The sequence below is a fragment of the Streptomyces sp. NPDC008313 genome, assembly GCF_042956125.1.
Taxonomy (GTDB): Bacteria; Actinomycetota; Actinomycetes; order Streptomycetales; family Streptomycetaceae; genus Streptomyces.
In genome coordinates, this window is record NZ_JBIBFR010000018.1 from 57370 (window position 1) to 114273 (window position 56904).

The window sequence follows — 56904 nt, forward strand, 5'->3', positions numbered from 1 at the left end:
CGACCTCACCCGGCCGAGCCGCACGGACGTGCAGGTGCTCGGCCCCGACGGGTCGGTCGTCGACGGCGGCAGTCCCGCTCTCCCCGTCGGCGCGGACGACCGGCGCACCGCGCGCGCCGTGACGGCGGGGCGGACGGTCCGGCACCACGAGCTGGAGGTCGGCGGCGACCGCTACCGCTCGGCGACGGTCGCGCTCGGTGACAGACGGGGCGCGGTCCAGGTGGCGCAGGAGTTCAGCGGCACCGAGGACCTGCTGCGCGAACTCCAGCAGCGGACGGTGCTGCTGGTCGGCTCGGTGGTCGTGGCCGCGGGCCTGTTCGGCTGGTGGCTGGCCCGGCGGATCACCCGGCGTCTGGTGCGGCTCGCCGGGGCCGCCGAGGACGTGGCCCGCACCGGGCGGCTCGGCATCCAGGTGCCGGTCACCGGGTACGACGAGGTGGCCCGGCTCGGCCGCTCCTTCGACCGGATGCTCGGCCGCCTCGCCCAGTCCGAGGACGACCAGCGGCGCCTGGTCCAGGACGCGGGCCATGAACTCCGTACGCCGCTCACCTCACTCCGTACGAACATCTCCCTGCTCCGCCGCATCGGCGAACTGCCGCCCGCCGCCCGCGAGGAACTGGTCGCGGACCTCGCCGAGGAGTCCCGCGAACTGACGGACCTGGTCAACGAGCTGGTCGCGCTGGCGGCCGGGCAGTCCGACTCCGGCCCCGTCCGGCGGCTCGACCTCGCCGATCTCGCCGACGAGGTCGCGGTGCGCGCCCGCCGCCGCACCGGACGGGTCGTCACCGTGCGCGCCACCGGGGACACGACGGCCGACGGCCGCCCGGCGTCCCTCCAGCGGGCGCTGTCCAACCTCGTCGAGAACGCGGCGAAGTTCGACCGGGAGGGAACGCAGCCGATCGAGATCGTGGTGTCGGGCCGTACGGGTCTGCCGGGGGCCGGTGGGGAGGGCTTCCCTCCCGGACCGGTCCGCGTGGAGGTCCTGGACCGGGGGCCCGGCATCGCGGACGGCGACCTGGTCCGGGTCTTCGACCGCTTCTACCGCGCCCCCGACGCCCGAAGCCTCCCCGGTTCGGGGCTCGGCCTGTCCATCGTCCGCGAGGTGGCCGCGGCCCACGGCGGGGCGTCGTTCGCCTTCCGCCGGGAGGGCGGCGGCGCGGTGATCGGCTTCTCGGTGGGCACGGACACCGGGCACGCGCCGCAGGTGTGAGCGCGGGGCGGGGCCGGGTCAGTGCCGGTGGTCGCCGCCGGTGTGTCCTTCGGTGGCCGCCGGCTGCGGCGTGCCGGTGGGAGGGGTCGTTCCGGTACGGACGGTGAAGGCCGCGGTGCGGACGGTTCCGCGGTGCTGGAAATCGAGGAAGAGGCGGTACGTCCCGGCGCTGGGCGCGGTGGCGGTGAAGGAAACGCCGGGGCCGGACCTGGTGGTGCCGTCGCCGGGTTCGCCGTGGGGGTGGACGTGGAGGTAGGCGAGGTCCCCGGAGCGCAGGGCGACCAGGTGGCCGTAGGCGCCGAGGTAGGGCTCCAGGTCGGTGACCGGGCGACCGTCGCGGCTGACGGTGAGGGTCAGGGCGGAGGCTTCGCCGGGGCGGAGGGCACCGTCGAGTGCGACGGTGTAGCCGTCGACCGTGGTGGTGGCGGAGGGCTCGGGCAGGGGCGGTGCCTCGTACGTGCCGGAGGCGGCGAGATCCGCGCCCAGGGTGAGACCGGTGGCGTTCCCGGCGGCCGGGGTGAAGTCGGCGAAGACGCGGTAGGTGCCGGCGGCGGGGAGGTCGACGGGGGTGCTCCAGGTGCCGTCGGCGGCGCGGGTGGGGTGCAGGTGGCGGTAGGTGACCAGGTCGCGCGAGGCGAGGATGAGGTGGAGTTCCTTGCCGTGCTCGCGCCGGTAGGAGGTCACCTTCCGTCCGCCCTCGTCGCGGACGGCGAAGCGGAGTTCGTTCTTCTCGCCCGCCCTCACGCGCGGCGTTTCGAGGTCCAGGGTGTATCCCGCCTCGGAGATCTGCAGGCCCGCCGGGGCCGGGCTCTCGTGTCCGCCGTGTCCGCCGTGTCCGGACGGGGCCGGGCGGTCGTGGTCCGCGTGGGCCGCTGAGTTCCGGTCCGGGGCGGTGGGGCCGACCGCCGCGCCGACGCCGTAGGCGGTGCCGAAGGTGGCCGCGAGCGCGGTGGCGAAGACAGTGATCTTTACGCCGGTGTTCATGACGTGCCCTCTCGTGTCGGCATAACCGGATTCCTGCTGAACCGGCCCCGACTTTATACCCCAGGGGGGTATTGGCAAGTGGTCCGCCATTGTTTGCCAAACATACCCCTCGGGGGTATACCTGAAGGTGTCAGCGCTACCCCCGGGGGGTACCGCGACCGTCACGCTCTGGAGGAACCATGTCCTGCTGCACCCCTGACGGCAGCTGCTCCACCGGCACCGGCACCGGCACCGCGACCGCGGGCATCGCCACCGTCTACAACGTCTCCGGGATGACCTGCGGGCACTGCGAGGCCACACTCACCGAGGAGATCGGCGCCCTGGACGGCGTCCTGGCGGTCGACGTGGACCTCGGGACCGGCCAGGTCACGGTCACCACGGCCGACGAGCCCGACGACGCGCCGCTGGCCACGGTCGTCGACGACGCCGGCTACGAGATCACCGGCCGCGCGGTCCGGAATACGCCGGCCTGAGATCCGCCGGCCCGCGACCGGCCGGGCCCGTCTCCGGGCCCGTCCCCCTTCTCCCCACCCCCCTTTGTCCTGATCAGCCCGAGGAGTAGTGATGGCTACCACGGTCCCCGACACAGCCGAGGTGGAACTCGCCATCGGCGGCATGACCTGCGCGTCATGTGCTGCCCGGATCGAGAAGAAGCTCAACCGGATGGACGGGGTCACCGCGACCGTCAACTACGCGACGGAGAAGGCCAAGGTCCACTACGGCGCCGACGTGTCCGTCCCCGACCTGATCGCCACGGTCGAGGCGACCGGATACACGGCCCGCGAGCCCGAGCCGGTGCGCACCGGTCCGGAGTCCGGCCCGCAGGGCGCCGAGGCCGCCGACGCGCTGCGGCCGCTGCGCGAGCGGCTGGTCACCGCCGTGGTCCTGGCCGTCCCGGTCATCGCCATGGCGATGGTGCCGGCGCTGCAGTTCGCGTACTGGCAGTGGCTGTCGCTGACGCTGGCGGCGCCCGTGGTCACCTACGCCGCCTGGCCCTTCCACAAGGCCGCCCTCACCAACGCCCGGCACGGCGCGGCCACCATGGACACCCTGATCTCGGTGGGGACGTCGGCGGCGTTCCTGTGGTCGCTGTGGGCGCTGTTCTTCGGCACCGCGGGCACGCCGGGCATGACGCACCCCTTCGAGCTGACCATCGCCCGCAGCGACGGCGCCGGGAACATCTACCTGGAAGCCGCCGCCGGCGTGACCGCCTTCATCCTGGCCGGCCGCTACTTCGAGGCCCGCTCCAAGCGGAAGGCCGGTGCCGCGCTCAAGGCGCTGCTGGAGCTGGGCGCCAAGGACGTCACCGTCCTGCGGGGTGGCGCCGAAAAGCAGATCCCGGTGGCCGAGCTGAGGGCCGGGGACCGTTTCCTGGTCCGTCCGGGCGAGAAGATCGCGACCGACGGGACGGTCGTGGAGGGCACCTCGGCGGTGGACGCGTCGATGCTGACCGGTGAGTCGGTGCCGGTCGAGGTCGGCGTCGGGGACGCGGTCACCGGCGCGACGGTGAACGCGGGCGGCCGTCTGCTCGTCGAGGCCACCCGGGTCGGCGCCGACACCCAGCTGGCGCGGATGGCGAAGCTGGTCGAGGACGCGCAGAACGGCAAGGCCGCGGCCCAGCGGCTCGCCGACCGCATCTCCGGTGTCTTCGTCCCCGTCGTCATCGCCCTCGCGCTGGCCACCCTCGGTTTCTGGATCGGCGACGGCGCCGGACTCACCGCCGCGTTCACCGCGGCCGTCGCCGTACTGATCATCGCCTGCCCCTGCGCCCTGGGCCTGGCCACGCCGACCGCGCTGATGGTCGGCACCGGGCGCGGCGCCCAGCTCGGCATCCTCATCAAGGGCCCCGAGGTCCTGGAGTCCACCCGCAAGGCCGACACCATCGTCCTGGACAAGACCGGCACCGTCACCACCGGCCGTATGACCCTGCTCGCCGTGCACACCGCCGACGGCACCGACGAGACGGACGCACTGCGGCTGGCGGGTGCCCTGGAGCACGCCTCCGAGCACCCGGTCGCACGGGCGGTGGCCGCGGGCGCGGCCGCCCGCGTCGGCGCCCTGCCCGCCCTTGAGGACTTCGCCAGCGTCCCCGGTCTCGGCGTCCAGGGCATCGTCGAGGGCCACGCCGTCCTCGTGGGCCGCGAGAAGCTGCTCGCCGAGTGGGCCATGGAACTGCCCGCCGGCCTGGCGCGGGCCAAGGCCGAGGCGGAGGCGGCGGGCCGCACCGCGATCGCCGTCGCCTGGGACGGCGAGGCCAGGGCCGTCCTGGAGGTCGCCGACGCGGTCAAGGACACCAGCGCCGAAGCCATCGCCCGGCTGCGCGGCCTGGGCCTGACGCCGATCCTCCTCACCGGGGACAACCGGGCCGTGGCCGCGTCTGTCGCCCGGGAGGTCGGCATCGACCCCGAGCACGTGATCGCCGAGGTCATGCCCGAGGACAAGGTCGGCGTCATCAAGCGCCTCCAGACCGAGGGCCGCTCGGTGGCCATGGTCGGCGACGGCGTCAACGACGCCGCGGCGCTCGCCCAGGCCGACCTGGGGCTGGCCATGGGCACCGGCACCGACGCCGCCATCGAGGCCGGCGACCTCACCCTCGTCCGCGGCGACCTGCGCGCCGCCGCCGACGCCATCAGGCTCGCCCGCAGGACGCTGGGCACCATCAGGTCGAACCTGTTCTGGGCCTTCGCCTACAACATCGCCGCCCTGCCGCTCGCCGCGGCGGGCCTGCTGAACCCGATGATCGCCGGAGCGGCCATGGCCTTCTCCTCGGTCTTCGTCGTGGGCAACTCCCTGCGGCTGCGCGGCTTCAAGGCCGCGGGCTGAGACTCGTACCCGGGAACGGGTGAGGGCGGGCCGACCCGGCCCGCCCTCACCCGTTCCCGGCCGTCACGCCTCTCGCTCGGCATCTATCCCGGCGTCGATCCCGGCGATCAGTGCCTCGATCCGCTTCCTGATCTCGTCGCGGATCGGGCGGACGGCCTCGACGCCCTTGCCCGCCGGGTCCTCCAGGGCCCAGTCGAGGTACTTCTTGCCGGGGAAGACCGGGCAGACGTCGCCGCAGCCCATGGTGATGACGTAGTCGGAGGCCTGGACGGTCTCGGTCGTGAGGAGCCTGGGCTGCCGGCCGGTGATGTCGATGCCGGCCTCCCTCATCGCTTCGACGGCGGCCGGGTTGACCTGGTCTGCCGGAACGGAGCCGGCGGAGCGGACCTCGATGCGGTCGCCCGCCAGGTGGGAGAGGAAGCCGGCGGCCATCTGTGAACGCCCGGCGTTGTGGACGCAGACGAACAGCACGGAGGCGAGCGGGCCGGAGGGCATCGGTTCTGCTTTCGTCAGGGGATCAGTGCGTGCTGGTATCAGTCAGGAGTGATGTGAAATTATCAGTCCATGCTGACGTCGGTCGACGCTGATCTGTTGCGGGTTCTCGCGGACCCGCTCCGCCTCCGGATCGTCACCCTGCTCGCCGAGGAGACGCTCTGCACGACGCATCTGATCGAGGAGACGGGGGCCAGGCAGACCAACCTCTCCAACCATCTGAAGGTGCTGCGTGAGGCAGGGGTCGTGGAGACGGAGCCGTGCGGCCGTTTCACCTACTACCGGCTCAAGCCGGACGTCCTCGCCTCGCTTGCCGGCCGGTTCACCGGTCTCGCGGAGACCGCGCGCGCCACCGCCGGCAACGACGTGAAGCGGTCCTGCCCCTGATCCCCCGCCTTGACGGCGACCGACCCGCCCGAGGAGTTCCTGTTGACCGTCACCGAGGCCACCGATGCCGCCGAGGTCACCGAGCACGGCAGAGCGGGGGAGTCCCCCACAGGCTCCGTCACTGAGTCGCAGCCCGCTCCGGGTGCGACTCCGCCCCGGCGTCCTCCGCTGCTCGCCAAGGCCGCTGCCGAACTGGTCGGCACGGCGGCGCTGGTCGCGATCGTCGTCGGATCCGGCATCCAGGCCACGGAGCTGACCAAGGACGTGGGGCTGCAGCTGCTGGCCGACTCCACGGCCACCGTCTTCGGGCTCGGTGTCCTGATCACCCTGTTCGGCCCGGTCTCCGGTGCGCATTTCAACCCGGCCGTCACCCTCGCGGAGTGGTGGACGGCCCGGCGCGGCGGCCCGGGTGTCACGCTGGGCGAGGCGGCGGTGTACGTCCCCGCTCAGATCGCCGGTGCGATCGCGGGCTCGGTTCTGGCCGATGCGATGTTCGGCGAACCGCTGGTGAAGTGGTCCACCCACGACCGCTCGGCCGGCCATCTGCTGCTGGGCGAGGTCGTCGCGACCGCCGGACTGATCCTGCTGATCTTCGGCCTGGCCCGCACCGACCGCCTGCGCTTCGCGCCGGTGGCCGTGGCCTCCTACATCGGCGCCGCGTACTGGTTCACCTCGTCCACGTCCTTCGCGAACCCCGCGGTGACCATCGGCCGCGCCTTCACCGACACCTTCGCGGGCATCGCGCCCGCGTCGGTCGCGGGGTTCATCGGCATGCAGCTCGTCGGAACCGTGGCCGGACTGGCGCTGGTGGCCCTCGTCTTCATGCCCGGACGGGAAGCCGCCGAATGACGCGGACGGCTCCGGTCGGGCCGCTCACGGTGGGGTACTCCCGGCGGCGCGGTCAGACCGCTGCCGGCGCGATGGTCAACAGCTTGCCCATCGCGGCCAGTACGGAGGGTTCGACCCGGTAGTACACCCAGGTGCCGCGGCGCTCGGAGGTCAGCAGGCCGGCCTCCTTGAGCCTCTTCAGGTGGTGGGAGACGGTCGGCTGGGAGACGCCCACGTCGGAGATGTCACACACGCACGCCTCGCCGCCCTCGTGCGAGGCCACCGCCGAGAAGAGGCGCAGCCGCACCGGGTCGCCCAGCGCCTTGAACATCCGCGCGGCCGTCTCGGCCTCGTCCGCGGTGAAAGGGCGCTCGGTGAGCGGCGGGCAGCACGGCGCCATGGCCCCGGACTCGGGCTCGACCAGCGGCAGCACCTTGGCATTCGACATGCATCTATGTTGACACATGTCGAACCAGGTGGGCAGAGGTCTCGGTCGGCCGGTGGGCGGGGGCGCGTCGATTCGATGTCTGTCTATGTTGACGCTTGTCGAATCAGGTGCCATGCTGGCGGCACACGCCATCGACGCATGTCGAAGCAAAGGGGTACACCGTGAACGCGCCCGTCATTGGCCGGCTGCCCGTCGTCGTCATCGGCGCGGGCCCCGTCGGCCTCGCCGCCGCCGCCCACCTCGTCGAACGCGGCCTCGAACCGCTGGTCCTGGAGGCCGGTCCCTCCGCGGGCAGCGCCGTGCGCGACTGGGCGCACGTACGGCTGTTCTCCTCGTGGGCCGAGGTCACCGACCCGGCCGCGGAGAAGCTCCTCGCCCCCACCGGCTGGACCCGCCCCGACGGCGCGGCGTACCCGACCGGCGGTGACTGGGCCGAGCAGTACCTGCAGCCGCTCGCCGACGTTCTCGGTGACAGGGTCCGCTACGGCGCCACCGTGACGGGCGTCGCCCGCGCCGGCCGGGACCGCGTCGTCGACGCCGACCGCGACGAGCAGCCCTTCACCGTGCACACCGAGTTGGCCGACGGCCGTGAGGAGCGGATCAGCGCGCGCGCCGTCATCGACGCCTCCGGCACCTGGTCCGCCCCCGGTCCGATGGGCGCCGACGGGCTCCCCGCCCTCGGCGAGAACGCGGCGGCGGACCGCGTCTCCTACCGCGTCCCCGACCTGCGGGACCCGGCCGTTCGCGCCCGGTACGCCGGCAAGCGCACCGCGGTCGTCGGCTCCGGGGCCTCCGCCTTCACCACGCTGGCCCACCTCGCCGACCTGGCCGGGGAGGAACCCGGCACCCACGCCGTATGGGTCCTGCGGCGCGGTATCGGCGTGAACACCTTCGGCGGCGGCGAGGCCGACCAGCTCCCCGCCCGGGGTGCCCTGGGTCTGCGTGCCAGGGCCGCCGTCGAGGACGGCCGTGCGAGCGCGGTGACCGGCTTCCGTACCCAGGCCGTGGAACGGGACGGTGACCGGCTGGTCCCGGTCGCCGAGAACGGCCGCCGCCTCGACCCGGTCGACGAGGTCATCGTGCTGACCGGCTTCCGCCCCGGCCTGTCGTTCCTCTCCGAGGTCCGCCTCGGCCTCGACGAACGCCTTCAGGCCCCGGCCGCGCTGGCCCCGCTGATCGACCCGAACGTCCACTCCTGCGGCACGGTCTACCCGCACGGCGTCAACGAGCTCGCCCACCCCGAGCAGGACCTGTACCTGGTCGGCATGAAGTCCTACGGCCGGGCGCCCACGTTCCTCGCTCTGACCGGCTACGAGCAGGTCCGCTCCGTCGCCGCGGCGCTCGCCGGCGACCGCGAGGCCGCCGAGCGTGTCGAGCTGACCCTCCCGGAGACCGGCGTGTGCGGCGGCGCCGGCCTCTACGACGAGCCCGACGCCGCACAGGCCGCCGAAGGCGGTGGCTGCTGCGGCGCCACGTCCACCCTCCGGATCGGCGTCGGCGCACCGGCCGCCACCTCCGGCGGCTGCTGAACTCCGCACCCACTCAAGGAGATACGCCATGTCCCGCGTACAGCTCGCCCTCCGCGTCCCCGACCTCGACGCCTCCGTCGCCTTCTACAGCAAGCTGTTCGGCACCGAACCCGCCAAACTCCGCGACGGCTACGCCAACTTCGCCATCGCCGAGCCCCCGCTCAAGCTCGTCCTCATCGAAGGCACCGGAGAGGAACCCACCCGCCTGGACCACCTCGGTGTCGAGGTCGAATCCACGGAGTCCGTCCACGCCGCCACCACCCGCCTGAGCGAGGCCGGCCTGACCACCACCGAGGAAGCGGGCACCACCTGCTGTTACGCCCTCCAGGACAAGGTCTGGGTCCACGGCCCCGGCCAGGAGCCCTGGGAGGTGTACGTCGTCAAGGCCGACGCCGGCACCCTCACCAAGCAGCAGGGCAGCGGGTGCTGCACCGACCCGGGAGCGGCAGAGGCGGAGGAACCTGCCGCCGTGGGCGGCTGCTGCTGATCAGGTCCAGGGCCATCCTTCACCCGGACGGGGCTGTGACCGGTACGGGGGACCGGTCACAGCCCCTCGCCGCCTCGCCGGCATTCGCGCCAGTCGTTCCGCGAGCGCGGCCACGGCAGCACGGCAGGCAGGCCGAGCACGAAAAAGGGCGAGGCCCGAAGACCCCGCCCGACCTTCACGAAACCCTGGCTCAGGGCCACACCAGGCAGTACGGCTGATGCCCCGCCTCGTGCAGGCGGTGGCTGAAGTCCTGCCACTCGTGCAGCAGCTGGTAGACGTTGAACGCGTCGCGGGGGCCGCCCCGGTCGGGGACCGTGGACCAGATGAAGGCGGCGGCGCCGACCGCTTCCTCGCCTATGCCGCGGAGGGGGTCGACGACCGTCATGGGCAGTTTGACCACCGCGTAGTCGGGGTGGAGGACGACCAGTTCGAGCGGGGGGACCTTGTGCAGGGGGACGCCCTCGATGCCGGTCAGGACCATCGCGGCCATCGTCTCCGGCTTGATCTTGGTGAACATGCCGTTCATTCCGAGCTCGTCGCCGCCCAGTTCCTCGGGGCGCATCGAGATCGGCACACGGGCCGCTGTCGCGCCGTCGGGCGCGCCGAAGTATTTGTACGTCACCCCCACCCGGCCACCATTCCCGCTCCCTGCCGCCCTCAGCCGCCCGACCTCGAGGTCGGACCGGTCGGACTCGCCCTGTGCCTGTCGTGCCTCGGCCGCTTCCTCCGCCTCGCGTCGGTGCCTCCCCCGCCGGGCACGCCGCGGACCCAGGTCATCGGTCCCCTCGCCCAGTCCGCCACCGCGATGCATATCTCCACCCGACTGCTTTTCTAAGGCGCCCGACCCCCGCCGCGCAACCCGATCATCGTGACAGTGACCTCCCCCACGGCCGCACGCCGAAACGTACGCCGAAACACCTGTCCGCAGGATCTTCGCAGCCTCTGACACCATGGCTTGTGTGAGCTTTCCGTATGAAGCACCAGTTTCGCAGACTCTTTTCGACCGTGCGGCTGTCGTCACGCCCGGCGGCGTGAACTCTCCCGTGCGCGCGTTCCGTGCCGTGGGGGGTACGCCCCGGTTCATGGTGTCCGGCAGCGGTCCCTACCTGACCGACGCCGACGGGAGGGAGTACGTCGACCTCGTCTGTTCCTGGGGACCCATGATCCTCGGGCACTCCCACCCCGAGGTGATCGCCGCCGTCCAGGAGGCCGTCTCGCGCGGTACGTCCTTCGGCACGCCGGGGGAGGGGGAGGTCGCGCTCGCCGAGGAGATCGTCGCGCGGGTCGGGCCCGTCGAGCAGGTCAGGCTCGTCTCCAGCGGCACCGAGGCGACCATGTCCGCCATCCGTCTCGCGCGCGGGTTCACCGGGCGCGCCAAGGTGATCAAGTTCGCCGGGTGCTACCACGGGCACGTGGACGCCCTGCTCGCCGCGGCCGGGAGCGGTCTCGCCACCTTCGCCCTGCCCGACACGCCGGGCGTCACCGGCGCCCAGGCCGGGGACACCATCGTCCTGCCGTACAACGACCTCGACGCCGTGCGCGCCGCGTTCCAGGCGCACCCCGGCGAGATCGCCTGCGTCATCACGGAGGCCTCGCCCGGCAACATGGGTGTCGTGCCGCCGCTGCCCGGGTTCAACCAGGGCCTGAAGGACACCTGCGCGGCGAACGGCGCCCTGTACATCTCCGACGAGGTGATGACCGGTTTCCGTACCAGCAAGGCCGGCTGGTACGGCATCGACGGCGTCGTGCCCGACCTGATCACCTTCGGCAAGGTCATGGGCGGCGGCTTCCCGGCCGCCGCGTTCGGCGGCCGCGCTGACGTCATGGCGCACCTCGCACCCGCCGGTCCCGTCTACCAGGCGGGCACGCTCTCCGGGAACCCGGTCGCCACCGCCGCCGGACTCGCCCAGCTGCGGCTGCTGGACGACGCGGCGTACGAGAAGGTCGACGCGGTGTCCGCGCGGATCCGCTCGCTCGTCACCGAGGCGCTCACCAAGGAGGGCGTGGCGCACCGGCTGCAGAACGCCTCCAACATGTTCTCCGTCTTCTTCACCGAGAACGAGGTGCGCGACTACGAGGACGCGAAGGCGCAGGAGTCCTTCCGGTTCACGGCGTTCTTCCACTCCCTGCTGGCGGCGGGCGTCTACCTGCCGCCCTCGTCGTTCGAGTCCTGGTTCGTCTCCACGGCCCACGACGAGCAGGCCATTCAGCGGATCGCCGACGCCCTCCCGGCGGCGGCACGGGCAGCGGCGGAGGCCACGGCATGACGAACGCGGGAACGCGAAGCTCCGGGGACGGCACGAAGGACGACGTCACCGTCGTCCACGTGATGCGGCACGGCGAGGTCGCCAACCCGGGCGGGGTCCTGTACGGGCGGCTGCCCGGCTACAACCTGTCCGAGCTGGGCCGGCAGATGGCCGAGCGGGTCGCCGAACACCTCTCGACGCGTGACATCACGTACGTCGTCGCCTCGCCGCTGGAGCGCGCGCAGGAGACCGCGACGCCGATCGCCAAGGCGCACGGTCTGGATCTGGCGAGCGACGCCCGGCTCCTGGAGGCGGAGAACGTCTTCGAGGGGAAGACCTTCGGTGTCGGGGACGGCGCGCTGCGCCGGCCCGAGAACTGGAAGCACCTGGTCAACCCCTTCAAGCCGTCCTGGGGCGAGCCGTACCTGGAGCAGGTCGTACGCATGATGGGCGCGCTCGACGCCGCCAGGGACGCGGCCCGGGGACACGAGGCGGTGTGCGTCTCGCACCAGCTGCCGATCTGGATCCTGCGCAGCTTCGTGGAGCGGCGCCGTCTCTGGCACGACCCGCGCAAGCGGCAGTGCACGCTGGCGTCCCTGACGACGTTCACGTACCAGGGCGACAAGATCGTGTCCGTCGGTTACAGCGAACCGGCCCTGGACCTGGTCCCGGCCCATCTCCGCGCGGGCGCCAAGCCGGCGAAGGGGAAGAACGCGGCGCAGGGGCAGGGCAAGGCGTTCGGGGCGTAGCCCTCCGGGCGAGGTCTCGGGGGCCGGGGGTGCCGGGGGTGCCCCTCGGCACCCCCGGCCCGGTGAGGGGCACGCCGGGAGCGGCCCTCCCGGCGTGCCCGTCCGGCCGTGCGCGCCGAGCGCCGCGCTTGCCCTGGACGCGTGCGCTTCGCTCCGCGCCCCGCCCCCGTTCGGTTTCCTCGCTCCGCGTCGCCCCGTTCGCGTGTGCTTCGCGTCGCGTCGCCTCGCTCGCGGGTGCCTCGCTCCGCGTCGGCACCCCGCACCCTCGCTCCCGGCATACGCAGCGTCACAAAGCATGCGCATTCGGGTGCAAGCGGAGTGATTTTCGTAAAATAAGATAAATGGCAGCGCGTCCACGCAACCACGGCCTTCGCCGTGTCCTCTCCTGAAGTGACCAGCGGAGAGGGTGCGAGGAGATGGGGACGCGATGCGGGACTTCAGCCGACGAGGAATGATCGGGCTCGGCGCGGGCGCCGCAGCCGCGCTGGGGCTCACCGCCTGCGGTACCGAGAAGCAGGACGACGCCGGCCACGCCGGCGGTTCCCGGGGCGGCGCATCCGGCGCTCCCACGCACCCCGCCCGCCCTCTGGGCGACGGCTCCACCGCCTTCACCGGAAAGCAGCCGCACCAGCCCGAGGCGCCCCGGCCGCTCGAACCCGGGGAGACCCCGCCGCAGTTCGTGGTCTTCTCCTGGGACGGCGCCGGAGAGGTCGGCACGGGACTGTTCTCCCGGTTCCTGGAACTCGCCAGGGACCACGGCGCGCACATGACGTTCTTCCTCTCCGGGCTGTATCTGCTGCCCGAGTCGAAGAAGCGCCTGTACGCGCCGCCGAACAACCCGAGGGGCGCCTCCGACATCGGTTACCTGACCGACGCGCACATAAAGGAGACGCTGAAGGGGGTCCGGCAGGCCTGGCTCGACGGGCACGAGATCGGCACCCACTTCAACGGCCACTTCTGCGCCGGTTCCGGATCGGTGGCCAACTGGACGCCCGCCCAGTGGCGCAGCGAGATCGACCAGGCGAAGTCCTTCGTCAAGGAGTGGCGTACGAACACGGGCTGGAGCGATCTGCCCGCGCTGCCCTTCGACTACGACAAGGAACTCGTCGGCGGCCGCACCCCGTGCCTGCTCGGCCAGGACAACCTCCTGCCGACCGCCAGGGAACTCGGCTGGCGCTACGACGCGTCCTCGCCCGGCGGCCGCCAGCGCTGGCCCCACAAGAAGCAGGGCATCTGGGACCTCCCCCTGCAGGGGATCCCCTTCCCCGGGCACACCTTCGAGGTGCTGTCGATGGACTACAACATCCTCGCCAACCAGTCGGTCAACTCGACGAAGGCGCCCTCCTACAACTACCCGGGCTGGCGCACCCAGGCGACCAGTTCCTACCTCGCCGGCTTCAAGCGGGCATACGAGACGAACCGGGCACCCTTCTTCGTCGGCAACCACTTCGAGGAGTGGAACGGCGGCATCTACATGGACGCCGTCGAGCGGGCCCTCAAGCACATCGCCCGCGAGAAGGAGAAGGGCGGGGACGTGCGCATGGTCTCCTTCCGGCAGTTCGTGGACTGGCTCGACGTGCAGACGCCCGAGGTGCTGGCGAGGCTGCAGTCCCTCGACGTGGGCGTGAAGCCCGCCGGCGGCTGGAAGGGATTCCTCAAGGGCGGCGGGAAGAGCGCGGGCAAGGCTGCCTGAAAAGGGTCTTTCGGCCCACAAGGGGGGTGCGGAAGATCCCCGAATCGGGCATGCGAAACTTTTCACATGAGTGCCGCCAGCCGTGCCCCCGAGAGCTCGTACCGCACCCGCAGCCGCACCGCCCTGCTGACCGGCGGGGCCGCCGTCGCGGCGCTCGTCCTGACCGCCTGCGGTTCCGGCGGCACGCAGGGCGGCTCCGGCGGCACCGGATTCGTCACCGGCAAGGACGGCATCTCCACCGTCAAGAAGGGCGACCGCGCCAGTGCGCCCGACCTGTCCGGCAAGACCGTCGACGGCAAGCAGCTCGACGTCGCCGACTACAAGGGCAAGGTCGTCGTCCTCAACGTGTGGGGCTCCTGGTGCCCGCCGTGCCGCGCCGAGGCGCCGAACTTCGCCAAGGTCGCCGAGGAGACCGCGGACCAGGGCGTCCAGTTCGTCGGCATCAACACCCGGGACTCCGAGATCGGTTCGGCCCGGGCGTTCGAGAAGGAGCACGGCATCGGCTTCCCGAGCCTGTACGACCCGACCGGCAAGCTGATGCTCCGCTTCGAGAAGGGCACGCTCAACCCGCAGACCATCCCCTCCACGCTCGTCATCGACCGGGACGGGAAGATCGCGGCCCGCACCCTGCAGGCGCTGAGCGAGGAGAAGCTGCACGAGATGCTCGACCCGATCGTCGCGGAGAAGTGACGTGAGCCACGTCTCCGTGCTCGCGGCCTCCCCCCACACGCTCGGCGCCGCGCCCCACCTGCTCGCCGCCGTGGCCGGCCGGAACGAGACGGTCTACGGCGGGGCCCTGCTGCTGGCCCTGCCCATCGCCGTACTCGGCGGCCTCGTCTCCTTCTTCTCGCCGTGCGTCCTGCCGCTGGTGCCCGGCTACCTCTCGTACGTCACCGGGGTCACCGGGACCGACCTCGCGCAGGCCCGGCGCGGGCGGATGGTCACCGGAGCGGCCCTGTTCGTCCTCGGCTTCACCGCGGTCTTCGTCTCCGGCGGGGCGCTGTTCGGGTACTTCGGCGCGACCCTGCACGAGTACCAGTCCACGCTCACCCGCATCCTCGGCGTGCTGATGATCGCGATGGGCGTGTTCTTCATGGGCCTGATGCCCTGGCTCACGCAGCGCGAGTTCCGCTTCCACAAGCGGCCGGTGACGGGTCTGGCCGGCGCCCCGCTCCTCGGCGCCCTCTTCGGCATCGGCTGGACGCCCTGCCTCGGCCCGACGCTCACGTCCGTGAACGCGCTCGCCTTCGACCAGGCGAGCGCGGGCCGGGGGGCCATACTGACCGTCGCGTACTGCGTCGGTCTGGGCGTGCCCTTCGTCCTCGCCGCGGTCGCCTTCCGCAAGGCGCTCGGCGCCTTCGGATGGGTCAAGCGGCACTACGCGTGGGTGATGCGGATCGGCGGCGGAATGATGATCGTGACCGGCCTCCTGCTGCTGACCGGCGCCTGGGACAGTCTCGTTCAGCAGATGCAGGGCTGGTCCGAGGGCTTCACGGTGGGGATCTGATCCATGAGCGAGACGCGGAGCACCGGGGTGCACAGTCAGAAGACGAAGGACACGACGGACACCGAGGGTGTGGCCGCCGTGACGGACGCCGCCGACGCCGGTGAGACGCGTGCCGAGGACGGCCGGGAACTCGGCGCGGCCGGGGCCCGGATGTCGACCGCGCCGGTGGACCGGGCCGTCCCCGGCTCCTTCGGCGGTGTGCGGGCTGCCGGAGCCGCCGGATGGGCCGCCTGGACCGGGCGGGAGATCATCGGCTGGGCGCGCTGGTTCTGGCGGCAGCTGACGTCCATGCGGGTCGCGCTGATCCTGCTTTTCCTGCTGTCGCTCGGGGCGATCCCCGGCTCGCTCATCCCGCAGTCCGGCACCGACATGGCGAAGGTCGCCGACTTCCAGCGGCGGCACACCGCGCTGGGACCGGTCTACGAGAAGCTCGGGCTGTTCCACGTCTACAGCTCCGTGTGGTTCTCCGCGATCTACATCCTGCTGTTCGTCTCGCTCATCGGCTGCATCGTGCCCCGCACCTGGCAGTTCGTGGGCCAGCTGCGCAGCAGGCCGCCGGGCGCCCCCAAGCGGCTGAACCGGCTCCCCGCGCACACCACCTGGCGCACCGGGGCCGACCCGGAGCAGGTGCGGGAGAGCGCGCTGCGCATCCTCAAGGAGCGCCGCTTCCGGGCCCATGCCGCCGGGGACGCCGTCGCCGCCGAGAAGGGCTATCTGCGGGAGACGGGCAACCTGATCTTCCACATCGCCCTGATCGTGATGCTGGTCGCCTTCGCCTGGGGCCAGCTCTTCCGGTCCGAGGGCAACAAGCTGATCCTCGAGGGCGGCGGCTTCGCCAACACGCTCACGCAGTACGACGACTTCAAGTCCGGCAACCTCTTCGACACCGAGACCGACCTGACGCCGTTCAGCTTCGACCTGAAGAACTTCACCGGGACGTACGAGCGGACCGGCCCGAACAAGGGCACCCCGCGCACGTACCGCGCGGACATCACGTACGCCGTCGGCGCCGACGGCAAGGAGAAGAAGACCTCCGTCCAGGTCAACGAGCCGCTGGAGATCGGCGACTCGAAGGTCTACCTCGTCAGCCACGGGTACGCCCCCGTCATCACCGTCCGCGACGGCAAGGGCAAGGTCGTCTTCCACGAGGCCGTGCCGCTGCTGCCCATCGACTCCAACGTGACCTCCACCGGAGCGATCAAGGTGATGGACGGCTACCGGAGCCCGAAGGGCGTGAAGGAACAGCTCGGCTTCCAGGCGTTCTTCGTGCCGAGCTTCGCGGGCTTCGGCAAGGGCCAGATGCTCTCCCAGTTCCCCGGGCTCGACTACCCGGTGCTGGCACTGTCCGCCTTCCACGGCAGCCTGGGCGTCAACTCGGGCCTCCCGCAGAGCGTGTACCAGCTCGACAAGACCAAGATGAAGAAGTTCGAGGACTCCAAGGGCGGCCTCTTCAAGAAGCGGTTGCTGCCCGGCGAGACCATGAAGCTGCCGAACGGCGCCGGCTCGGTCACCTTCGAGGAGGACATCAAGGAGTGGGCCGGCTTCCAGGTCACCCAGCAGCCGGGCAGCGGCTGGGCCCTCGCGGGGGCGCTCGCCGCCATCCTCGGCCTCGCCGGCTCCCTCTTCATCCAGCGCCGCCGCGTCTGGGTGCGGGCCACCACCGGCGCGGACGGCATCACCGTCGTCGAGATGGCCGGCCTCGGCCGCAGCGAGTCCGCGAAACTCCCCGAGGAACTCGGCGACCTCGCCGCGCTCCTGCACGACGAGGCGCCCAGCGCCCCCGAAGCCGAAACCGCGTCCGACGCCGAAACCGGCTCCGACGCCGAGCACGACTCCGCGGCAGCGCCCGCGGAGCGGTCCATCCCCGCCACACCCCACGCCGTACCTGCCGCCGAAGGGGCTGAGAAGCAGTGACGCTCGCCACCGCAACCAACGAGCATCTCGCGAACGTCAGCAACACGCTGATCTACTCCGCGATGGCCGTCTACACCCTGGCCTTCTTCGCCTACATCGCCGAATGGCTGTTCGGCAGCCGCAGCAAGGTCGGCCGCACGGCCGCCGCGCTGACCCGGGAGGCCGGCGCGGACGCGCCCGCGCCCGCGGTCACCGTGAAGTCGGCGGGCGGTACCGCCGTCCTGGAGCGGCCCAAGGTCGTCACCCGGTCCGCGGCCGGTGCCCGCGACGTCCCGGACGGCCCCGGTGCGCACGGCGGCGACGAGCAGGGCGACCTCTACGGCCGGATCGCCGTCTCCCTCACCGTGCTCTCCTTCGCCATCGAGGCGGCGGGCGTGATCGCCCGCGCGCTCTCGGTGCGGCGGGCGCCCTGGGGCAACATGTACGAGTTCAACCTCACCTTCTCCACCGTGGCCGTCGGCGTGTACGTGGTGCTGCTCGCGCTGAAGAAGAACGTCCGCTGGCTCGGCCTGCCCCTGGTCACGACCGTCCTGCTCGACCTCGGCCTCGCCGTCACCGTCCTGTACACCGCCAGCGACCAGCTGGTCCCCGCCCTCCACTCGTACTGGCTGTACATCCACGTCTCGACCGCGATCTTCTGCGGCGCCGTCTTCTACGTCGGTGCCGTGGGCACGCTGCTGTACCTGTTCAAGGACTCGTACGAGAACAAGCTCGCCAACGGCGGGAAGCCCGGCCGGTTCGCGACCTCCGTGCTGGAGCGGCTGCCCGCCTCGGCGTCGCTCGACAAGTTCTCCTACCGCGTCAACGCCGCCGTCTTCCCGCTGTGGACGTTCACGATCATCGCGGGCGCCATCTGGGCCGGTGACGCCTGGGGCCGCTACTGGGGCTGGGACCCCAAGGAGACCTGGTCCTTCATCACCTGGGTCGCCTACGCCTGCTACCTGCACGCCCGCGCGACGGCCGGCTGGAAGGGCCGCAAGGCCGCCTACATCGCGCTCGCCGCGTTCGCCTGCTGGCTGTTCAACTACTACGGCGTCAACATCTTCGTGAGCGGCAAGCACTCCTACGCCGGGGTGTAGCCCGCCGGAGGACGGACCCGCGAGGCGCGGACCCGCGGTCAGGACGACGAGGGCGGCAGGCACTCCTTGGCCGGGGGCCTGCCCTCGGGCCAGGCGATCCGTACGAAGCGCGAGGTGCCGTCGGGGGTCAGCTCGACCACCGGCACGGCCTTGTCGTACGGATTGCCGTGCACGTCCAGGCAGATCCAGCCGCCGGCCCCGTTCACCCGCTGGGAGCCCTTCACCAGCGTCCACTGGGTGCCCACGTCCGCCAGTGGCGGGACCGTGCGGCCGTCCGGGGTGGCCTCGCGGATGCCCTGCACGGCCAGCCGCATGGCGTCGTACGCGATGATCAGCTGGCCGTCGTCCAGGGCGAGCGGACCGACGGGACCGACCGGCTCGTGGCCGCTGCGGCGCAGAATGCCCTCCAGGTCCTCGGCGTCGGCCGCGCTGCCGCCGGTCTTCGCCGGGTCCTTCTTCCAGGCGTCCGGGTGCGCGAGCGAGGTGTAGCGCACCGAGAGGTTGTGCCTGAGGGCGTCCCGGTCGAGGGCCTTGTCACCCGTGAGGTACGACGCCTCGTCGCCGGTGAGCACGGTGAACTTCCGCTTCTGGCAGCCCCGGGCGCCCAGCGCGTTGATGAACTGGCGCAACTGGGTGTGGCGTCCGGCGAACAGGATCGTGTCGGTGTCGTCGGCCGTGTCGCACACGAGGTGGGTGATCTGCCGGAACTTGTTGGCGGTGGTGCCCTCCTGGCTGCGGTCGTCGGGCGGCGTGAACGGCTGCGCCTCGTACGGCGACCCCTTGAGCAGCTTGTCGAAGGACGCCTTCAGCGTGCGGGTGTACGGGTCGCCCGGGTCGTCGTAGACGAGCAGCGCGCGGCCGGCGGTGACCTTGGCGAAGGAGGTGAGGGCGCGCGCCTCGTCGGTGTTGGTGGGGGAGACGCGGGCGAGGCCGGGGTAGGGGTCCTTGCCTCCCTGGCCGTTGGCGAGGTCGTCCGCGGTGATGGAGGTGCCTATGACCGGGACGCCCCGGCCGGTGAGCGCCTCGACGGCCTTCTTGTTGTTCTCGGTGCTGGTGCCGATGCCGGTCACCGCGCGCAGCCGGTCGGCCCCCTTCGTCATCCGCTCCAGCTGGTCGACCGTGTGCTCCCAGTGGTCGCCGGCCGCGCCCGGGTTGGCGAGCACGAGGCGGATCTTCGGCGTCTGGTCGTTGGAGTCGTGGTTGGCCCGGTACTGCGCGAGGTAGGCGCCCTGGAGTTCGTGCAGGACATCGTTCATGTTGTCGGTGTCGGTCGTGGTGAAGGGCTCGAACAGGGCGACGCTGACGTAACTCCCCGCCTTCAGGGAGCGGTTCTCCCGGTCGATGGCCGCCACGGCCTGGGCGAGCCGGGGGCGGCCGAAGTCGTAGGCGGTCGCCGAGACCCCGACGCACTCGCCGCTGCCCTCGGGGCGTACGACGCCCGGGGCGCAGGAACGGTCCTCCTGCGCGAGCGTCCGGCCGCCCCAGACGGCGACGGCGGCCAGCGCCGCCACGACGAGCAGCGCGAGATACCGCCGGAAGCGGATCTCCCAGACGTCCTCGCGCAGCCACCTCCACACGCGCGCCATCAGCGGACCTCACCGTCGTCGTCAGGAACACGGAAGGGGCGGCCGGCGAGGGCGTCCGCCGGCCAGTCGCGCGAGGCCCGCCAGAGCAGGGCGTTCCCGGCGGGGCGCGCGTTGGACAGCTGCTCCAGCTCGAACCGCAGCCGCTCGGTCACCCCGGGGTCGGGCAGCACCAGCGGGTCGGTCAGTTGCCAGACGGCGTGCAGGAGGCGTCGTACGCGCAGATGCAGGACCGGGTCCACGCCGTCGGGCGGGTGGTGCGCGGCGTCGGTGCGGCCCAGCGCGACGAAGGCCCGGTCGTCGTGGCCGCCGGAGTGGCCGTCGAGGTCGCGGCCGTCCGGGTGGTGCGGGTGGTAGTAGGGCGCCGAGGCGATGAAGCAGAGCGCGGACAGCCAGCCGCGGGTGTCCAGGACGTGGAAGGTGTCGCGCAGGTACGCCACCGCGAAGTCGGGTTTGCCGAGGGCGAGTTCGTGGTGCAGCCGGTAGCGGGCGCGCTCGGGGCCGTCCGGACCGCGCGTCCTCCGTCCGTCGCCGTCGCCGTCACCGTCGTCCCCGTCCGGGCGGGGGTCCGGGCCGGGCTCGGCGTAGTGGTCGATGAGGGCGCGGTGGGTGGCCCGCCAGCGCGCGTGGTCGGGGTCGCGGTGGTGCAGCCGCAGCAGCAGCAGCGCCCGCAGGAACGGGTCGCCGACGAACTGCCCGGGGACGCCGGCGCGGCCCTCCCGGGCGAGCCGTTCCTCCAGGTCGAGTACGCCGTACGCGCCGAAGTCGTCGGGGAGCTGTGCCTGCGCGAGGGCGAGGGCCGAGTCCCGGTCGTGGGCGGCGGCGAGCACCGTCAGCTCGTCCAGGCGGCCCCCGGGCACCAGCCGGTCGAGCAGCTCCCGGTAGGCGGGGCGGCCGTCGCCGTCCTCGTGGAGGGCGAGGTCGGCGGTGAGGAGGCGGCCCAGCGAGCGGGCGCCCCGGGGCAGGTTCTGCCGGGCGGACTCGGCGAGCAGGGTGATGCCCAGCGGGTTGCCGCCGGTCAGCCGGTGGGTGGCCTGCGCGAGCAGCGGCGGCACGTCGTCCGCCGCGCGGCAGGCCGCGCCCACGATGTGCAGGGCGTCGTCCGGCGAGAGCGGGGTCAGCGACACCAGCAGCGCGTGGGAGGACGGCGAGGTGCCCGGCGTCCAGTCGGTGTGCCGCGCCACCCCGGGCAGGGGGCGGTGGGCGGCGTTGCGCAGCGCGGGGTGGGTGTGGCCGCGCAGCGAGGCGAAGAGGACCACGCGGTCGGCGATGCCGTCGGCGCGGTCCCGCAGCACGGCCTCCATGAGCCCGGGTCCCGGCGCCGTCCGCGCGTTGTCGACGATCACGACGGGCCGCCCGATGCGCTTCGAGCGCTGCAGGGGCCCGGCGCAGGCGTCCCCGACGTCGGCCAGCAGGGCCCGTACGAGATACCGCTCGGCGTGGCCGCGGGAGTCGCCGCCCGCCCGGAAGTGCCCGGAGAGCAGGATCAGTCCGAGCTTGGGGTTGCCGCCCGCGTTGGGGTAGTCGCGGTACCAGGTGGCGCCCTTGCGCAGCCGGGTGTGGGTGGGTGACACCCCCTCGGAGAACGCCTCCAGCGTCGCCTCGATGATGGGTTCGACGACCGGTCCCGTCTGGGACATCGAGGCGATCATCTTGGCGACGATCTTGCCGACCCAGCGGCCCGCGAACCCGGTGAGCCACGAGCCGCTCTCGTTGAGCAGGAGGATGCGCCGGGCCTCCTGGCGGATCCGCTCCAGGTCGCGGTCGCTCCAGCCGCCCGCCGCGACGGCCAGCAGCCCGGCGGCCAGCCGGGGGAAGCTGATTCGTCCGGCGCCCGTGACCGGCTCGGCGAGCTGCTCGGCGACGGTGGTGAGCGCCTGTGCCACCGGTGACCAGGCCTCGGCGGGCCGCTCCGGCGGAGGGGCCGCGAACTGGCCGTCCTCGCAGTCGATCAGCGCGACGGGCGTGTGCCCTCGGTAGGCGTCGCGGATCTCGCCGAGCACGGCGCTGCGGCCGATCCCGCGACCGCCGGTGAACACCACGAACGGCGCCTGTCCGGTGTGCTCCGGGCGGACCGAGAGGTGCTGGTGCGGGCGCACGCCCACCAGCCTCGGTACGAGGCCGGGCGGGTCCGTGTCGAACAGCGCCCCCCTGCCGTGCAGCCCTGCGTGCACCGCGTCTCCCCCCGGAGCGGTCCGGGCCCGTCGAGGGGCTGTGGTCCGCCCCGGCGCCGTGCCTGCTGCCCTGCCTGCCGCCGCTTCCGCTGTCGCGCCCGCGGCGGTCCTGTTCGGTGCTCTCTCTGTCATGGTGGCAGTGAGGTGTATCAACAACAGTGTAAAAAAAGGGAGTTGGTCCGAGCTAGAGCGCCTGGTGTCCGTTGCGTTACGAAAGTGACCTGCCGCGTGCCCGACGGTGACCGGAACCGGCCCCCCGGCGCGGGGGTGCGACGGGGCCGGTGCCGCTCAGCCGCCCACCCGCAGCAGCAGCTTTCCGGTGCTGGTGCGGGTGTCCATCAGACGGTGGGCCTCCGCCGCGTCCTCCAGGGCGAACTCGGCCGTCACCGGCAGGGACACGGAGCCGTCGGCCACCGTGGCGAAGGCGTGGGCGGTGAGGGCGCGCAGCTCGTCCGGTGCGGTCGCCGCCAGCGTGAGGATGGAGAACCCGGCGACCGACAGGCCGGCCGGGTAGAGCTCGGGCTGCCCCACCCGCCACGGTCCGGCGGAGCTCGCGTTGCCGAACGAGACCAGCCGCCCGAAGGGCGCGAGGGAGGCGAGGCTGTCGCGGAAGGTGTCGCCGCCGACGGGGTCCAGGGCCAGATCCACCCCGCGCCCGCCGGTCGCGTCGCGGACCTCCCCGGCGAAGGAGCCGACGAAGACCTCGTCGTACCCGTGGTCCCGCGCGTACGCGGCCTTCGCCGCGCCCGACACCACCCCGAACGCCGTCCTCGCGCCCGCCGCCCGCGCCAACTGCCCCACGACCGTGCCGACTCCGCCCGCCGCGCCCTGCACGAGCACCGTCTCGCCGGGCTGGAGCCGGCCCACGCGGTGCACCAGCGCGTACGCCGTCGGCAGCACCGTCGGCAGCGTGGCGCCGGTGCGCGCGTCGACACCGTCCGGGATCGGGAAGACGGTCGCGGCGTCGGCGACGGCCACGTCGGCGTAGGCCCCGCCCTCCGTCAGGGCGGCGACCTCCTGGCCCACGGCGAGTCCCGTGACGCCCGCGCCGACCGCGCGCACCCGTCCGGAGACCTCCAGTCCCGGCACGAACGGCAGGGCCGGTACGCGGTAACCCTCCGACCGCGCCTTCAGGTCGGCGAAGTTCACGCCCGCGTAGGCGACGTCGACGCTCACCCGGCCGGGGCCGGGCTCGGGGACCTCGGTCTCCGTGACCTCCAGCACCTCGGGACCGCCGTACTCCTGGAACCGGATCGCGCGCATGCCACACACCCCTCACCACGTGCTCGACTGTTCGACGAGAAGCGAACACTCAGGACTGTATGGTTTTCATCGAACACTGGCAAGCGGACACCCGGAAACGCCCGGGGGCGCGGGACACAAGGAGACGGGCATGGCGGAACGAGCGGGTCACCGGGCGGCGCCCGCCCACACCCACCCCGAGGAGGTCCCCGTCCAGACGGCCCTCGCCGCCCTCGCGGACCCCGTGCGCATCCAGCTCGTACGCGAGCTCGCGGCCTCCCCGGTGTGGACGCGCAGCTGCGGCAGCTTCGACGTGCCCGTCGGCAAGGCGGCGCTCAGCCACCACTTCACGGTGCTGCGCGGGGCCGGGCTCGTGGAGCAGCGCGACGAGGGGCCCAGGCGCGTCAACCGGCTGCGCCGCGAGGAGTTCGAGGCCTGCTTCCCGGGCCTGCTGGACCTCGTCCTGCGCCCGGACGCCCGGACCCAGGACGGATGACCGGCGGCCCCCCCCCGTGGGGGGGGCCTGCTGGGGCCGCGTCAGCTGCCCGCGCCCTCTTCCTCCCCGCGCTCGCGCCGCTTCAGCTCCTCCTCGCGGCGGCGCAGGTCGGCCTCCCAGTCCTTGAGAAGGGCCTCGTCCTTCTTGCTCTCCTCCTTGAGGGACCGGAGGAACTCGGGGTTGTCGTCGGGCGCGACGTACTGGACGCGGTGGTTGCGGTGCCACTCGGAGGGGGTGGAGCCGCCGGCCGGGGCGCGGCGCGTCCGCCCGGCGACGAGCCAGGCGATGGGGCCGACCAGCACCTCGCCGAAGAGCAGGATGATGATCACCCACACCACCTTCGGCAGACCCCGCACCTCCTCCTCCGGGGTGTTCAGGCAGTCGATGAAGGCGTAGATCCACAGTGCCAGGACCAGCAGGAACGGCAGATACCTGAACATGGCCGAACGATCCCCCAGTGAGCGACGGCGGGGCGGCTCGGCCCCGGTGACGCGCACAGGCTAGCGGGGCGGCCCGTCAGCGGCTCCCCGGGGCCGGACTCCGGACGCCGAAGCCCCGCCGGACCCCGGACCCCGGGCGCCGAGGCTCCGCCGGGCCCCGTGACCGGAGACCCGGCGCCCGTGACCGGGACGCCCCGGCAAGATCCGCGGGGGAGGATGACAAACTGGACCGCATGGCTTACGACGATCTTCGCTCCCTGCTCAGGGCGCTGGAGCGCGAGGGCGACCTCAAGCGCATCAAGGCCGAGGTGGACCCGTACCTGGAGGTCGGGGAGATCGTCGACCGCGTGAACAAGGCGGGCGGCCCGGCGCTGCTCTTCGAGAACGTGAAGGGCTCCGGCATGCCCCTCGCGATGAACGTCTTCGGCACCGACCGCCGGCTGCTCAAGGCCCTCGGTCTGAAGTCGTACGGCGACATCTCCGACAAGATCGGCGGACTGCTCCGGCCCGAGCTGCCGCAGGGGTTCGTCGGGATGCGGGAGGCGTTCGGGAAGCTCGGCGCGATGGCGCACGTACCGCCGAAGAAGGTGAAGTCCGACAACGCGCCCGTGCAGGAGGTCGTCCTGCACGGCGACGACGTCGACCTCGACCGGCTCCCCGCGCTCTTCACCTGGCCGGACGACGGCGGCTCCTTCTTCAACCTGGGGCTGACCCACACCAAGGACCCGGAGAGCGGCATCCGCAACCTCGGGCTCTACCGGCTCCAGCGGCACGACAAGCGCACCATCGGCATGCACTGGCAGATCCACAAGGACAGCCGCAACCACTACCAGGTGGCCGCCCGTCGCGGCGAGCGCCTGCCGGTCGCGATCGCCTTCGGCTGCCCGCCCGCCGTGACCTACGCCTCCACCGCCCCGCTCCCCGGCGACATCGACGAGTACCTCTTCGCGGGCTTCGTCCAGGGCAAGCGGATCGAGATGGTCGACTGCAAGACGGTCCCGCTCCAGGTCCCGGCCAACGCCGAGGTCGTCCTTGAGGGCTGGCTGGAACCCGGCGAGACGCTGCCCGAGGGCCCGTTCGGCGACCACACCGGCTTCTACACGCCCCAGGAGCCCTTCCCGGCCCTGACCATCGACTGCGTGACCATGCGCGAGCGTCCGCTGCTGCAGTCGATCGTGGTCGGCCGCCCGCCGACGGAGGACGGCCCGCTGGGGCGGGCCACGGAGCGGTTCTTCCTCCCCCTCCTCAAGATCATCGTCCCGGACATCGTGGACTACCACCTCCCCGAGGCCGGCGGCTTCCACAACTGCGCGATCGTCTCGATCGACAAGAAGTACCCGAAGCACGCCCAGAAGGTGATGCACGCCGTCTGGGGCGCGCACATGATGTCCCTGACCAAGCTGATCGTGGTCGTCGACGCGGACTGCGACGTGCACGATCTGCACGAGGTCGCCTGGCGCGCGCTGGGCAACACGGACTACGCCCGCGACCTCACGGTCGTGGAGGGTCCGGTCGACCACCTCGACCACGCCTCCTACCAGCAGTTCTGGGGCGGCAAGGCGGGCATCGACGCGACACGCAAATGGCCCGAGGAGGGCTACACCCGGGACGGCGGCTGGCCCGAGATGGTGCTGCCGGACCCGGACACGGCGGCGAAGGTCGACCGCCGCTGGAAGGAGTACGGACTTCAGTGACCGGCGCATCGGCCGCGATCCCGCAACCGGGGCGCACCAAGGCCTTCCTCCGTCTCGTCATGATCGAGCACTCGGTGTTCGCGCTGCCCTTCGCCTACATCGCCGCGCTCACCGCGATGTTCCGCCAGGACGAGAACATCCACTGGGGCCCGCTGCTGCTCGTCACGGTGGCGATGGTCGGCCTGCGGACGTTCGCGATGGCCGCGAACCGGATCATCGACCGCGAGATCGACGCCCGCAATCCCCGCACGGCCCACCGCGAGCTGGTCACCGGCGCGATGTCGGTGCGGCACGCCTGGACGGGCGCGCTGGTCGCCCTCGTCGTCTTCCTCGGCGCGGCGGCCCTGCTCAACCCGCTCTGCCTGGCGCTCGCGCCCGTCGCGGTGATCCCGATGGTGGTCTATCCGTACGGCAAGAGGTTCACGAACTTCCCCCAGGCCATCCTGGGTCTGGCGCAGGCGATGGGCCCGGTCGGCGCGTGGGTCGCGATCACTGGCGAGTGGTCCTGGACCGCGGTGGTCCTGGGCCTCGCGGTCGGCGTCTGGATCGGCGGCTTCGACCTGATCTACGCCTGCCAGGACGTCGAGACGGACCGCGAGGTGGGCGTGAAGTCCGTCCCCGCCCGCTTCGGCGTCCCGGCCGCGATCCACGGCGCCCGCGTCTGCCACACGGTCACCACGGCACTCCTCGTCTGGTACGCCCTGCTCACCGACGCCGACGCCTTCTTCTGGCTCGGGCTCGTGATCGTCGCCGGTGCCTTCGTCTACGAGCACACCATCGTGCGCCCCACCGACCTGTCCCGCCTCAACAGGGCGTTCTTCTCGGTCAACGGCTTCATCGGCATCGCCCTGTTCGTGTGCGCGCTGCTGGACCTGCTGGTGCGGGGGCTGACGGTCTAGCCTGCCGCCGCCCACCGCCGAGAGGCCCGCCCGGCACGGTGCTTGGCGCGACGCCGGATAGGCTCGACACCATGAAGCCAGGACAGACGCAGCGCCGGCCTTGGATCGTGGGGGTGTCGGGAGCGTCCGGTACGCCGTACGCGGCGGCCGTGCTGCGGGGGCTGCTGGCGGCGGGCGAGAGCGTGGACCTGGTCGTCAGCAGGGCCTCGCGGCTCACGCTGCTCGACGAGACCGGCATCGCCTTCCGGGACGCGCACTGGCGGGACGACCTGCGGCAATGGCTGGCCCGGGGAGCCGACGGCAAGCCGGACACCTTCGACGTCGACCTCGGCGACGACGGCGCGGGCGTGCGGTACTGGAGCGCGGGCGACCTCGCGGCCGGGCCGTCCTCCGGCTCGTATCCCGCGAAGGGCATGCTGATCGTCCCGGCGTCGACGGCGTGCGTGGCCGGGGTCGCGCTCGGGCTGTCGAAGGACCTGTTGCAGCGGGCCGCGAGTGTGACCCTCAAGGAGGGCCGCAAGCTGGTCGTCTCCGTGCGCGAGACGCCGCTGAGCGGCCAGACGCTCAAGCAGCTGGTCGCGCTGGACGAGGCGGGCGCCGTCGTGCTCCCGGCCTCACCGGCGTTCTACGCGGGAGCGACCCACATCCAGGACCTGGTGGACTTCGTCGCCGGGCGGGTGCTGGACGCGGCGGGCGTCGGGCACGGGCTGTACCGCCGGTGGGAGGGCGACATCGGAGGCGCCTCCCGCGCGACGGGCGTGACCGACGCGACCGGCGTGACGGGCATGGCATGACGGGCGTGACGGACGCGTCGGGTACGGCGGACTGAGTACGGATCCGTACCCGGTACGGAGCAGGACCTCTTTCTCTTCCAGACTCTTTCAGAACTCTTCAGCGGAAGGCTATCGATCGCAATGGACGCGGTGGACAGGCAGCTCATCCAGGCTCTCAGGGAGAACGGCCGCGCCTCCTACGCGGAGCTGGGCCGGCTCGTCGGCCTCTCCGGGCCCAGCGTCACCGACCGCATCAACCGGCTGGAGGCCGCCGGCGTCATCACCGGCTACCGCGCCACCGTCGACTCCGCCTCGCTCGGCCTCGGCGTCAGCGCGCTGATCGGCATCTCGCTCTCCGACGCGGCCGACCACGAGGACGTGGCCCGGCGCCTCAAGGACCTGCACGAGATCGAGGACTGCTGGTTCATCGCCGGTGACGACTCCTTCATGCTGAAGGTGCGCTCCTCCGACGTGGACGGCCTGGAGCGGACGATCCGCCGGCTCAGCGGCACGAAGGGCGTCTCCCGTACCCGCACGACGATCGTGCTCTCCACGAAGTGGGAGAACCGGGTCGGTGAACTGCCCGAAGAGGGCTAGGCGTACGGTGAACATTCCACACAAGTCGATGTATGGGAGGCGGCCGGGAATGGACGTCGGACTCAAGCGCGAGCTGGAGGACAAGGTCCGCGCCGGTGAGCGGCTGACCCGCGAGGACGGCATCGCGCTGTACGAGTCGGACGACCTCGCCTGGCTCGGCGGCCTCGCGCACGAGGTGCGCATGCGCAAGAACGGTGACGTCGTCCACTTCAATGTCAACCGTCACCTCAACATGACCAACGTGTGCACCGCGTCGTGCGCGTACTGCTCCTTCCAGCGCAAGCCGGGGGAGAAGGACGCGTACACGATGCGCATCGAGGAGGCCGTCCGTCTCGCCAAGGCGATGGAGGGCGAGAACCTCACCGAGCTGCACATCGTCAACGGCCTGCACCCCAACCTGCCGTGGCGCTACTACCCGCGGTCGCTGAGCGAGCTGAAGAAGGCGCTCCCCGACGTCTCCCTGAAGGCGTTCACCGCGACGGAGATCCACCACTTCGAGACGATCTCCGGGCTGAGCGCGAGCGAGATCCTCGACGAGCTGATCGACGCGGGCCTGGAGTCCCTGACCGGCGGCGGCGCCGAGATCTTCGACTGGGAGGTCCGGCAGCACATCGTCGACCACCGCACCCACTGGGAGGACTGGTCGCGCATCCACCGGCTGGCGCACGAGAAGGGTCTCAAGACCCCGTGCACCATGCTGTACGGGCACATCGAGGAGCCCCGGCACCGCGTGGACCACGTGCTGCGGCTGCGTGAGCTGCAGGACGAGACCGGCGGCTTCCAGGTCTTCATCCCGCTGCGCTACCAGCACGACTTCGTCGACATGAAGGACGGCAAGGTCCGCAACCGCCTCCAGGCGCGGACGCAGATGGCGACCGGCGCCGAGGCCCTGAAGACGTTCGCCGTCTCCCGGCTGCTCTTCGACAACGTGCCGCACGTCAAGGTCTTCTGGGTCATGCACGGCGTCCAGACCGCGCAGCTCGCGCTGCAGCACGGCGCCGACGACATGGACGGCTCGGTCGTCGAGTACAAGATCACGCACGACGCCGACAACTACGGCACCCCGAACAAGCTGACCCGCGAGGACCTGCTCGACCTGATCCGCGACGCCGGGTTCCGCCCGGTCGAGCGGAACACGCGGTACGAGATCATCCGCGAGTACGACGGACCCGATCCGGCGCGCCGCGAGGCGCCGCAGCCGATGCGGGTCTGAGGACGCGGACCTGGCGCGTGCGTCACAAGCCCCGGCCGTTCCGGCCGGGGCTTGTCGCGTGCCGGGAGTAATAGCTAGCCTCGCGCTATGGCCCTTACCTTTGTCCTGGACCCGCCTGTCACCCCGGCCCTGCGCGACGGCGTGCTCGGCCTGTGGGTGGACGTCTCCAGCGCGGGCGGTTCCGTCGGCTTCGTGCCGCCCGTGGCCGCGGACGTGGTCCGGCCCGAACTGGTCAAGCACATGGTGGGGATGGCGGAGGGCCGCACCCGGCTGCTCGTCGGGTACGACGAGGAGGGCGCCGTCGCCGCCACCGCGTTCTTCTCCTTCAACACCCACCGGCTGATGACCCACTGGGTCTGGCTCTACACGGTCATGGTGCACCCCCGCCACCAGGGCAGGGGGTACGGGCGCGACCTGCTGGCCGCCGCAGGGGAGGCCGCCGCCGGCTTCGACGGGATCGAGGCGATCCGCCTCACCTGCCGGGGCGGGCTCGGGCTGGAGCGGTTCTACGCCTCCTGCGGGTACAAGGAGGTCGGCCGCGTGCCCGACGCGATCCGGGTGGCGCCCGGCGACGACCGGGACGACATCACGATGCTGCTCCCCCTGGCCCGCCTCGGCACCGGTGCCGGTGTCGGTGCGGGCGCGGGCGTCGGCAACTGAGGGGCGCCCGAGAGATCGGCTTCCCGCCGTGTTTCACTGGACGGTGCCGTTTGGGATTGTTCGGACAGGAAGAGTGGATTGAGATGCTCCGCTACACGCTGATGCGCCTCGGGATCTTCGTGGGCTGCCTCGTGGTCGTCTGGGGTCTCGTCCACGCCGGCATCGCCCCCCGCGGTCTCGGCGACTCCAACTACATGTGGGTCGTCCTGCTCGCCCTGGTGATCTCCGCGCCGATCAGCTTCGTCGTCCTGCGCGGAGAGCGCGACCGCGCTTCCGCCCAGGTCGTGGCCCGCGTCGACCGCGCCAAGGCCAACCTGGAGCAGAACCGCAACCAGGAGGACGGCGCCGACGACGTCGCCCGCGACGCCCAGAGCCAGGCCTCCTGACCGTCCGGGACCGGTCGGCCGTCGCCCTCAGGGGGCGGCCGCGGACATACGCTTGCCCGTATGGGTGCTGTGAAGAGCAAGCGGATGCCGCGTGCGGTGCGGGAACAGCAGATGCTGGACGCCGCCGTGCGGACCTTCGGGCAGCGGGGGTACCGGGCCGCGTCGATGGACGAGATCGCCGATCTGGCGGGCGTCTCCAAGCCGTTGGTGTACCTGTACCTGAACTCCAAGGAAGACCTGTTCACCGCGTGCATCCGGCGTGAGGCCAAGGCGCTCACCGCGGCGGTGCACGCGGGCGTCGTGCCCGGCCTCCCCGCCGACCGCCAACTCTGGGAAGGGCTGCGGGCGTTCTTCACGCACACCGCGCAGAACCCGGACAGCTGGACCGTGCTGCACCTCCAGGCCCGCACGCACGGGGAGCCGTTCGCGGCCGAGGTCACCGCGATGCGCGAGGAACTCGTGGCGTTCGTCACCCAGTTGATCGTGATCGCGGCGCGTGAGGCGCACCGCGACCCCTCCCTGCCCGAACGCGAGGTGGCGGGACTGGCCGAGGCCCTGGTCGGCGCGGCCGAGTCGCTCGCCGCCTGGGCCAACGCCACCCCGGGCGTCTCCGCCAAGCAGGCCGCCGCGACGCTGATGAACTTCGCCTGGGCCGGCCTCGGCGACCTCATGGAGGGGCGGCCCTGGACCCCGCCGGTCAGGGACGCCGCCGCCGACGCGGCCGACCCCGGGTAGAGCCCGCCGCGCGCGGCACGCTCACCCCGGCAGGTGGTGCACCTCGCCGGTGAGGTGGACGCGGTCCGCCGGGCCGCGCAGGGCGAAGTCCGGCCCGTCGGCGGCGTAGGTGACCGTCCCCGGGAGCAGGACGGGGGCCCTGAACCCGGCCCGTACCCGCAGCGCCCGGCCCGTCCCGTCCGCCGGCCCCGTGCCGTGCTCGGCCAGACAGCGCGCCACCGTCCACATGCCGTGGGCGATCGCGCGGGGGAAGCCGAACAGGCGCGCGGAGAGCGGGTGCAGATGGATGGGGTTGCGGTCCCCGGAGACGGCCGCGTACCGCCGTCCCAGGTCCCCGTCGAGCCGCCACTCGGCGGCGGCGGGCAGCGGCTTCCGCTCCTCGGGTACCGGCGCCTCCCCGGGCGCCCCGTGCGCCGCCCCGGCCGCCTTGTGCCGGGCGAGATACGTGCTCCTCGACTCCCAGACGAGCTGCCCCGCGACCCTCGCCTCGCTCACCACGGTGGCCTCGGTGCCCCGGCGGTGCGGCGCCAGTCCCTCGACGTGCACGCCGAGTTCGTACTCCTCCGCGGTGCTCGTTCCCGCCCGCCGGGTGATCTCGATCGAGGTGTGCACGAGGCCGAGCAGGGGCAGCGGGAACGCCCGTTCCGCCATCAGCCGCATGGCCAGCGGGAACGCGAGGACGTGCGGATAGGTGAGGGGCAGCGCGTCCGCACCCGTGGCGAAGCCGCAGACCCGTTCGTACGCGGCGAGCCGGGCCAGGTCGATCCGCACACCGGGGAGGACCAGCCGGGTGGGGGAGAAGACGGCGCCGGACCGCGGCCGTTTGAGCGGCGAGAGCAGGGCGCCCCGGGCCAGCAGCGGGGGCAGCGCGGGCGGAGCGGTGAGGGTTCGGGTGCGCACGGGGTCTCCAGGGTGCTCGGTGCGAGGGGACGGCGGGCTCGGCACGTTCGGCGGCGGGGCGAGGGCGGCAGACCCTACGCCCCCAGCAGGCTCTGTCCGCAGACCCGGACGACCTGGCCGTTCACCGCCCCGGAGCCGGGGGAGGCGAACCACGCCGTGGTCTCGGCGACGTCGACGGGGAGGCCGCCCTGGCCCAGGGAGTTCATCCGGCGGCCCGCCTCCCGGATGAACAGCGGCACGGCGGCGGTCATCCTCGTCTCGATGAACCCGGGCGCCACGGCGTTCACGGTGACCCCGTGTTCCGCCAGGGCCCGGGGGGCGAGGGAGCGGACGAGTCCGACGACGCCCGCCTTGCTCGCCGCGTAGTTGGTCTGGCCGGTGTTCCCCGCGATGCCCGCGATGGAGGCCGTGCAGACGATCCGGCCGCCCGCGCGCAGCGCCCCCTTCGCCAGCAGCGCGTCGGTCGTCCGCAGGACGCTCGCGAGGTTCACGTCGAGCACCGGCGCCCACCGGTCGGCGGGCATGTTGGCGAGCCTGCGGTCCCGGGTGATGCCCGCGTTGTGGACGAGGACGTCGAGTCCTCCGGGCAGCGCGTCGGCGATCCGCGCACCCGCGTCGGCCGCCGTGATGTCGAGCGGCAGCGCGCTCCCGCCGATCCGGGTGGCGGCGGCGGTGAGCTCGGCCCCGGCGGACGGGATGTCGAGGCAGACCACGTGGGCGCCGTCGCGGGCCAGGGTCGTCGCGACGGCCTCCCCGATCCCGCGCGCCGCCCCGGTGACGAGCGCGGTCAGTCCGGCGAGCGGGCGCTCCCAGTCGTCCGGCGCGGTCACGGGGGCGGTGCCGACCTCGACGACCTGGCCGCTGATGTAGGCGGAGCGGGGCGAGAGGAGGAAGCGCAGGGTGGACTCGGCGGCACCGGCGTCGGTGAGCCGGACCAGGCCGGCGGTCCTGCCCCGCCCGATCTCCTTGCCGAGGGAGCGGACGAACCCTTCGAGGCCCTGCTGGACGGCGGACTGGTGGTGGTCGGCCGGGTCGAGCGGCGCACCGAGCACCAGCACGCGGCCGCTCACGGCGACCGAGCGCACCACCGGGTGCAGGGCGGCGTGGACCTCGCCCAGGGCGTCGACGTCCGCGACACCGGTGGCGTCCAGGACGACGGCCGCGACGGGGGCGTCGGCGGACGCGGGCACGGACGTCCGCACGTCGAGGCCGGTACGCGCCAGCACCGCCGCGAGGCCCCGGCCCGCGGCGGACGACGAGCCGCCGTTTTCGGACGTTCCGCCCGGTCCGGCCGCCGCGTCGCCTCCGATCGCCGAGGTCCCGGCCGTGAGGTGCAGCAGCACGCCGTCCAGTGCCGGCCGCTCCGGTGACCAGCGGTGCAGCGCGGCGGGCCGGGGCAGGCCGAGCCTGCGGGTCAGGAATCGACCGGGTGCGGTGCCGGTGAAGCGCAGATAGCGATCGGCCATTCGTCCAACTCCCGGCTCGGCTCCTATTTACTCTTGAGTAAGATTACTCAGAAGTCAGGAACTGGTCGAGGTGCCCCTCTCCGTACCGCCGCCGGAGCCGCACTCCCCCCACCCCGGACGTGCACGAACCCCTCACCCACGCGCCGTACGATCCCGGTCTCACCCCCCGTGCGGCGTTCGCCCCCCTACAGCTGAACCCCGCGGAGTCCGCGGCCGTACGAGGCGGAGCCGTGCCTCGCACCGCCGGGCACCCCGCAGTCAAGGAGCCGTCCTGTGTCCAGCCTCTACTCGTCCGAACGACCGCTAGCGACGCCCGAGATCAAGCGGCTGGACGGAGTGGTGCGGGAGGTGGCCGTGCCGCCGCTCGTCGCGCCGGTGACACACGGTTCGCTGGCGGACCTGCCGTTCGACAACGCGGACGCGGCGCCCCGGGACGCGGTCCTCAGCCGGAAGGACGCGAGCGGCCGGTGGGTGGACGTGAGCGCCGCCGAGTTCGCCGCGCAGGTGCTGGCGGTCGCCAAGGGCCTCGTCGCGGAGGGTCTGGTGCCGGGCGACCGGCTCGCGATCATGGCCTGTACGACGTACGAGTGGACCCTGCTGGACTTCGCCGCGTGGGCGGCGGGCCTGGTCACCGTGCCGGTCTACCCGACCTCGTCGCCCTTCCAGACCCGCTGGATCCTCCAGGACTCCGGGGCGGTGGCGCTGGTCACCGAGACCGCCGGGCAGGCCGCCGCGCTCGGCCCCGAGCGTGACCGCATCCCGGACCTGCGGCACGTCTGGGTCTTCGAGAAGGGCCACGTGGACCGGCTGGCCGAACTGGGCCGGGGCGTCCCGGACCAGGAGATCGCCGTACGGCGTGGCGTGCTGGGCCCCGGCACCCTCGCCACCCTCATCTACACCTCGGGCACCACCGGCCGCCCCAAGGGCTGCGCCCTGACGCACGGCAACTTCTTCGCCGAGGTCGACAACGCGGTCGAACTGCTCTACCCGATCTTCAGGGCGCGCACCAGGGAGCAGCCGTCCACGCTCCTCTTCCTGCCGCTCTCGCACGTCTTCGGCCGGATGGTCGCGATCGCCTGCCTGCGCGCCCGGGTCAAGCTCGGTCACGCGCCGAGCCTGCGGACCGACGACCTCCTCGCCGACCTGGCGTCCTTCAAGCCCACCTTCCTCCTGGCCATCCCCTACGTCCTGGAGAAGGTGTTCAACACCGCCCGCGCGACGGCCGAGCGGATGGGGCGGGCGTCGTCCTTCGACCGCGCCGTCTCCATCGCCTGCCGCTACGGCGAGGCGGCCGAGGCCCGCCAGCACGGCAGCGGCCCGGGCCCCGGCGCCGGTCTGCGCACCGCCCGCGCCCTCTACGACCCGCTGGTCTACCGGCGTATCCGCAACGCCCTCGGCGGCCGGGTCCGGTACGCGATCTGCGGCGGCTCCCCGCTCGGACGCCGTCTCGCCGCGTTCTACTCGGGGGCCGGGATCGACATCTACGAGGGGTACGGACTGACCGAGACGACGGCCGCCGCGACCGTCACGCCGCCGGACAGGCCCCGCCTGGGGACGGTCGGCCGGCCACTGCCCGGCACCCGGGTGCGGCTGGCCGCGGACGGGGAGATCCTGGTCGGCGGCGATCAGGTGTTCCGCGGGTACTGGGACCCGCACGCGGGCGGGGTCGTCTCCGCCTCCCCGGGCGGCTGGCTGCCCACGGGGGACATAGGCGAGTTCGACGACGACGGCTATCTGATGATCACCGGGCGGAAGAAGGAGATCCTGATCACCGCGGGCGGCAAGAACGTGGCCCCCGCCCCGCTGGAGAACTGGCTCCGCTCCCACCCGCTGATCTCCCAGTGCGTCCTCGTCGGCGACCGGCGCCCGTACGTCGCCGCGCTGATGACCCTGGACCCCGAGGGCATCACCCACTGGCGTCACATGAACGGCAAGCACAGCGTGCCGCCGGAGCTCCTGCTGGACGACCCCGACCTGCGTGCCGTCCTGCAGCGGGCCGTCGACGAGGCCAACAGGCTCGTCTCCCGCCCCGAGTCGATCCGCCGCTTCACGATCCTCCCCGGCGACTTCACGGAGGAGGCGGGCCATCTGACCCCGTCGATGAAACTGCGCCGGGACGCCGTCGCCAGGGACTTCGCCAAGGAGATCGAGGGCCTGTACGAGCGGTGACGCGAAGGCAGGAGCCCCGCGGCCGGCTGGCGCGGGGCTCCTTGGGTACTGCTATCCGTTCCGGATCAAAGCACTGGGCTCATGGAGCCGACGGCTTAGAGCGGGGTGACGTTCTCCGCCTGCGGACCCTTCGGGCCCTGCGTGACGTCGAAGGAAACCGACTGGTTCTCTTCGAGAGAGCGGAAACCGCTCGCGTTGATCGCGGAGTAGTGGACGAAGACGTCCGGGCCGCCGCCTTCCTGGGCAATGAAGCCAAAGCCCTTTTCGGCGTTGAACCACTTCACGGTTCCGGTAGCCATAAGCCCTCCTTGGGCCCAAAGGGTTGCCCTGCTCCAGAACCTGCACCGTGCAAACAACTGCGTGTTAACAACTGGCATTCATCTGAAAACGACGAGAGCCCGCGGTCACATGCTCCGCAGGCTCTGTACTGCAAGGGAAACCAAACTGCAACTTGCGGATGAGACTAGCACGCAGGCAGCCGGAAGCAATAGAGGGCAAGATCACGTCACCCGAATGTTTGAGCCCGTTCGGAACCGGGTTGACGCCACGGTGTCGAAACACTTGACACAAGAGGTCGGGAGGGTTTCGAGAACCTCTCGGGGACCTGGAGCCTGCACCGTATCGCATGACGGACGGCCGCCGCCCGGGGGACCGGTCCCGCCCCGCGGGGACACCCTGGGGCGGGTCGGTCCGGCCCGGCGGGCAGGGGCTAGCCTCACGATGTGGACAATTCTCGCAACCGGCCGCGCGTCGGCCACATCCAGTTCCTGAACTGCCTGCCCCTGTACTGGGGGCTCGCGAGAACGGGAACGCTCCTCGATCTCGAGCTCACCAAGGACACCCCTGAGAAGCTCAGCGAGCAGCTGGTGCGCGGGGAACTCGACGTCGCACCCGTGACGCTCGTCGAGTTCCTCCGGCACGCGGACGAACTCGTCGCCTTCCCCGACATCGCTGTCGGCTGCGACGGGCCCGTCATGTCCTGCGTGATCGTCTCGCAGGTCCCCCTGGACAGCCTGGACGGCGCGCGTGTCGCCCTCGGCTCGACCTCGCGCACGTCCGTGCGCCTGGCCCAGCTGCTGCTGGCCGAGAAGGTCGGCGTGCGGCCCTCGTACTACACGTGCCCGCCCGACCTGAGCCTGATGATGCAGGAGGCGGACGCCGCCGTGCTCATCGGAGACGCGGCGCTGCGGGCCAATCTGCTCGAGGGCCCGAAGTTCGGCCTGGAGGTGCACGACCTCGGCGCCATGTGGAAGGAGTGGACGGGGCTGCCGTTCGTCTTCGCCGTGTGGGCGGCCCGCCGCGACTACCTGGAGCGCGAGCCGGTCGTCACCCGCAAGGTGCACGAGGCGTTCCTCGCCTCCCGCAACCTGTCGCTGGAGGAGGTCTCCAAGGTCGCCGAGCAGGCGGCGCGCTGGGAGTCCTTCGACGAGGCGGTGCTGGAGCGCTACTTCACGACGCTCGACTTCCGCTTCGGCGCGCCGCAGCTGGAGGCCGTCGCCGAGTTCGCGCGCCGGGTCGGCCCGACGACCGGCTTCCCGGCGGACGTGAAGGTCGAACTGCTGACACCGTGACACCGGGACGCCGTGGCACCGGGATGCCTGGCACCGGGCCCGGCGCCGTGGGGCATCGGGCCTGACGCCGTGACGCAGTGGGGCATCGGGCCCGCTCCGTGACGCCGTGAGGTGCGGCGCCGTGGCGGCCCGGGCGCGGCAAGGACGGGTGGGCTCCCGCGCGCACGCACTACCCTGCGGGAGAGTGCGCGCGGTGCGTACGGGGGAGGTGCGGGCGCCATGCAGCCGCTCGACGTCGGCGAGCCCATGGTCGTGGGTCCCTACCGGCTGCTCGGCCGGCTCGGGTCGGGCGGCATGGGCCGTGTCTATCTGGGCCGCAGCGCGGGCGGCCGCACGGTCGCGGTCAAGATCGTGCATCCGCACTTCGCGCTCGACGAGGAGTTCCGGGCCCGGTTCCGCCGCGAGGTCGAGGCCGCGCGGCGGGTGGGCGGTGCCTGGACGGCGCCCGTCCTGGACGCGGACCCGGAGGCCCCGGTCCCGTGGGTGGCGACGGGGTACGTGGCGGGACCCACGCTGACGGCCGCCGTCGCCGGCGGCGGCCCGCTGCCCGAGCACTCCGTACGGGTGCTGGGCGCGGGGCTGGCCGAGGCGCTCGCGGCGGTGCACGGACTGGGACTGGTCCACCGCGACGTCAAGCCGTCGAACGTCCTGCTCACCCTGGACGGCCCCCTGCTCATCGACTTCGGCATCGCCCGCGCCACGGGAGGCACCGCCTCCCTCACCTCCACCGGCGTGTCGGTCGGCTCCCCCGGCTACATGTCGCCCGAGCAGATCCTCGGCAAGGGTGTCGCGGGCGCGGCGGACGTCTTCTCCCTGGGCGCGGTGCTGGCGTACGCGGCGACGGGGACGTCACCGTTCCCCGGCGACTCGTCGGCGGCGCTGCTCTACAAGGTGGTGCACGAGGAGCCCGAACTGGGCTCCCTGGACGGCGGCCTGAGGGAACTCGTGGGCCGCTGCCTGGCCAAGGACCCGGCCCGGCGCCCGGCGCCAGGCGAGGTGGCCGCGGCGCTGGCGCCCGAGGGGGCGGCCCGTCTGGTGGCCGCGGGCTGGCTGCCGGGGCCGCTGGTGGAGCAGGTCAGCCGCGGCGCGGTGCGACTGCTGAACCTGGAGGCGTCGGACGCGGCCCCCTCGGGCCCGGTGGGGTTCAGCACCCCGTCGGTGCAGGCGCCGCCGACGGTGCCGCCCGCAACGACGGGACCGGACGGACAGGTTCCGGTGCCCCCGGCGAGCGGGGTGTTCGGTCCGCCGCCGCCCGGGTTCGGCCCGCCGCCGGCCATGGCGCCCGGCGGCCCGCCCCTGCCAGAACCGCGTGCGCCGAGGCCGGACGTTCCCCGTCCGCACCACGACCCGGGTCCGGAGGGCGCCGGTCACCCCGGCCGGGTCTCCGTCAGCGTGGCGGCCACCGCCGCGCCGGGGGCGGACGGCCGCGGACGGAAGGTGAGTTGCACGGTCGCGCTGGCGGTCGCCGGGGCGCTGGCGGCGGTGACGGTGGGATCGGCGTTCGTCTTCGACCTGATGCCGGGCGGCGACGGCGGTTCCGACACCGGTGCCGCGAGCCCGCCCTCGGCCACGGCGAGCGCGTCCGGCCCCGACGCCGGACAGGAGCCCGGTGCGATTCCCGCCGCCTACCTCGGCACGTGGGAGGGCGACGCGCTCGCCCTCGGCGGCACCCTGCCCGCGGGGACCTTCCGCGTCACGATCAGCCAGGGCGGGGTGGGCGACCGGATCGCCACCTTCCGCTCGACCGACCAGATCGGCGGGACCTGCGACGACGTGCTCTTCCTCAAGAGGGCCACGCCCCAGCAGCTCGTCGTCAGCAGCGTGGCCGTGAAGTCCAACCCGTCGACGTGCACGACCGGGAAGCACGAGGTCCGGCTGACCCCGGTCGGCGACGACCTCAGGTACGAGACCGACAACCCGGAGGCGGGCGATCCGACCTCCCGCATGTCGAAGGTCAAGTAGCCGTGGACATCCTGACGTTGTCGGCTCTCGCCGCCGCCCTCTGGGGGGCCGCGGCCGGGCTGCTCCTGCCCCGCGCCGCGTACCGGCTGTCCGTCGAACCGGACGAGGACTGGCGCGACCGGTGCCCGGACGGCCACACCATCGCGGGCCCCGGCGGCGGGTGGCTGGGCCGGGCCCGGTGCGCGGACGGCAGCCGGTACGGGCCCGGCACCGCGCCCGTGGCGCTGGCCACCGCCCTCGTCTGCGCGCTCCTCGCCCTCGCCACCGGCACCCGGCCCGAACTCGCCGTCTGGCTGCTGCTCGCGCCCGTCGGCGTGCTGCTCGCGGTCGTCGACTTCCGGGTGCAGCGGCTGCCCGACCCGCTGACCCTGCCGCTCGCGGGCGCCGCCCTGGTGCTGCTCGGCGGCGCCGCGCTCGCGCCCGAGCACGCCGGCTCCTGGCGGACGGCGCTGTTCGGCGCCCTGGCCCTGGGCGGCGCCTACTACGTCCTGTTCCTCCTCAACCCGAACGGCATGGGCTTCGGCGACGTGAAACTCGCCCCGGGACTCGGCGCGATCCTCGGCTGGTACGGCTGGAGCACGCTGTTCCTGGGGACGTTCGCCGGTTTCCTGTTCGGCGGTCTGTACGGGCTGGCCCTCGTCGTCGCGGGCCGCGCCGGACGCCGTACGTCGATCCCGTTCGGGCCGTTCCTGATCGCGGGCGCCTACGTCGGCCTGCTCATCGGGGCCTACGCCGCCTGAGGCAGTGCCTGGTCAGAGCGGGTGCGGCCTGGCGTGAGGGGTCGCGGCCGGCTGGCGTAGGCTGGATCGGTCCGTGCACAAGCATGATGAACCCTCCGAAAGGGACGCCCGGTGACCGAGAAGGCCGACCTCACCTCAATTGATGTCACAGCCGTCCTCGACCGTGCCGCCGCGGGCGGGCGCATCACTCCCGAAGAGGCGCTCGTCCTCTACCGGGACGCCCCGCTGCACGCGCTGGGCGCCGCCGCCGACGCCGTACGCCGCCGCCGCTACGCGGGTACGGAGCACATCGCGACGTACATCATCGAGCGGAACATCAACTACACGAACGTGTGCGTCACCGCGTGCAAGTTCTGCGCCTTCTACGCGGCCCCCAAGGACACGGCCAAGGGCTGGACGCGGGACCTGGACGACATCCTGCGCCGCTGCGCGGAGACCGTCGAACTCGGCGGGACGCAGATCATGTTCCAGGGCGGCCACCACCCCGACTACGGCGTCGAGTACTACGAGAAGCACTTCTCCGCCATCAAGGCCGCCTACCCGCAGCTGGTCATCCACTCCCTCGGCGCGTCCGAGGTCGAGCACATGGCCCGGATCTCCGAGGTGTCCGTGGAGGAGGCGATCCAGCGGATCCACGCCGCCGGACTGGACTCCTTCGCCGGAGCCGGAGCCGAGCTGCTGCCGGAGCGTCCGCGCAAGGCCATCGCCCCCCTCAAGGAGTCCGGCGAACGCTGGCTGGAGATCATGGAGGCCGCGCACCGGCTCGGCGTCGAGTCGACGTCCACCATGCTCATGGGCACCGGCGAGACCAACGCCGAGCGCATCGAGCACCTGCGGATGATCCGTGACGTACAGGACCGGACGGGCGGCTTCCGCGCCTTCATCCCGTACACCTACCAGCCGGAGAACAACCACCTGAAGGGCCGCACCCAGGCGACCCTCTTCGAGTACCTCCGGATGATCGCCATCGCCCGGCTCTTCCTCGACAACGTCGCCCACATCCAGGGCTCGTGGCTCACCACCGGCAAGGAGGTCGGCCAGCTGTCGCTGCACTACGGCGCGGACGACCTCGGCTCGATCATGCTGGAGGAGAACGTCGTCTCCTCGGCGGGCGCCAAGCACCGCTCCAACCGCATGGAGATCATCGACCTGATCCGCAAGGCCGGGCGCGTCCCCGCCCAGCGGGCCACCACGTACGAGCACCTGGTCGTGCACGACGACCCGGCCAACGACCCGGTCGACGAGCGCGTGGTCTCGCACATCTCGTCCACGGCCATCGAGGGCGGCACCGCCCACCCGGAGCTGAAGCTCCTGTCCGCCAACTGACGTCCCCGTGCTGACCCTTCACACCGCCGACGCCTCGCCCGAAACCGCCGTCGTGGTCGACGGCGCGCACATCGCCGCCGTCGGCCCGTACGAACAGCTGGCAGCCGGTCATCCGGGCGCCCGGCTGCGGCGGTGGCCCGGCATCCTGACGCCCGGTCTGCTCAACCCCTACGGTCCGGAACTGCTGGAGCAGGCGTACCACCCCGACCCGCGCGAGGCGGACCGGCTCGGTACCGAGCCGGTGTTCGGGCTGCGCGCGCGGGCGCTCCTGGCCGCCGGACCGTCCGCGCGGGGCGCCAGCGCACGCCGCGGGGTGCAGCGCATGCTGGCGCACGGAACGGTCGCGGTCGCCGGTGAGCTGCGCAGCCGCGAGGCCCTGGACGCGGTGCGCAGGGCCGGGCTCGCCCTGGCGGGGCGTCCGGCCGCACTGCCCGGGCCCGCGGCGCTCTCCCCGGTTCCGCTCGTCCTGCTGCCGGGCCTCGGCGCCGGGAAGCCCGCGCGGTTCGCCGTTTTCGACGTGCCCGACCGGGACGCCCTCGTGCGGGACGGCGCGTCCACGTGCGTGGCCACCGTCGTGGGCGGACGCCTGGTGTACCGGCGCCGCTGACCCGTGGCGGCGCCGGCCCGTGGCGGCGCCGGCCCTCACCCCGCGAACACCTTCCCGAACGCCCCGTTCTCCTGCTCCACCCCACTGCAATTGATCAACGGGTCATCCGCAGCGGCGTCCTCGCCGCACTCCCGGTCGCGGAACGTCGCCCACATCGACACCCACGCGATCCCCTTCTTCTCGGCGAACGCCCGCACCTCGGCGGCGTCGTCGAGGGTGAACGTCTCGTTGTCGACGTCCTGGACGCCGAGCATCGAGGTGAGCGCGAGCCCCTGCCAGGCGCCCTTCGACGACTGGCCGAAGACGTCCACCAGCTGGTCGTGGGTCTTCTCGGCGGCGGCCAGGGCGTAGTCGCCCATGTCGTCGTCGTACGACTCGGCGTAGTTCATCGTCATGATGTCGACCGTGGCGACCTCCACGCCGTGGTCGTTGGCGGACTCCAGCAGCGCGAGGCCGTCCTCGTCGAGACCCGACGGCATGACGGGCAGCGTGAACGACACGCTCAGGCCGTCGCGTTCCTTCTGCAGCAGGGCGATCGCCTCCGAACGCAGGGCCACCGAGTCCGCGTCCTTCAACTGGTCGCCCTCGACGTCGAAGTCCGCCAGCGTCGTCCCCGCCGCGTCCAGTGCCTCGCCGTAGGCCGCCGCGAGCTCGGACGCGCTGTCGCAGACCGACGCCAGCTCCTTGCCGGACGCACCGCCGAAGGAGACCCGCAGCGAGGCGCCGGTGTCCGTCAGCTTGTCGATCCGCGCCTTCACGCCCGCGTCACCGACCTCGTGCACCCCGTCCCAGGACGGCGTGCAGTCACCGCCGTCCGCGATCACGAACGCCAGGTTGTACGTCCCCGGCGACCCCGCCGTGTCCATGGGGGAGGCGGACGTGGCACTGACGTAGGGCGCGTACGAGGTCGACGACGAGCCCGCCCCCGGGGTGCGCGCCGGAGCCGCGTCCGAGGAACCGCCACCGCCCGAGGAGCACCCCGCACACGCCAGCAGCACCAGGCCCGCGAGCCCGGCGGCCGGCTTTCGGAAACCCCTCATCGCACCTGCACCCGCTTTCGGAATTCGTGATTTCTGCCTCGATGCGGAAACGAAAGCGCGTTTCCCGATGAGAACGTCTCACACCCGGCTGTGCCGCCCCGACGCGGCCGCACCGCGGGCCCCCAGCAGAAAGAAAGCCCTGGCCCGAGTGCGCCGGGGTGAAAATCCGGACATACGGTTCGGCCCCCACCCCCGGCGGGCACACAGGCGCCCGCGTTCCCTCAGGAAAAATACAGGATCCGGACTTATCCATGGGCCACTCACAAGAAAACTCCGGATGCGGTCACATAAAGGCGTTCTAGCGTCCGGAGAATGCATTCCGAGTCCGCCATCGAAAAGCCCGCTCCCGTGCGGGGCCGCGGCCGCAGGCGCGGCACCGGTCCGGGCGACGGCCCCGTGTTCGTCGACAGCTCCGGCCGCAGAGCGCGCCTGCTGCGTCGCCTCGGCGTCCTCGTCGGCGTCGTCTGCCTCGGCTACGCGGTCGTGCTCGGCATGGCGTTCATGGGCTGGGGGACCGCCCTGGCCCCGTCCTCCCTGCTGCCCTTCGGCGGCCGGGCGGGAGCCGCGCCCGGGGGAGGGACCGGGCCGCGGGACGGCATCGCCCCGACCGGACGGCCCACCGGAGCGCCCCCGTCGGACAGGCCCGCGGCCCCGTCCCCCGCCGCCTCGGCCTCCGTGAGCGCCGCCCCCGTACCCGCCTCCGACGTATCCGCCTCCGACGGCGCCAACTGACCGGGACCCCCTCACCCCCATGACCACGACGACACCCTCGCGCGGCCGCCGCCGCGCCCCCTCCCGCATGGAACGGGCCGCCGGCCGGGCCGCCGCACTGCAGAGGCCCCGCGTGATCCTCGCCCTGCTGCTCCTGCTGGCGCTCACCAGCGTGATGCTCCTCGACGGCTATCTGCGCGCCGAGGTCGGAGGCGACCAGCGCGTACGGACCGGGGCCAGTGCCTCCGACGTGCCCGACTCCGTCCTGGACGGCGGTCCGATCCTCTCGTTCCGCGACGGGCGGGCCGTGACGCGGTCCGTGCCGGACAGGACCATCGTCCTCACCTTCGACGACGGTCCCGATCCCACCTGGACGCCCCAGGTCCTCGACGTGCTGGAGGAGAACGACGTCCCCGGCACCTTCTTCGTGGTCGGCTCGATGGTGTCGCGCCATCCGGACCTCGTGAGGGACCTGGTGGACCAGGGCAGCGAGATCGGCGTCCACACGTTCACCCACGTCGACCTCTCCTACCAGAGCACCGCCCGGATCTCCCGGGAGATGGCGCAGACCCAGCTCGCCCTCGCGGGCGCGGCCGGCATCACGACCACGCTCTTCCGCGCGCCGTACTCCTCCGAGACGGACGCCATCGACAACTACAGCTGGCCCGTCTACAAGGAGCTCGGCGCCCAGGGCTACACCAGCGTCTTCGTCGACACCGACAGCGACGACTGGAAGAGGCCGGGCGTCTCGAAGATCGTCAAGTGGGCGACGCCGAAGAAGAACAAGGGCGCCGCGGTGCTCTTCCACGACGCCGGCGGGGACCGCAGCCAGACGGTCGAGGCCCTCGGTACGTACATCAGGAAGATGAAGGCGAAGGGTTACACCTTCACCACCGTCAGCGGAGCGTCCCGGCAGCAGGACGGCGCACAGGACAGCGCGCAGGACGGCGCGCAGGACGAGGACCGGCTGGCGGGTGCGGCGATGGGCGCGGGCGCGGGTACGGCCGCCGGTGCGGGCGGCGCGTCGTCCGGGCTCACGGCCGCCCATCGCACGGCGACCGGCGCGACCCTCTACGAGGGCAGGGCGCTCATCTGGGCCGTCAGGGTCGCCGAGTGGACGGTACCGGGGCTGGCGTCCGGACTGGCCGTGGTCGGCGTCGCGGTGCTGGGCCGCTTCGGGATGATGCTGATCCTGGCCCGCCGCCACTACCGCCAGCGCAACAGACGCCGGTTCTCCTGGGGGCCCGAGGTCACCCGCCCGGTCAGCGTCGTCGTGCCCGCGTACAACGAGAAGGAGTGCATCGCGAGCACCCTGGAATCGCTGGCGCGCAGTACCCACCCGATCGAGATCATCGTCGTCGACGACGGCTCGACCGACGGCACCAGGGAGATCGCCGAGTCCCTGGGGCTGCCCGGCGTACGGGTCGTCCGCCAGGAGAACGCGGGCAAGTCGGCCGCCCTCGACAACGGTGTCCGCCACGCCCGCCACGACATCGTCGTGATGATGGACGGCGACACCGTCTTCGAACCGGACACCGTCCACCAGCTCGTGCAGCCGTTCGCGGACGAGGAGGTCGGCGCGGTCGCGGGCAACGCCAAGGTGGCAACCGGGACACGGTCATCGGCGCCTGGCAGCACATCGAGTACGTCATGGGCTTCAACCTCGACCGCCGCATGTACGACCTGCTGCGCTGCATGCCCACCATCCCGGGCGCGATCGGCGCGTTCCGCCGGGAGGCGGTCCTGGAGGCCGGGGGCATGAGCGACGACACCCTCGCCGAGGACACCGACATCACGATCGCGCTGCACCGCAGCGGACGGCGGGTCGTCTACCAGGAGCACGCCCGCGCCTGGACCGAGGCGCCCGGTTCGCTGGGGCAGCTGTGGTCGCAGCGCTACCGCTGGGCGTACGGGACGATGCAGGCGCTCTGGAAGCACCGCAGGTCGCTGACGGACAGGGGGCCCTCGGGCCGCTTCGGCCGGGTCGGCATGCCCCTCGTGGTCGTCTTCCAGATCCTGACGCCCCTCTTCGCGCCGCTCATCGACGTCTTCACCGTCTACTCGATGATCTTCGTCGACTTCCGGGCCTCGCTGCTCGCCTGGCTGGCCGTGCTCGGTGTCCAGCTCGTCTGCGCGGCCTACGCCTTCCGGCTGGACCGCGAGAAGTACCGGTACCTGCTGATGCTCCCGCTGCAACAGCTCGCCTACCGCCAGATGATGTACCTCGTCCTGATCCACTCCTGTGTCACCGCCCTCACGGGCGGCCGCCTGCGCTGGCAGAAGCTCAAACGCACCGGCGAGGTCGGCACCCCGGTGGGGAGCGGCTGATGAGCCGGGGGGTGAATCGAGGCCGGCACGCTCACTACGGACCGCGGGGGCAGGCACCCGGCCCCGCGCGCGAGCCGGGCCCGGAGCCCGAAGCCGCTCACGGACCGAGGCCGTCGCCGCCGGCCGGTGGCGGCCGGGACCGGTACTTCGACACGCTGCGCGCCGTCGCGCTGGTCCGCGTGGTGGCGTACCACACCTTCGGCTGGGCCTGGGCGGGCCTGGTCTTCCCGTCCATGGGCGTGATGTTCGCGCTGGCCGGGACGCTGATGGCGAAGTCGCTGGAGCGGCCCGCGGTCCGGGTGATCAGGAGCCGGGTGCGCAGGCTGCTGCCGCCGATGTGGTTCTGGGGTTTCTTCGTCGTCCTCGCCATGCTGGTCCACGGCTGGGTGCCGGGCCGGGACATCGTCTACTGGGTGGTGCCGCTCGGTGATCCGCGGGGTGACGCGTGGGGCGCGCAGGCCTGGGAGGTCCTCTGGTACCTGCGGACCTATCTGTGGTTCGTGCTGCTCTCCCCGCTGCTGCTGAGGGTGTTCCGGGCGGCCCCGGTCCCGGTGCTGCTGCTCTCCCTCGTACCGGTCGTGGTGCTCACCCTGGTCCGGCGGCCGCCCGACGACCGGCTCGGCGTCGCCCTCACCGACCTGGCCACCTTCCTGTTCTGCTGGATGCTCGGCTTCGCCCACCGCGACGGGGTCCTGCACAGGCTGCGGCCGGGCCCGGTGGTCGCCGCCTCGCTCGCGGCGCTCGCGTACGGCGGGTGGTACGCCCTGACGCACCAGGCGGAGACGGGCACGTACGACCTGGACGACATCCCCCTCGCCCAGGCCTTCTGGTCGGCCGGGTTCGTGACGCTGCTGATGTACTCCAAGGCGTACTGGGCGGTCGACTTCGCCCGCCTCGCTCGGTCGCGGCGGCTGGACCGGCTCGTGACGGTCTTCAACTCCCGTGCCGTGACGCTGTATCTGTGGCACGAGGTCGCCCTGATCCTCGCGGTCCCGCTGATCGACACGTTCTGGGACGTGCCCGCCTTCGAGCGGTACCTGCCGCTGGAGAGCCAGTGGTTCCTGTTCGGTGTCGCCTGGGTGCTGATCGCCGCCGCGGTCCTGCTCTTCGGCTGGGTCGAGGACGTCGCGGCGGGGAAGAGGCCGAGACTGCTGCCCTCAGGGTGCGACGGGCCGGGTGCCAGGGGGACGCCCGGCCCGGGTGCCGACGGGGCGTCCGGCCCGTACTGACACAATGGGAGCGTGACCCGCGCATCCCTGGACAAGCAGCCGCACGAAGTCGCCTCGATGTTCGACGACGTGGCGGAACGGTACGACCTCACCAACGACGTGCTGTCCCTGGGGCAGGCCCGGCTCTGGCGCAAGGAGGTCGCGCGGGCGGTGGACGCGCGTCCGGCGCAGAAGGTCCTGGACCTCGCCGCCGGCACGGCCACCTCGTCGCTCCCCTTCGCCCGCACGGGCGCGTACGTCGTCCCCTGCGACTTCTCCCTCGGAATGCTCCAGGTGGGCAAGAAGCGGCACCCGTGGCTGCCGCTCACCGCGGGCGACGCGACGAGGCTCCCGTTCAGGGACGACACCTTCGACGCGGTGACGATCTCCTTCGGTCTGCGCAACGTCCAGGACACGGACGCCGCGCTGGGCGAGCTGTACCGGGTGACCAAGCCCGGCGGGCGGGTCGTGATCTGCGAGTTCTCGCAGCCGACCTGGGCGCCGTTCCGCACCGTGTACACCGAGTACCTGATGCGCGCGCTCCCGCCCACCGCCCGGGCGGTGTCCTCCAACCCCGACGCGTACGTCTACCTCGCCGAGTCCATCCGCGCCTGGCCCAACCAGCCCGAACTCGCCGCACGCCTGCGCGGGGCCGGCTGGTCGAAGGTCGCCTGGCGGAATCTGACGGGCGGCGTGGTGGCGCTCCACCGGGGCTTCAAGAAGGTCTGAGTCACCGGGCGCATTCCGGAAGTCCCGAATCCGCTTTGCGTGTCCGGGAGTTCGCCCGTACAAAATGACCGTTGTCGGGAACCGGTCAATGGGAAACTGTGTCCGTTGATGTCGCGGGCGTGCGTGCACGGCCCGCGGCAGCCGGCTTTCCGGTTCCTTCCCCGGGCGCTTCTGCTCTCGGCTTTCCTGGATGACGGAGCGTTTCCATGGCGTTGTACTGCCCGCACTGCGGAGCACCCGCTCCGGACGAGGCGCGCTTCTGCATGAAGTGCGGGCGGGAACGGCCTCCCCTGCCGACAGCGCCCGCCTCCGCACCCGCCCTGCCTCCCGCGGCCGGGCCCGCCCCCGCCCTGCCCCCGGCGCCCGCGTCCGCGCCGGCACCGCCCCCGGCGCCGCCCGCGTCGGCTCCCTTCGCACCGGCGGCACCCTCCGCCCCCGCGCCGTTTCCCGCGTACGCCCCCGGCGCGGCCGTAGCCGCCCCGCCCTCGCCCTTCGGCGCCTTTTTCGGCCGGCTCTTCCGCGGTGACTGGGCGGGCGCCGTACAGGCCGCGCTGTGGCCCGTGGGACTGCTGCTGGTCGCCGCCCTCGCGCTGGCGATCCCCTCGTACGGGCAGGCCGATGACGGCGGGGACGTCGTCATCGGCTTCGGCGACCGCGTGCAGGTCGCCCTCGCCGCGCTGCTCCAGGCCCTCGGCGGCGGGTTCGAGGTGAAGGCGGCCGCCGGTTCGTCGTACGGGGGCAGCCTGGCCGACGACCTCGACCTGCGCGGAGGCTCCTCGCTGAACCTGGTGCCGCTCACCGTCACCGCGCTGTGGATCGCCATGCTCCTCGTCGGCGCCCGGCTGCTGCGCACGCGGACCGCCCGGCGGTCCCTGCAGTACGGGGCGGGCCAGGGCGGCTTCGCGCCGGGCGCGGGCCGGACCGCCGGACTGGAGGCCGCGGTGCGGATCACCCTCCTGGCGACGGTGGCGGTGTTCGTCCTCGGTCTCTTCGCCCGGCCGACGCTCGCCGGGGCGGTACGGATCTCCTCGTCGCCGTGGCTCGCGGCCCTGGGCACCCTGTTCCTCACGCTGCTGGTGACCGGCGGTGTGCTGCACCGCGACGACCTGGCCCACCGGCTGGCCGGACGCCCGGGGATCCAGGCGCTGTTCCGCGCGACCGGGACCGCGCTGCGCGCCCTGACCGTCGTCCTGGTGCTCTGCTCCGTCGTCGCGTTCATCTGCCTCGCCCAGATCGACGAGCTGAACGACTCCGGGGACTCGGACGGGATCCCGCCGCTGCTCGCGGCCCTGCTCGTGCTGCCCAACCTCGCCGTGGCGGCCCTCGGGATGTCGTGGGGCGCTCCGGTCGAGGCGGAGGCGCGCGGGGGTTCCTCGTCCTACGGCAGCGGGTACGAGCACGAGTCGTTCGGCCTGTCCGAACTCGGCGACGTCACCAACTCCTGGGCGATCGTGGGCGCGCTGGCCCTCGGCCTCGTGTGCGCGCTGACCATCGGCGTCATGGCCGCGCGCCGCTCCGCCGACCGGCGCGAGCAGATGCTGGCCGCGGGCGTCTTCTTCGGCCTGTTCCTGCTGCTCGCGGGGATCGGCGGCTTCGGCTGGGAGGCACACGCGCGGTCGGCCGGCGGGTCGGGCTACGGCTCGGACTACGACTACGGGTCGGGGTCGGACTACGGCTCCGGCTCCGGCTCGGACTACGGTTCCGGCTCGGACTACGGGTTCGACTACGGTTCCGGCGGCTCCGTCGGCGGCTCGGTGCACGGGGGCCTGAGCATCCCGGACTCCCTGCTGTTCGGCCTGCTGTGGATCTTCGTCGCCGCCTTCCTCGCCCCGTACCTGATGCAGATGGCCGGCGCCAGGACCGGCCTGATCGCACCCCCCGTCCCGCCCATGCCGAGTGCCCCCGCCGGTTACGGGACGCCCCACCCGGCCGGTGCGGCCGGCGCCGTCGGCGCGGAGGGCGCCGCGGCGCCGCAGCAGCCCGCCGCCCCGCAGCCGCCGCCCGGCACGCCCGCGCAGCACCCGGCCACCGCCCCGCAGCCGCCCGCGCCCGCCGCCTTCTCCACCCCCGCCCCCTACCCCGTGCCCGCACCCGCTCCGGGCGAGTCCGACCCGTACGTCCTGCAGCTCGGCCAGACGCCGCCGAAGGCCCCCGGAGGGCGTGGCCGCGGCTTCGTCTGGGCGGTGACCCTGGTGGTCGCGCTGGTCGTCGGGGGCGGCGCGGCGGCCGGCGTGCTGCTCTGGCAGGACCACGGGAAGGACGACTCCGACAAGCCGAGGACCAAGTCGTCGTCCACGGCGCCGGCCAACCCCTCGCAGACCCCGGCCGACGAGGCCACGGACGAGGCCACCGGCGACGCCACGGACACCGGCGCGCAGGAGTCCGACGACGACGGCTCCTCGGTGGACCGCGTCCCGGACGGCTACCACCGGCTCACCGACCCGATGGGCTTCTCCCTCGGCGTCCCCGACGTCTGGGCCCGCGAAGGCGTCAAGAACGGTACGCAGGTGACGTACGCGGGATCGACCGGCCTGGAGCACATCCAGGTCGGCGTCATCGCGGACGCGGGCTACACCTCGTACGACAACTTCGTGACGCTGGAGAAGACGGCCAGGAAGAAGGACGACGACTACCACCGCGTGACGCTGGAGCGGAACACCTTCCAGGGGCGCGCGGGCGCGGTCTGGGAGTACACGTACACCGACGCGTCGGGGCGGACCGTCCACGCCAAGGACCAGGGCTACGTCGCCGACGACGGCACCGAGTACGCGATCATGATCGTCGGGCACGACGACACCTGGGAGGCCGGACTCTCCGAGACGTTCCGCGTCGCCCTGGACACCTGGAAGCTCACCTGAGGACCCCGGACGGATCGCCCGGCGCGTCCGGGCCCGTCCGGCGCGGCTCCCGCGCCCCCGCCCGCTCCGGGGCCGGGGCCGGGGCCGGACGATGAGGGCGCCCTCCGCGCCCTCCGCGCCCTTCCGTGTCCCGGCCGCCGCCGGCGTCAGAGGTCGAGCCGGAAGCGGTACCCCTGCTGCTGCGACACCGGCGTCACGAACGTCTCCGCCAGTTCCATGCCGAGGCGTCTGGTCACCGCGACCGAACGCTCGTTGCGCGCGTTGACCATCGCGACCACGCTCGGGACGCCCGCCGCACGCACCCGCTCCAGAGTGGTGCGCGCCGCCGCCGTGACGTACCCCTTGCCCCAGTGCGCCCGGCCGAGCCGCCAGCCGATCTCGATCTGCCCGGCCGGACCCCAGGCGTGCGGCCAGGGCTGCGCGCCCGTGAAACCGACGGCCTCCCCGGAGGCGTCGACCAGCGTCCACAGACAGAAACCCAGCTCGGCGTCGTGCCGGCGCTGGCGCGCGGTCAGCTCCTCGTAGACGGAGAGTTCGGCCGGCCTGCCGCCGTGGAACTCCATGACGTCGGGGTCGGCGAAGATCCGGTGCCAGGCGACGGCGTCCTCGTCGGTGGGGACCCGCAGTCGTACGGCGGGCAGTGCTCGGTTCACGGCGTTCACGGGGCGGGCCCTTCCGGCAGGTGATCAGTACCGCTGCATAGACTGCCCATGTCCAGTGCCCGTCAGCACGCAGATTTCGAACCTTGGGGAGAACCCGCCGTGACCGAGCCCCTCTCCGAACACACCGCCGATGTGATCGTCGTCGGCGCCGGGCCCGCCGGTTCCACCACGGCGTACTACCTGGCGAAGGCCGGACTCGACGTCCTGCTGCTCGAGAAGACCGCGTTCCCGAGGGAGAAGGTCTGCGGCGACGGACTGACGCCGCGCGCCACCAAGCAGCTCGTGGCGATGGGCATCGACATCTCGGAAGAGGCCGGCTGGCTGCGCAACAAGGGCCTGCGGATCATCGGCGGCGGGGTCCGCCTCCAGCTGGACTGGCCGGATCTCGCCAGCTATCCCGACTACGGACTCGTCCGCAAGCGGGACGACTTCGACGAGCAGCTGGCCCGGCAGGCGCAGAAGGCGGGCGCGCGGCTGTACGAGCGCTGCAACGTCGGAGCCCCGGTCACCGACGCCCGTACGGGCCGCATCACGGGCGTGCACGCGAAGCTCGGCGAGGAGAAGCGCGAGGTCACCTTCCACGCGCCGCTCGTCGTCGCGGCCGACGGCAACTCGACCCGGCTGTCGCTGGCCATGGGCCTGCACCGCCGCGAGGACCGTCCGATGGGCGTCGCGGTGCGCACGTACTTCACCTCCCCCCGCCACGAAGACGACTACCTGGAGTCCTGGCTGGAGCTGTGGGACCGCCGGGGGCCGGGCGAGGACCGTCTGCTGCCCGGCTACGGCTGGATCTTCGGCATGGGCGACGGCACGTCGAACGTCGGCCTCGGCGTCCTCAACACCTCCGACTCCTTCAAGGAGCTGGACTGGCGCGAGGTGCTGAAGGCCTGGTGCGCCTCGATGCCGGAGGACTGGGGCTACACCCCGGACAACATGACCGGACCGATCCGCGGCGCCGCCCTGCCGATGGCCTTCAACCGCCAGCCGCACTACACCAAGGGCCTGCTCCTCGTCGGCGACGCGGGCGGCCTGGTGAACCCCTTCAACGGCGAGGGGATCGCCTACGCCATGGAGTCGGGGCAGCTCGCCGCCGACGTCATCGTCCAGGCGCACGCCCGCGCCACCCCGGCCCAGCGCGAGCTGGCCCTGCACAACTACCCGAAGATCCTCAAGGACACCTACGGCGGCTACTACACGCTGGGCCGCGCCTTCGTGAAGCTCATCGGCAACCCGAAGATCATGAAGATCGCCGCCCAGCGCGGCCTCACCCACCCGATGCTGATGAAGTTCACGCTGAAGATGCTCGCCAACCTCACCGACCCCACGGGCGGCGACGCGATGGACCGCATCATCAACGGCCTGTCCAAGGTGGCCCCGAAGGCGTAGCGGCCGGGCTCCCGGCGCCGGACACCCGCGAGGGACACCGGCGCCGCACACGGGCGCCGGGAGCCCGCGCGGCCCGGCGCAGGGCCTCGGAGCAGACCGAAGGGCGGCCTCCCCGTCGTGGGGAGGCCGCCCTTCGCCGTACGCGGTGGAGCGGGGCCGGTCGTCAGAGGACGCGGACCGCGCCGGTCGCCGGGTAGCCCGACAGGTCCTGGATCACGACGCCCTTGGACGGGTTGGCCGCGTCGAGGTACTGGCCGTTACCGATGTAGACGCCCACGTGGTAGGCGGAACCGGCCGAACCCCAGTAGAGGATGTCGCCGACCTGGACGTTGGACAGGGAGACCTGCGTGCCGGCCGTCGACTGGGCGCCGGAGACGCGCGGCAGGTCCACACCGGCCTGCCGGAACGCGGCCTGCACCAGACCCGAGCAGTCCCACGAGTTGGGGCCCGTGCCGCCCATGACGTAGGCGTCGCCGACCTGAGCCTTGAGGAAGCTGATGACGGTCGCGACGCTGCCGCTGGCCGGGGCGGAGACGTCCGCGGACGCGGAGAGCGTGGTGCGGTCGGAGGACCGCGAGGCGCGGTCGGCGGCGGCCTGGCGCTTCGCCTCGGCCTCGGCCTTCTTCTTGGCCTCCGCCTTCTTCTTGGCGACGGCCAGGTCCTGCTTGGCCTCCTCGGCCGCCTTCTCGGCGGCCGCGTCACGCTCGGCCCGCAGCTGGTAGTCGGCCGCGGTCTGCTCCGTGGCGTCCGCGGACTGGGCGACCTGAGCGGACAGGTCGGCGGTGAGCGTGGGCAGTTCGACGGTCTGCGTCACGGGCTCAGCGGCGTTGGCCGCACCCGACGCGCCGGCCACTGCCAGGGTGCTGAGGACGCCACCGGCAACTCCGGCGCGCATCGCGAGCTTCGACGCGCTGCGGCGGGGCTTCCGGTGGCTGCGTATGTGAGCGGTGTGGGACATGGGTACAACCGGTATCAGGGGCTCCCTCATACCTTCAAGAAACGTGTGCTGCGCCACAGTTGTTCAATCAACCGGTGAATCCCGGGCGCGTCGCGTCCTATTGACGCCGTAACGGGCATTGCGGGCAGAGTTGATCATGCCTGTGATCATGGTGTTTCCGCATTACGTCCGGATTGCCCGCTGCTTACCACCAGTCGCACCGCGTGGCCAAGCCCGGCTTGTCGGAGCCACACACGGATGTGGCGCAGGTCACGGAACGGTCACCGCCCGGCGTGCGTCCCGCGCGGGAACGACGGCCGTCCGGGGCGGGAGGGGCGGGCCGCCGCGAGGTGATGGTCCGCGGCGGCGGGTGCGGCCGGCCGGGGGTGGGGGGAGTCGACCGCTTTTCGGCGTGAGTGTCCCGTCTCGTCCGCTCGTGAACGCGGGCACGCGCCCCTCTTCGCCGACCCCCTCCCCCGTACGCGTGAGGAGGAGTCGCCCGGGCCCTCTATCAAGGGCTTCCGTCCAGCACCAATTTGCATGCACGAGAAGCCTCTTGATATGGAGACGCACCCCTTACCAGCGGCAACGCGCGGAAATGTCACGTCTGGTGACCACTCGGACGCCTCACGTGTGAAGATCACCGCTCATCCGACCTGATGATCGTCTGCCAGGTGGTGGAGATCACAAAGGCGTTGTCGTACCCCGTGTCGCAGATCACAGACCGGCGGGCATAGGATGCGGGGCAGTTGGGCTTGTGACCTGCTTCACATGTACGCGATCTTCGTCGGGACGCACGGAGTTCACGGGACGGACGGGGCGGCGAGCGGGCCCGGTACGAAGCCTCCCCGGCTCTCGGCCACGCGGCGAGCGGGCGGGGGAGGCCCCGCCAGCAGTCAGTGCCGACTGAGAGGAGCGAGGAGCGGTGAACGCGTATGCGCCCATCCTCGTACTGGGAGCCCTCGGGGCAGGCTTTGCGATCTTCTCCGTGGTCATGGCCACGCTTATCGGTCCAAAGCGCTACAACCGGGCCAAGCTCGAGGCCTACGAGTGCGGCATCGAGCCGACCCCCACGCCGGCCGGCGGCGGGCGTTTCCCCATCAAGTACTACCTGACGGCGATGCTCTTCATCGTCTTCGACATCGAGATCGTCTTCCTCTACCCCTGGGCCGTCACCTTCGACGCCCTGGGTGTTTTCGGGCTCGTGGAGATGCTGCTCTTCGTGCTCACCGTCTTCGTCGCGTACGCGTACGTGTGGCGGCGCGGCGGGCTGGAATGGGACTGAGGGGCCTTAGGACATGGGACTCGAAGAAAAGCTGCCGAGCGGATTCCTGCTGACCACCGTCGAGCAGGCCGCCGGCTGGGTGCGCAAGTCGTCCGTCTTCCCGGCCACGTTCGGCCTCGCCTGTTGCGCCATCGAGATGATGACGACAGGCGCCGGCCGCTACGACCTGGCGCGCTTCGGCATGGAGGTCTTCCGCGGATCACCGCGCCAGGCCGACCTGATGATCGTCGCCGGACGGGTCAGCCAGAAGATGGCGCCGGTGCTGCGGCAGGTCTACGACCAGATGCCCAACCCCAAGTGGGTGATCTCCATGGGGGTCTGCGCCTCCTCGGGCGGGATGTTCAACAACTACGCGATCGTCCAGGGCGTCGATCACATCGTCCCCGTCGACATCTACCTGCCCGGCTGCCCGCCGCGCCCCGAGATGCTGATGGACGCGATCCTCAAGCTCCACCAGAAGATCCAGACCTCCAAGCTCGGCGTCAACGCCGAGGAGGCGGCCCGCGAGGCGGAGGAAGCTGCGCTCAAGGCGCTTCCCACCATCGAGATGAAGGGCCTGCTGCGGTGAGCGACGCGAACGGCAACGGGGTGAACCCCGAGAAGGACCTCGGCGCCTCCAACCTTCCGGGCCAGCGGGGCGACCAGGGCGAGGAGATCCGCGTCCAGCGCGGCATGTTCGGCGCCGACAACGGCGGCGACACCTCCGGCTACGGCGGCCTGGTCCGCTCCATCCGGCTCCCCGGCCCGGCCGCCCGCCCCTACGGCGGCTGGTTCGACGAGGTCGCCGACGAGCTGGAGGGCGCCCTGGAGGAGCAGGACCTCCTCCCGGGCAACGTCATCGAGAAGACGGTCGTCGACCGCGACGAGATGACCTTCCACATCGAGCGGGAGCACCTGGTCCGCGTCGCCAGGACCCTGAGGGACGACCCGGCACTGCGCTTCGAGCTCTGCACCGGGGTGAGCGGAGTCCACTACCCCGAGGACAAGGGCCGCGAGCTGCACGCCGTCTACCACCTGCGCTCGATCACCCACAACCGGCTGATCCGCCTGGAGGTCAGCGCCCCGGATTCGGACCCGCACGTCCCGTCCCTGGTCTCCGTCTACCCGACGAACGACTGGCACGAGCGCGAGACGTACGACTTCTTCGGCCTGGTCTTCGACGGCCACCCGGCGCTGACGCGGATCATGATGCCGGACGACTGGCAGGGCTTCCCGCAGCGCAAGGACTACCCCCTCGGCGGCATCCCCGTCGAGTACAAGGGCGCCCAGATCCCGGCTCCGGACCAGCGGAGGTCGTACTCGTGAGCACGCAGTCACAGTCAGCATCGGCCCGTGAGACCACCGAGGGCCCCGTCTACACGGTCACCGGCGGCGACTGGGACGAGGTCGTCGAGACGGCGGCGAAGGCCGACGACGAACGCATCATCGTCAACATGGGGCCCCAGCACCCCTCCACGCACGGCGTCCTCCGGCTCATCCTGGAGATCGACGGCGAGACGGTCACCGAGGCCCGCTGCGGCATCGGCTACCTGCACACCGGCATCGAGAAGAACCTCGAGTACCGCACGTGGACGCAGGGCACCACGTTCGTGACGCGCATGGACTACCTGACGCCGTTCTTCAACGAGACGGCGTACTGCCTGGCCGTCGAGAAGCTCCTCGGCATCGAGGACCAGATCCCCGACCGGGCCTCGGTCGTCCGCGTACTCCTGATGGAGCTCAACCGGCTCTCCTCGCACCTGGTGTGCCTG

General features: G+C 72.2%; 52 protein-coding genes and 1 pseudogene (2 of these 53 cut by a window edge). 39 read left to right on the forward strand and 14 right to left on the reverse strand.

All coding sequences use genetic code 11. The annotated features are described in order from the left end of the window. Positions 1-1210 carry the 3' portion of an ATP-binding protein gene (locus tag ACFY93_RS23780; protein ID WP_391362446.1) on the forward strand. Its footprint begins 227 nt before the window's first position, so the window shows 1210 of its 1437 coding nt (coding positions 228-1437); its start codon lies off the left edge, out of view; it ends in the stop codon at positions 1208-1210. Between the two features lie 18 nt (positions 1211-1228). Here the strand turns inward: ACFY93_RS23780 and ACFY93_RS23785 are convergent, their stop codons facing one another. After that, positions 1229-2194, reverse strand: coding sequence for a hypothetical protein (locus tag ACFY93_RS23785; RefSeq protein ID WP_391362448.1), 966 nt, complete (start codon positions 2192-2194; stop codon positions 1229-1231). Positions 2195-2373: 179 nt separating this feature from the next. Between ACFY93_RS23785 and ACFY93_RS23790 the strand changes: the two genes are divergently transcribed. Together ACFY93_RS23790 and ACFY93_RS23795 are read left to right on the forward strand one after the other, a co-directional pair. Continuing rightward, positions 2374-2667 (forward strand): cation transporter, encoded by a 294-nt coding sequence (locus ACFY93_RS23790; RefSeq protein ID WP_391362450.1) that lies wholly within the window; start codon positions 2374-2376, stop codon positions 2665-2667. 91 nt (positions 2668-2758) lie between these two features. Then, a complete protein-coding gene (locus tag ACFY93_RS23795; protein WP_391362453.1) occupies positions 2759-5017 on the forward strand; it encodes a heavy metal translocating P-type ATPase in 2259 nt (752 codons plus the stop codon). A 63-nt stretch (positions 5018-5080) separates the two neighbouring features. Here ACFY93_RS23795 and ACFY93_RS23800 read toward each other — a convergent pair whose 3' ends face one another. Beyond that, positions 5081-5512 (reverse strand): arsenate reductase ArsC, encoded by a 432-nt coding sequence (locus ACFY93_RS23800; protein WP_391362455.1) that lies wholly within the window; start codon positions 5510-5512, stop codon positions 5081-5083. A 69-nt stretch (positions 5513-5581) separates the two neighbouring features. On the opposite strand from ACFY93_RS23800, the gene ACFY93_RS23805 reads away from it, so the two are divergent. Further along, positions 5582-5896, forward strand: coding sequence for a metalloregulator ArsR/SmtB family transcription factor (locus tag ACFY93_RS23805; protein ID WP_391362458.1), 315 nt, complete (start codon positions 5582-5584; stop codon positions 5894-5896). Between the two features lie 42 nt (positions 5897-5938). Beyond that, positions 5939-6745, forward strand: coding sequence for an aquaporin (locus ACFY93_RS23810; RefSeq protein ID WP_391362460.1), 807 nt, complete (start codon positions 5939-5941; stop codon positions 6743-6745). A 52-nt stretch (positions 6746-6797) separates the two neighbouring features. Here the strand turns inward: ACFY93_RS23810 and ACFY93_RS23815 are convergent, their stop codons facing one another. After that, complete coding sequence (locus ACFY93_RS23815) at positions 6798-7172, reverse strand: metalloregulator ArsR/SmtB family transcription factor (RefSeq protein WP_391362462.1); 375 nt, start codon at positions 7170-7172, stop codon at positions 6798-6800. Between the two features lie 161 nt (positions 7173-7333). On the opposite strand from ACFY93_RS23815, the gene ACFY93_RS23820 reads away from it, so the two are divergent. Together ACFY93_RS23820 and ACFY93_RS23825 are read left to right on the forward strand one after the other, a co-directional pair. Beyond that, entirely contained in the window at positions 7334-8701 is a 1368-nt protein-coding gene (locus ACFY93_RS23820; protein ID WP_391362465.1) for an FAD-dependent oxidoreductase, read from the forward strand. Between the two features lie 28 nt (positions 8702-8729). Beyond that, positions 8730-9188 (forward strand): ArsI/CadI family heavy metal resistance metalloenzyme, encoded by a 459-nt coding sequence (locus ACFY93_RS23825; protein ID WP_391362468.1) that lies wholly within the window; start codon positions 8730-8732, stop codon positions 9186-9188. Between the two features lie 190 nt (positions 9189-9378). Here the strand turns inward: ACFY93_RS23825 and ACFY93_RS23830 are convergent, their stop codons facing one another. After that, positions 9379-9816: a hypothetical protein gene (locus ACFY93_RS23830; RefSeq protein ID WP_003974483.1), complete on the reverse strand. Its 438-nt coding sequence runs from the start codon at positions 9814-9816 to the stop codon at positions 9379-9381. Positions 9817-10138: 322 nt separating this feature from the next. On the opposite strand from ACFY93_RS23830, the gene hemL reads away from it, so the two are divergent. The 7 genes from hemL to ccsB all read left to right on the forward strand — a co-directional run bounded on the left by hemL (position 10139) and on the right by ccsB (position 18376). After that, the gene (gene hemL / locus ACFY93_RS23835) at positions 10139-11455 is read left to right on the forward strand and encodes a glutamate-1-semialdehyde 2,1-aminomutase (protein WP_391362471.1); all 1317 of its coding nucleotides are present in this window, start codon (positions 10139-10141) and stop codon (positions 11453-11455) included. Then, a complete protein-coding gene (locus ACFY93_RS23840) occupies positions 11452-12183 on the forward strand; it encodes a histidine phosphatase family protein (protein ID WP_391362474.1) in 732 nt (243 codons plus the stop codon). The genes hemL and ACFY93_RS23840 overlap by 4 nt, the downstream gene beginning before the upstream one ends. A gap of 427 nt (positions 12184-12610) precedes the next feature. Continuing rightward, positions 12611-13876 (forward strand): hypothetical protein, encoded by a 1266-nt coding sequence (locus tag ACFY93_RS23845; protein ID WP_391362477.1) that lies wholly within the window; start codon positions 12611-12613, stop codon positions 13874-13876. 66 nt (positions 13877-13942) lie between these two features. Beyond that, positions 13943-14566 (forward strand): redoxin domain-containing protein, encoded by a 624-nt coding sequence (locus ACFY93_RS23850; RefSeq protein WP_391362480.1) that lies wholly within the window; start codon positions 13943-13945, stop codon positions 14564-14566. 58 nt (positions 14567-14624) lie between these two features. Then, positions 14625-15383, forward strand: coding sequence for a cytochrome c biogenesis protein CcdA (locus ACFY93_RS23855; protein ID WP_391362673.1), 759 nt, complete (start codon positions 14625-14627; stop codon positions 15381-15383). 3 nt (positions 15384-15386) lie between these two features. Further along, complete coding sequence (locus ACFY93_RS23860; RefSeq protein WP_391362482.1) at positions 15387-17297, forward strand: cytochrome c biogenesis protein ResB; 1911 nt, start codon at positions 15387-15389, stop codon at positions 17295-17297. Further along, a complete protein-coding gene (gene ccsB, locus ACFY93_RS23865) occupies positions 17294-18376 on the forward strand; it encodes a c-type cytochrome biogenesis protein CcsB (RefSeq protein ID WP_391362485.1) in 1083 nt (360 codons plus the stop codon). The genes ACFY93_RS23860 and ccsB overlap by 4 nt, the downstream gene beginning before the upstream one ends. Before the next feature lie 38 nt (positions 18377-18414). On the opposite strand, the gene ACFY93_RS23870 is transcribed toward ccsB, so the two are convergent. The 3 genes from ACFY93_RS23870 to ACFY93_RS23880 form a co-directional block, all read right to left on the reverse strand. Further along, a complete protein-coding gene (locus tag ACFY93_RS23870; RefSeq protein WP_391362488.1) occupies positions 18415-19962 on the reverse strand; it encodes a hypothetical protein in 1548 nt (515 codons plus the stop codon). After that, on the reverse strand, positions 19962-22133 hold the full coding sequence (locus ACFY93_RS23875; protein ID WP_391362491.1) for a hypothetical protein: 2172 nt from the start codon (positions 22131-22133) through the stop codon (positions 19962-19964). The genes ACFY93_RS23870 and ACFY93_RS23875 overlap by 1 nt, the downstream gene beginning before the upstream one ends. A 288-nt stretch (positions 22134-22421) precedes the next feature. Beyond that, positions 22422-23396, reverse strand: coding sequence for a zinc-binding dehydrogenase (locus ACFY93_RS23880; protein WP_391362493.1), 975 nt, complete (start codon positions 23394-23396; stop codon positions 22422-22424). Between the two features lie 130 nt (positions 23397-23526). Between ACFY93_RS23880 and ACFY93_RS23885 the strand changes: the two genes are divergently transcribed. After that, positions 23527-23871, forward strand: coding sequence for an ArsR/SmtB family transcription factor (locus ACFY93_RS23885; protein WP_391362496.1), 345 nt, complete (start codon positions 23527-23529; stop codon positions 23869-23871). A 41-nt stretch (positions 23872-23912) separates the two neighbouring features. Here the strand turns inward: ACFY93_RS23885 and ACFY93_RS23890 are convergent, their stop codons facing one another. Continuing rightward, entirely contained in the window at positions 23913-24311 is a 399-nt protein-coding gene (locus tag ACFY93_RS23890) for a PLDc N-terminal domain-containing protein (RefSeq protein ID WP_391362498.1), read from the reverse strand. A 233-nt stretch (positions 24312-24544) separates the two neighbouring features. Here ACFY93_RS23890 and ACFY93_RS23895 point away from each other — a divergent pair, with 233 nt between their 5' ends. The 8 genes from ACFY93_RS23895 (at position 24545) to ACFY93_RS23930 (ending at position 31268) form a co-directional block, all read left to right on the forward strand. Further along, complete coding sequence (locus tag ACFY93_RS23895; RefSeq protein WP_391362501.1) at positions 24545-26005, forward strand: menaquinone biosynthesis decarboxylase; 1461 nt, start codon at positions 24545-24547, stop codon at positions 26003-26005. After that, positions 26002-26904 carry a menaquinone biosynthesis prenyltransferase MqnP gene (gene mqnP / locus ACFY93_RS23900; protein WP_391362503.1) on the forward strand — a complete coding sequence of 301 codons (903 nt, stop codon included), beginning with the start codon at positions 26002-26004 and terminating at the stop codon, positions 26902-26904. The genes ACFY93_RS23895 and mqnP overlap by 4 nt, the downstream gene beginning before the upstream one ends. A 71-nt stretch (positions 26905-26975) precedes the next feature. After that, positions 26976-27698 carry a UbiX family flavin prenyltransferase gene (locus ACFY93_RS23905; protein WP_391362506.1) on the forward strand — a complete coding sequence of 241 codons (723 nt, stop codon included), beginning with the start codon at positions 26976-26978 and terminating at the stop codon, positions 27696-27698. Between the two features lie 120 nt (positions 27699-27818). Beyond that, positions 27819-28274, forward strand: a complete 456-nt coding sequence (locus ACFY93_RS23910) for an Lrp/AsnC ligand binding domain-containing protein (RefSeq protein WP_391362509.1) — start codon at positions 27819-27821, stop codon at positions 28272-28274. 49 nt (positions 28275-28323) lie between these two features. Further along, a complete protein-coding gene (gene mqnE / locus ACFY93_RS23915) occupies positions 28324-29487 on the forward strand; it encodes an aminofutalosine synthase MqnE (RefSeq protein ID WP_391362511.1) in 1164 nt (387 codons plus the stop codon). 87 nt (positions 29488-29574) lie between these two features. Then, on the forward strand, positions 29575-30147 hold the full coding sequence (locus ACFY93_RS23920; RefSeq protein WP_391362514.1) for a GNAT family N-acetyltransferase: 573 nt from the start codon (positions 29575-29577) through the stop codon (positions 30145-30147). A gap of 83 nt (positions 30148-30230) precedes the next feature. Continuing rightward, entirely contained in the window at positions 30231-30533 is a 303-nt protein-coding gene (locus tag ACFY93_RS23925) for a DUF4229 domain-containing protein (RefSeq protein WP_391362517.1), read from the forward strand. 60 nt (positions 30534-30593) lie between these two features. Further along, on the forward strand, positions 30594-31268 hold the full coding sequence (locus tag ACFY93_RS23930; RefSeq protein WP_391362520.1) for a TetR family transcriptional regulator: 675 nt from the start codon (positions 30594-30596) through the stop codon (positions 31266-31268). 21 nt (positions 31269-31289) lie between these two features. Here the strand turns inward: ACFY93_RS23930 and ACFY93_RS23935 are convergent, their stop codons facing one another. After that, positions 31290-32168, reverse strand: a complete 879-nt coding sequence (locus tag ACFY93_RS23935) for a MaoC/PaaZ C-terminal domain-containing protein (protein WP_391362522.1) — start codon at positions 32166-32168, stop codon at positions 31290-31292. A 74-nt stretch (positions 32169-32242) separates the two neighbouring features. Continuing rightward, positions 32243-33634, reverse strand: coding sequence for a 3-oxoacyl-ACP reductase (locus ACFY93_RS23940; RefSeq protein ID WP_391362524.1), 1392 nt, complete (start codon positions 33632-33634; stop codon positions 32243-32245). 273 nt (positions 33635-33907) lie between these two features. Here ACFY93_RS23940 and ACFY93_RS23945 point away from each other — a divergent pair, with 273 nt between their 5' ends. Beyond that, positions 33908-35803 carry an AMP-binding protein gene (locus tag ACFY93_RS23945; RefSeq protein WP_391362527.1) on the forward strand — a complete coding sequence of 632 codons (1896 nt, stop codon included), beginning with the start codon at positions 33908-33910 and terminating at the stop codon, positions 35801-35803. Positions 35804-35898: 95 nt separating this feature from the next. Here the strand turns inward: ACFY93_RS23945 and ACFY93_RS23950 are convergent, their stop codons facing one another. Continuing rightward, positions 35899-36102 (reverse strand): cold-shock protein, encoded by a 204-nt coding sequence (locus ACFY93_RS23950; RefSeq protein WP_010986243.1) that lies wholly within the window; start codon positions 36100-36102, stop codon positions 35899-35901. 423 nt (positions 36103-36525) lie between these two features. Between ACFY93_RS23950 and ACFY93_RS23955 the strand changes: the two genes are divergently transcribed. The 5 genes from ACFY93_RS23955 (at position 36526) to ACFY93_RS23975 (ending at position 42009) form a co-directional block, all read left to right on the forward strand. Further along, entirely contained in the window at positions 36526-37374 is an 849-nt protein-coding gene (locus ACFY93_RS23955; RefSeq protein WP_391362530.1) for an MqnA/MqnD/SBP family protein, read from the forward strand. 219 nt (positions 37375-37593) lie between these two features. After that, on the forward strand, positions 37594-39336 hold the full coding sequence (locus ACFY93_RS23960) for a protein kinase (RefSeq protein ID WP_391362533.1): 1743 nt from the start codon (positions 37594-37596) through the stop codon (positions 39334-39336). 2 nt (positions 39337-39338) lie between these two features. Further along, entirely contained in the window at positions 39339-40076 is a 738-nt protein-coding gene (locus tag ACFY93_RS23965) for a prepilin peptidase (RefSeq protein WP_391362536.1), read from the forward strand. A 111-nt stretch (positions 40077-40187) separates the two neighbouring features. Then, entirely contained in the window at positions 40188-41402 is a 1215-nt protein-coding gene (gene mqnC / locus ACFY93_RS23970) for a cyclic dehypoxanthinyl futalosine synthase (RefSeq protein WP_391362539.1), read from the forward strand. A 7-nt stretch (positions 41403-41409) separates the two neighbouring features. Beyond that, a complete protein-coding gene (locus ACFY93_RS23975) occupies positions 41410-42009 on the forward strand; it encodes a hypothetical protein (RefSeq protein WP_391362541.1) in 600 nt (199 codons plus the stop codon). Between the two features lie 35 nt (positions 42010-42044). Here ACFY93_RS23975 and ACFY93_RS23980 read toward each other — a convergent pair whose 3' ends face one another. Next, positions 42045-43049 carry a chitinase gene (locus ACFY93_RS23980; RefSeq protein WP_391362544.1) on the reverse strand — a complete coding sequence of 335 codons (1005 nt, stop codon included), beginning with the start codon at positions 43047-43049 and terminating at the stop codon, positions 42045-42047. A 312-nt stretch (positions 43050-43361) separates the two neighbouring features. On the opposite strand from ACFY93_RS23980, the gene ACFY93_RS23985 reads away from it, so the two are divergent. From ACFY93_RS23985 to ACFY93_RS24005, 5 genes and pseudogenes are all read left to right on the forward strand, one after another. Then, positions 43362-43781 (forward strand): hypothetical protein, encoded by a 420-nt coding sequence (locus ACFY93_RS23985; protein WP_391362546.1) that lies wholly within the window; start codon positions 43362-43364, stop codon positions 43779-43781. Positions 43782-43800: 19 nt separating this feature from the next. Further along, positions 43801-46088, forward strand: a pseudogene (locus ACFY93_RS23990) (bifunctional polysaccharide deacetylase/glycosyltransferase family 2 protein). Beyond that, positions 46088-47317, forward strand: coding sequence for an acyltransferase family protein (locus tag ACFY93_RS23995; protein WP_391362548.1), 1230 nt, complete (start codon positions 46088-46090; stop codon positions 47315-47317). The pseudogene ACFY93_RS23990 and the gene ACFY93_RS23995 overlap by 1 nt, the downstream one beginning before the upstream one ends. A 12-nt stretch (positions 47318-47329) precedes the next feature. Continuing rightward, the gene (locus ACFY93_RS24000) at positions 47330-48025 is read left to right on the forward strand and encodes a demethylmenaquinone methyltransferase (RefSeq protein WP_391362551.1); all 696 of its coding nucleotides are present in this window, start codon (positions 47330-47332) and stop codon (positions 48023-48025) included. A gap of 206 nt (positions 48026-48231) precedes the next feature. Then, positions 48232-50883, forward strand: coding sequence for a zinc-ribbon domain-containing protein (locus tag ACFY93_RS24005; protein WP_391362554.1), 2652 nt, complete (start codon positions 48232-48234; stop codon positions 50881-50883). A gap of 146 nt (positions 50884-51029) precedes the next feature. On the opposite strand, the gene ACFY93_RS24010 is transcribed toward ACFY93_RS24005, so the two are convergent. Then, positions 51030-51536, reverse strand: coding sequence for a GNAT family N-acetyltransferase (locus ACFY93_RS24010; protein ID WP_391362676.1), 507 nt, complete (start codon positions 51534-51536; stop codon positions 51030-51032). A gap of 57 nt (positions 51537-51593) precedes the next feature. On the opposite strand from ACFY93_RS24010, the gene ACFY93_RS24015 reads away from it, so the two are divergent. After that, on the forward strand, positions 51594-52931 hold the full coding sequence (locus tag ACFY93_RS24015) for a geranylgeranyl reductase family protein (RefSeq protein WP_391362556.1): 1338 nt from the start codon (positions 51594-51596) through the stop codon (positions 52929-52931). A gap of 163 nt (positions 52932-53094) precedes the next feature. On the opposite strand, the gene ACFY93_RS24020 is transcribed toward ACFY93_RS24015, so the two are convergent. Further along, positions 53095-53919, reverse strand: coding sequence for an NlpC/P60 family protein (locus ACFY93_RS24020; protein ID WP_391362559.1), 825 nt, complete (start codon positions 53917-53919; stop codon positions 53095-53097). An 874-nt stretch (positions 53920-54793) separates the two neighbouring features. Between ACFY93_RS24020 and ACFY93_RS24025 the strand changes: the two genes are divergently transcribed. The 4 genes in view from ACFY93_RS24025 to ACFY93_RS24040 are tightly spaced (at most 13 nt apart) and all read left to right on the forward strand, a layout consistent with a single transcriptional unit that may run on beyond the window. Continuing rightward, positions 54794-55153, forward strand: a complete 360-nt coding sequence (locus tag ACFY93_RS24025) for an NADH-quinone oxidoreductase subunit A (RefSeq protein WP_007383963.1) — start codon at positions 54794-54796, stop codon at positions 55151-55153. A 13-nt stretch (positions 55154-55166) separates the two neighbouring features. Further along, the gene (locus ACFY93_RS24030; RefSeq protein ID WP_010041554.1) at positions 55167-55721 is read left to right on the forward strand and encodes an NADH-quinone oxidoreductase subunit B family protein; all 555 of its coding nucleotides are present in this window, start codon (positions 55167-55169) and stop codon (positions 55719-55721) included. Beyond that, entirely contained in the window at positions 55718-56458 is a 741-nt protein-coding gene (locus ACFY93_RS24035) for an NADH-quinone oxidoreductase subunit C (RefSeq protein ID WP_391362561.1), read from the forward strand. The genes ACFY93_RS24030 and ACFY93_RS24035 overlap by 4 nt, the downstream gene beginning before the upstream one ends. Then, positions 56455-56904 carry the 5' portion of an NADH-quinone oxidoreductase subunit D gene (locus tag ACFY93_RS24040; protein ID WP_391362563.1) on the forward strand. 879 nt of this gene lie beyond the right edge of the window, so 450 of the gene's 1329 nt are visible here — the first part of the coding sequence; the start codon lies at positions 56455-56457; the stop codon falls past the right edge of the window. The genes ACFY93_RS24035 and ACFY93_RS24040 overlap by 4 nt, the downstream gene beginning before the upstream one ends.

Bases quoted from the DNA above. Each gene is read 5' to 3' on its own strand.
- ACFY93_RS23980 (WP_391362544.1), bottom strand. From the start codon at position 43,049: ATGAGGGGTTTCCGAAAGCCGGCCGCCGGGCTCGCGGGCCTGGTGCTG.
- ACFY93_RS23870 (WP_391362488.1), bottom strand. From the start codon at position 19,962: ATGGCGCGCGTGTGGAGGTGGCTGCGCGAGGACGTCTGGGAGATCCGC.
- ACFY93_RS23840 (WP_391362474.1), top strand. From the start codon at position 11,452: ATGACGAACGCGGGAACGCGAAGCTCCGGGGACGGCACGAAGGACGAC.
- ACFY93_RS23860 (WP_391362482.1), top strand. From the start codon at position 15,387: ATGAGCGAGACGCGGAGCACCGGGGTGCACAGTCAGAAGACGAAGGAC.
- ACFY93_RS23895 (WP_391362501.1), top strand. From the start codon at position 24,545: ATGGCTTACGACGATCTTCGCTCCCTGCTCAGGGCGCTGGAGCGCGAG.
- ACFY93_RS23950 (WP_010986243.1), bottom strand. From the start codon at position 36,102: ATGGCTACCGGAACCGTGAAGTGGTTCAACGCCGAAAAGGGCTTTGGC.
- ACFY93_RS23905 (WP_391362506.1), top strand. From the start codon at position 26,976: ATGAAGCCAGGACAGACGCAGCGCCGGCCTTGGATCGTGGGGGTGTCG.
- ACFY93_RS24020 (WP_391362559.1), bottom strand. From the start codon at position 53,919: ATGAGGGAGCCCCTGATACCGGTTGTACCCATGTCCCACACCGCTCAC.
- ACFY93_RS23815 (WP_391362462.1), bottom strand. From the start codon at position 7,172: ATGTCGAATGCCAAGGTGCTGCCGCTGGTCGAGCCCGAGTCCGGGGCC.
- ACFY93_RS23995 (WP_391362548.1), top strand. From the start codon at position 46,088: ATGAGCCGGGGGGTGAATCGAGGCCGGCACGCTCACTACGGACCGCGG.
- ACFY93_RS23930 (WP_391362520.1), top strand. From the start codon at position 30,594: ATGGGTGCTGTGAAGAGCAAGCGGATGCCGCGTGCGGTGCGGGAACAG.
- ACFY93_RS24030 (WP_010041554.1), top strand. From the start codon at position 55,167: ATGGGACTCGAAGAAAAGCTGCCGAGCGGATTCCTGCTGACCACCGTC.
- ACFY93_RS23920 (WP_391362514.1), top strand. From the start codon at position 29,575: ATGGCCCTTACCTTTGTCCTGGACCCGCCTGTCACCCCGGCCCTGCGC.
- ACFY93_RS23925 (WP_391362517.1), top strand. From the start codon at position 30,231: ATGCTCCGCTACACGCTGATGCGCCTCGGGATCTTCGTGGGCTGCCTC.
- hemL (WP_391362471.1), top strand. From the start codon at position 10,139: ATGGCTTGTGTGAGCTTTCCGTATGAAGCACCAGTTTCGCAGACTCTT.
- ACFY93_RS24005 (WP_391362554.1), top strand. From the start codon at position 48,232: ATGGCGTTGTACTGCCCGCACTGCGGAGCACCCGCTCCGGACGAGGCG.
- ACFY93_RS23795 (WP_391362453.1), top strand. From the start codon at position 2,759: ATGGCTACCACGGTCCCCGACACAGCCGAGGTGGAACTCGCCATCGGC.
- ACFY93_RS23910 (WP_391362509.1), top strand. From the start codon at position 27,819: ATGGACGCGGTGGACAGGCAGCTCATCCAGGCTCTCAGGGAGAACGGC.
- ACFY93_RS23800 (WP_391362455.1), bottom strand. From the start codon at position 5,512: ATGCCCTCCGGCCCGCTCGCCTCCGTGCTGTTCGTCTGCGTCCACAAC.
- ACFY93_RS24015 (WP_391362556.1), top strand. From the start codon at position 51,594: ATGTCCAGTGCCCGTCAGCACGCAGATTTCGAACCTTGGGGAGAACCC.
- ACFY93_RS23785 (WP_391362448.1), bottom strand. From the start codon at position 2,194: ATGAACACCGGCGTAAAGATCACTGTCTTCGCCACCGCGCTCGCGGCC.
- ACFY93_RS23885 (WP_391362496.1), top strand. From the start codon at position 23,527: ATGGCGGAACGAGCGGGTCACCGGGCGGCGCCCGCCCACACCCACCCC.
- mqnE (WP_391362511.1), top strand. From the start codon at position 28,324: ATGGACGTCGGACTCAAGCGCGAGCTGGAGGACAAGGTCCGCGCCGGT.
- ACFY93_RS23890 (WP_391362498.1), bottom strand. From the start codon at position 24,311: ATGTTCAGGTATCTGCCGTTCCTGCTGGTCCTGGCACTGTGGATCTAC.
- ACFY93_RS23850 (WP_391362480.1), top strand. From the start codon at position 13,943: ATGAGTGCCGCCAGCCGTGCCCCCGAGAGCTCGTACCGCACCCGCAGC.
- ACFY93_RS23790 (WP_391362450.1), top strand. From the start codon at position 2,374: ATGTCCTGCTGCACCCCTGACGGCAGCTGCTCCACCGGCACCGGCACC.
- ACFY93_RS23940 (WP_391362524.1), bottom strand. From the start codon at position 33,634: ATGGCCGATCGCTATCTGCGCTTCACCGGCACCGCACCCGGTCGATTC.
- ACFY93_RS23985 (WP_391362546.1), top strand. From the start codon at position 43,362: ATGCATTCCGAGTCCGCCATCGAAAAGCCCGCTCCCGTGCGGGGCCGC.
- ACFY93_RS23960 (WP_391362533.1), top strand. From the start codon at position 37,594: ATGCAGCCGCTCGACGTCGGCGAGCCCATGGTCGTGGGTCCCTACCGG.
- ACFY93_RS23805 (WP_391362458.1), top strand. From the start codon at position 5,582: ATGCTGACGTCGGTCGACGCTGATCTGTTGCGGGTTCTCGCGGACCCG.
- ACFY93_RS23880 (WP_391362493.1), bottom strand. From the start codon at position 23,396: ATGCGCGCGATCCGGTTCCAGGAGTACGGCGGTCCCGAGGTGCTGGAG.
- ACFY93_RS23825 (WP_391362468.1), top strand. From the start codon at position 8,730: ATGTCCCGCGTACAGCTCGCCCTCCGCGTCCCCGACCTCGACGCCTCC.
- ACFY93_RS23845 (WP_391362477.1), top strand. From the start codon at position 12,611: ATGCGGGACTTCAGCCGACGAGGAATGATCGGGCTCGGCGCGGGCGCC.